Source organism: Streptomyces sp. NPDC000941 (assembly GCF_053599555.1).
Genome location: NZ_JBSFMM010000044.1, coordinates 1 through 54,556 on the forward strand (window position 1 = coordinate 1; position 54,556 = coordinate 54,556).

The window sequence follows — 54,556 nt, forward strand, 5'->3', positions numbered from 1 at the left end:
GGCGTGTCGCTGTCTCATACTCACCACAAATTCACGACTGCTGTACGGCCACCGGTGCGACGGACAGCAGCGGCCGGTAGTGGCCCGCCGGATAGGGCTCCCCGACGGGCTCGCCCGCGACCTCGATCCAGGCGTGTGCCTCGAACGGGCTGGTGCGCACGCCCGTGCACCAAGTGGGCCACACGCCCCGGCTCCGGCACAGCAGAGCAGCCGCGATGGACCGCTGCAGACACGCCTGGCCCGCACAGCGCAGGCTCACCGCCACCACGGCCCGCCGGGCGGCGAGCGCCTGCTCGGCCGTGGCGGGGCGGGCGCCACGGCGCGCGAACTCCAGCACCGCGCGCACCCGGGCCGGTTTGGCGCGCGCCAGCAGCCGGGCCACGACCACCGCGAGCCACGGCGTCAACCGCCGGTGGAGCGGCAGCCGGTCCCGGTCGGCCAGGGCCATGGGGGCGCTCATCGGGCCTCGATGAGGAGATGCGCGGCGCGCAGTTGAGCTACCACCTTGGAGACATCGCGCCGCGCCGCGTCGGAGTCGAGTTGGTGGCGGGCGGCCAGCTCGTCGGCGGTCTGCTCGTCCGTACGGCCGTCCAGCAGGGTTTTCAGCACGAACACCCCGGTGGGGTTGAGCTGCCAGTAGCGGCCGGTGCGCTGATGGAGCAGGACGGCGCCGTCAGCGGTCTCGGCCATGGACACGTCCTGATGCAGATTCAGGGACATCATCGCTTCCCAAGAGGTCGGGGCAAGGAAGAGGTTGCCGCGCGGGCCCAGGTCTCACAGCCCAGAAGCTTTTCGGTGGTGATGTCCCTGGAGATGTCGGCATGCGGGGTCAGCAGGTACTCGCGCAGCGCCCCTGGGGACACCAGACCCATCTCGGCCAGGACGGAGTCGGCGAACACCTCCAGCAGCGCAGACAGATTGCGCTGCCGCCCGGCCCGTACATCGGCGCTGAAGTCACCCTTGGTGGTGCGGCCCAGCACCACGTCAGGCACCAGCCCCCGCATGGACTCGGCCAGCAGCGGCTTGTAGCGCCACGGTGTGACGCGCTCGTGCAGCCGTACCGCCAGCGCCGCCTCCACCACCCGGTCGTCCAGATACGGCTGGTGCAGCGCCACGCCCGCCGCGCCGAACAGCCGGGCCACCTGCCGGTACGCGGGCGCGGTGATCCGCAGCGCGGTGAGGTACTGGTGCTGGCCCCGGTCCGCGGCGTAGGGCGCGGCGTGTTCGGCGGTGGCGCGCAGCGCCTCGCGCGCGGCGGCCACCGCGTCGTCGGTCGCCCATGCCGGGGCGCGCAGTGGGGCGAGACCCCAGCCCAGCGCGGGGACTCTGCGGGGCGGTGGCGGGCCGGTCAGCTGCTCGGCCTGGGCCAGCCACCACTGGGCGGGGCTGCCGGCCCGTACCAGCCGGGCGGCGATCCCGGCGAGCGGCCAGCGGCTGAGCGCGCGGTGTCCGCGCAGATGGCGGACGGTGGTCAGCGGGTGGCGGCGGGCCAGCCGGTACAGATAGCCGGGGGCCGGGCCGAAGAGCTCATCGGCGCCGTGTCCGGCCAGATGTGAGCGGGACCCGTGCCCGGCGAGCAGCCGCGCGGTGTGCCGTACGCGGGCCAGTGTGCGCGGGTAGAGATACGGCCGTTCGGTGTCGGCCAGGGCCCCGGGGTCGGTGAAGATCGGCGGCAACTCGTCCTGGGCCACCACCAGATGGTGTGCGTCGGGCAGTGCCTCCGCGGCGTGCGTGGCGAAGTGGTTGTCGTCGTTGCCCGCCTCGGCCTCGGCCCAGCGGAAGGTGAGCAGGTCCGGGGTGTGCCGTGCGGCCAGAAAGCTCAGGGTGGTCGAGTCCATGCCGCCGGACAGATCGGCGCTGAGCGCGCCCGTGTCCCCACGCCGCCCGTCCACCGCCGTGATCAGCGCGGCCCGCAGCACCGCCGCGCCCGGCTCCAGGCCGAGTTCGGGCTCCGGGGCCCGCCACCAGCGCACCTCACGCGCCCGGCCGCCGGGCTCCAACAACAAACAATGATCGGGCGCCACCGTGGACACGCCCGCCCACACGCTGCGGTCGGAGAGCGGCGGCGGCAGCATGCCCCCGCACACGACCCTGGTGGCCAGCGCGTCCATGTCGATACCGGACCCGGTCAGCGCCGCGAGCGCATCGGCCCGGTCGGCGGCGATCGGCACCTCGCCCAGCCGGGCGTGGAACACCTGGCGCAGCCCCGTCACGCTGCCCTGGACGCGGGTGGTGGCCCCATCGGCCGCCACCACATGGAAGCTGCCCGGCAGGGCCCGGGCCACCGCGTCCACATCGGTCAAGGTCCGTATCCGCCGGCACAGCGCCTCGAGCCGGCCGGTGGTGACCGGGCAGAACCCGATCACCACCAGTCGCACGGGCCCGGTCGCCACCTGACGAATCTCATCCGGCTCCCACCGCCCCACCAGCCACGGTCGGCCGGACGGGTGCGCAATCAGACGAGGAGCCTCAAAGGGATACGCATCAAACGAGAGCTGTGTACCCGGCACGTCCGGAAGGACGACAAACCCGGCGCTCATCTCAATCGGCCTGGATCAAACGGCCCGGAGGGCTACCGTCACCCCCAGCCCTGCTCACCGAGCACATCCTCGTACCGGTGGCCGAACCCCAGCGTGTCCTCCGAGAACTCACCCACCGCCACCAGGGCCGGCGGCTCGTAGCTCTCGACGGTCTCGTCCGATCTCGCCTGCATCTCCATGGGTTTTCCTCCAGAGATAGATCCAGTGAATCGACCCCGAGGTCGCCCACTGATTACCCTCCCTTCGAAAAACCATGCGACTCACGCGCCCCAGTTGCCACGGTTCGACAGCTTCCTGACGCATCCGCTCATACCCGTGTCGGCAGCGGCCCTCCGTTGTAAGCGATGGCGTCGGCGAACGTCGCGAAGGGGTCGTACGCGCCACCGTTCCGCTCCGCGTACGCCCGGTGCAGATTGAGCACGATGCGCTCGGGGTCCGGCAGTTCGGCGAACTCACCGAGCGAGCAGGCCCGCGCCGCCTCCAGCGGCGTCAGCCCGTCGCGCAGGCCCGCCTCGGCGGCTTCCAGCACCAACCGGTAGTAGCGCCGGTGGGTGTCCAGCACCTCGGGCAGCGTGTTCGCGTCGATGAGCGGGCCGTGCCCGGGTACGACATGCTCGGGCTCGAACGCCGCGATCCAGTCGAGCGAGCGCAGCGCGCCCTCCACGGAGCCCATGAACACCAGTGGATTGACCTGGTGGAAGAGCAGATCCCCGGCGAACAGAACACGCTCCTCGGGAAGCCAGGCGACGGCGTCCCCGGGGGTGTGCGCGGCATATCCGGGGTGGTGCAGCTCGATGCGCCGCTCCCCCATGTGCAGCGTCAGCTCCGTACGGAAGGTCACCCCGGGCGGCCGCCGGGTCACCCCGCCCCAGTCCGGGACCGGATGCCAGGCGGGCGGACACCCGTCGATCACGGTGTCGGCCAGGATCCCCTGGCGCGTCGCCTCATGCGCGATGATCACGGTCGTCCCGGGCAGCAGGCTGTTGCCGTGGGTGTGGTCGCCATGCAGATGGGTGTTGACCGCGTACCGCACCGGCGCACCGCCCGTGGCCTGATCCACCGCGCGGAGGAGGTTGCGGACGCGGCGCTCGGTGGCGCAGGTGTCGACGAGCACGACCCCGTCGTCCCTGGCCACGACGCCCGCGTTGTTGACCCACCACGAGCCGTCCGGCTGCACCCAGGCGTACACGCCGTCGGCCAGGGCATGCAGGGTGCCGGTCTCTGCGATCATCGGTGCGCGGCGAATCGTACGAACTGGGTCCCGCCGTCACAGCCGAGTTCCGTCCTGCTCATAGCTCTCCTCGCAGTCGCGCCGGCAAGGCCCGTGGAGTCCTTCGGAGCAAGGGCCTGCGAGCGCAGTCTCGCATAGCGCATCTCTGGTTCGATCGTGCGCTCACCGCAACCCGCCTGGGCCCGGTCTCAATCCCGGTAGTCGGGGGCGACGCGGTCGAGGAGGCGCAGCAGGGCGGACCAGGCGAGGTCGTAGGCGTCGTCGTCCTGGTAATCCGAGTCGCGCGCCTCCGCGTTGAGTTGCCGGGCCGCCAGGTCGCACACCGCTGGATCGGGCAGTACGAGAGCGGTTCCGGTTGCCTGGGCCGACAGCTGTATCTGGCAGGCCTTGTCCAGGTAGTACATGCGCAGGAACGCCTGGGCGGCGGAGGTGCCGACGGTGAGGAGACCGTGGTTGCGCAGGATCATCACGGGGTGGTCGCCGAGGTCCTCCACGAGTCGCTGCTGTTCGTCGAGGTTGAGCGCGACCCCCTCGTAGTCGTGGTACGCGACGCGGTTGTGGAACTCCATGGAGATCTGGTTGACCGGCAGGAGCCCGTCGCGCTGGGCGGCGACGGCACAGCCGGCGGGCGTATGGGTGTGCAGGACGCACTGGGCGTCGGGCCGGGCCCGGTGTACGGCGCTGTGGATGACGAATCCGGCCGGGTTGACGCGGTGCGCTGTGGTATCGACGGGGTTGCCGTCGAGATCGATCCTGACCAGCGAGGAGGCGGTGATCTCCTCGAAGAGCAGGCCGTAGGGGTTGATGAGGAAGTGGTGCTCGGGGCCCGGCAGCCGCAGCGAGATATGGGTGAAGATCAGGTCGGTCATCCGGAAGTGGGCCACGAGCCGGTAGACGGCGGCCAGCTCGCGGCGCAGCCGCTGTTCTTCGGAGGTGACGGCGGTGGTCATCGAAGGTCCTTTCCGTCGCGGGGAGTCGGCCGGGGCCGGGCGACAGCGCCTGCGGGCTCGTGTCCCCTCAGCACGTCGGCCACGTAGCCGGCGGCCATCCGGAAGGGGCGGCTGTGGGCCTCCGGGGAGTACCAGGCGGCGTGCGGATTGACGATCACGCCGGGGAGCGCGAGCAGGGGCTCGTCGGGGGGCGGCGGCTCGGTGGGCAGTACATCGAGGGCGGCGCCCGCGAGGTGACCGCGCGTGAGAGCGTCGGCGAGGGCACAGTGGTTTACGAGGCCGCCGCGCGAGACGTTGACGAGGCACGCGCCGGGCTTCATGGCGGCGAGGGCCTCCGCGTCGACGATCCCTTCGGTGGCGGGGGTGAGCGGAAGGTGCAGGCTGACCACGTCCGCGACGGCGAGCAGGGCGGTGAGCTCGTCATGGCGCGCTACGCCCCGCTGGTCGAAGGCATCGTCCGGTGCCGTCGGGTCGTACGCCGCGACCCGCATGCCCAGTACCGCCGCACGGTCCGCCACCGCCTGGCCGATCCGGCCGAACCCGACGAGGCCGAGCACGCTCCCTGCGGCCGTGCGGGGCCGCGCGGCCAGGACGTCCCATCGGCCCTGCCGTACGGACCGGTCCAGCACCGTGACCCGGCGCAGCAGGCCGAGGACGAAGGCCAGAGTGTGTTCGGCGACCTCGTCGGTGCAGTAGCCCGCGCTGGTGGTCACCCAGGCCCCGGCGGCCGTGACGGCGTCGACGGGTATGTGGTCGTAGCCGGTCGCGGTGACCGCGACGATCCGAAGGTCGGGCAACGCGGCCACCTCCTCGGCGGTCAACTCGGTCGACGGGCCCAGCAGCAGGGCGACGACGCCGGGGCCGCTGGGTACCCGCTCGGCCCGGACCACCTCCACCGGCAGTCCCGTCAATTCCTGTGCCACGTCGTCGAGTTCACCGAACGCGTCGAGGAGTACGACGCGCTCCCGAGGGCGGTGCGAGGTCATCTGCGGTTCTGCCTTCCCAGGAGGGTCACCAGTGTGCGGGCGTCGGCCAGGCCTTCGATGCGCTGGACGGCGTCGGCCACGGCCTCGGCCTGCTCCGGGGGCAGGGTGCGAGCGGCGAGGCCGTCGAACTTGGCGCGGACCGCGGGGCCGTCGAGGGGGTTGGTGGCCGAGCCGAGGGGGTCGGCCACCTGCTGCGCGTAGGTGGCTCCCGTTCGGGTGGTGACGGTGACGACCGGCTCCGTGTCGGCGTCCATGGCCGGGTCGACTTCCAGCACGATCCGCTCCAGCACCGAACGGACCCGCGGGGAGCGCCGGTTCTCCTCGCCGTACGCGTCGAGGCCCGCGCCGCCCAGCGCGACTCGTGCCGCGACCGCGTACGGCAGGCTCAGCTGCGCAGCCGCCAGTGTGGCGACGTCGGTGCCGCCGCACATGCTGTGCACGGCCGGGCTCAGCCGTACGTGGATGCCGGCCACGTCGTCGGCGGAGAGGCTGTGGACGCCGAGGACCGCGCCCACGGCGTCGACCGCGGAGTGGGTGGAGCGGCAGGAGGCGTAAGGCTTGAGGGAGCAGCGGGAGATCCGCCATTCCCGGCCCAGGCCGGCGGTGAGCGCGGCCGGCTCGGCGCTGGTGGGCGCGAACGTACGCAGGAAGCCGCCCCAGACGTCGGCGAAGACCTGGGCGGGGCCGGTGACGCCGTGCGCCGCGAGCAGTGCCGCGGTGACTCCGGCCTCGGCCGCGCGGCCCGCGTGCAGCCGCTTGCTCATGGCGCCGTCGTGCACGAAGGCCCAGATGCCTCCGCTGAGGCTGCCCGCCAAGGCGAGGGCGTGTGCGGTCCGGTCCGGGTCGAGGCGGAGGACGGCGGCGGCGGCCGCGGCGGCGCCGAACGGGCCGCAGGTGCCGGTGGAGTGCCAGCCCGCCTCGTTGTGGGGCCAGTAGCCGCCGCAGGCTTCCAGCACCCGGCGGGCCACGTCGTAGCCCACGACGACCGCCGTGAGGAGGTCGGCGCCGGAGACGGGGGCGGACGCGGCGGTGACGGCCGCGAGCGCGGCGGGCACGACGACGGCGCCGGAGTGGTCGCAGCCGCCGGCGTCGTCCAGTTCAAGGGCATGGGCCGACACCCCGTTGACCAAGGCGGCACCGCGCGGGGACAGCCCGAGGCCGGTTCCCCACACGGGGGCCTCGGCACCGGGGCCGGCGGTGGACTCGGTGGCGGTGAGCATGCGCAGCAACGCGGTGGTCTCGGCGCTGCCCGCGCCGGCGAGGGCAGCGCCGAGGGTGTCGAGGAGGTGGTGCCGGGCCTTGCTGACGACCGCCTCGGGCAGGTCGCCGATCCGGGTCGCGGTGGTGAGGTGGGCCAGTGCCGCCAGGTCGTCGGTGGCGGTGGTCATCGCGCTCCTTCGGCATCCCCGGCGAGCCGGGCGAACACCTCGGCCGGGTGGTCCGGATCGTTTCCCGGCCGGGTGTCCGCCCACCAGTCGGCGACCTCCCCGGCCGTGGCGAGCCATACGTCGTCGTGACGGCGCACGTGCTCCAGCAGCTCCCTGACCAGACGGATGCGGCCGGGGGTGCCGGTCACCTCGGGTTGCAGCCGCAGGACGTAGCAGAGCCCGAAGCGGCGGTAGGCGTCGAACTCGGTCGTCCAGTTGCCGAGGACCTGCTCGTAGGAAGCGATCCGCGACTGCCCGGCGGGGAAGGCGGGGTCGAGGTTGAAGAAGAAGTAGGGGTGGTCCTCCAGCTCGTGGTGGACCGGGATCTCGATCAACCGCCCCGTTCCCGCGGTCGGATGGAAGTACGGCAGGTCGTCGCCGCGCAGGGACGAGGTCCAGGTGAAGCCCAGTTCGGCGAGCGCGTCGGGGAACCCGTGGGCCCACTCTCCGGCGGGAATGCGGAAGCCCCTGGGCCGTACGCCCGTCACCTCGGCCAGGGCAGCGCTCGCGCGTTCCAGCACCGCACGCTGGGCCGGCAGGTCCAGGTGGTCGAAGTCCTCGTGGTCGTGGCCGTGGTTGGCGATCTCGTGCCCGGCCTCGGCGATCCGCCGTACGAGACGGGGATGGGTCTCGGCCTGGCGGCCGGGCACGCACCAGGTGGTCCGTACGTCCTGGTCGGCGAACTCCCGCAGCAGGCGGTCGACGCCACGGGTGGCACCGTACCGGCCCACCGAGAGCGTCTTCGCCCTGCGGGCCATCTCGGGAGAGGCCGCGAGCAGGGGCAGTTCGGCGTCGAAGTCGACGCTCACCACGACGGCGCAGCGGGCGCCGCCGGGCCAGCGCCCGGTCGGGGGCGTCTGGGGTGTCTGGGACGTTGGGGGCGTCTGGGGCGTCGGCTCAGGCATGCTGTACCGCCTCCTGCCCGGTCCACCAGGCGGCCACGTCGCGGCAGGTGGCGAACCAGACGTCACCGGCGTCGCGCATGTGTGCCAGGAGCCGTTCGAGCAGCAGCAGTCGGCCGGGCTTCCCGGAGACCTTGGGGTGGAACAGGGTGGTCATGCACAGCCCCTCCGCGTGATGGCCGTCGAACTCGCGGGTCCAGTTGTCGAGCGTGAGCTCGTAGCCGGCGATGCGGTCCTGGCCGCTCGGGTAGTCGGGATTGCGGGTGTAGGCGAGCGAGGCGTAGTCGTCCAGGTCCCAGCGTCCGGGGATCTCCACCAGGGACGTCAGGGCGCCGTCGACCTCGTGAAGGTACGGGCGGTCGTCGCCGCGCATGGAGCTGGAGTAGGTGAACCCGGCATCCAGCAGCAGCCGGGGAGTGTCGGGATGCCAGTCTCCGGAAGGGGTGCGGAAGCCGACGGCGGGAATGCCGAGAACGTCCTCGAAGACCTTCTGGCTGCGTGCGATGACGTCGGCCTGCTGAGTCGGCGTCAGGTCCCAGTAGCGTTCGTGCCGGTATCCGTGGTGGGCCATCTCATGGCCGCGGTCGACAACCGCGCGGCAGGCGTCGGGCCAGGTCTCGACGACCCAGGCGGGGGTGAAGAACGTGGCCGGCACGCCCGCGTCGTCGAGCAGGTCCAGGATCCGGGGCAGGGCTCGGTACGGCCCGTAGGCACCCAGGGAGAAGTAGCCGGGCTTGCGCCAGATCGCGCCGCTCAGCATCGCGTCGCCGGTCGGGCCGTCGACATCGAAGGCGAGCGCGACCGCGCTGCGGGCGCCGTCCGGCCAGCGGCCGGCGGCCTCGGCGGGGGGTGGGGTCACAGGTGTTCCTTGTGGCGAGGTGCGAAGGGCGAGGTGCGAAGGGCGAGGAACGGAGGGCGAGGAACGGAGGGCGAGGAACGGAGGGCGAGGAACGGAGGGCGAGGAACGGAGGGCGAGGAACGGAGGGCGAGGTGCGCGTGGCGCGGCAGCGGTGTGGGGACCGGCCGGGTCCTGTCCGGGCGGACCCCACACCGTCGGTCAGCCCTTGGAGCCGTTCAGGACGGGCCTGATCACGGCGTACTTCATCCCCCCGCCGGCGAGGATCTTCGTGTACGTGCCGTCCTTGACCAGGGCCTTCATCGCCTTCAGGATGGCCCCGGACATCTTGGAGTCGCCCTTCTTGATGACGATGCCGAAGGGCGTGGACTCCAGCGGGGCGAGGACGGGCTCGTACTTGGCTGGGTCCTGCTTCTCGAAGTAGGCCAGGTTCTCCCCACCCTGCACCGCGATGTCGGCGCGGCCCTGCTCCAGCTGGAGCCGCGCCGCGGAGCCGGAGTCGGTCGGCAGCAGCTTGATGGCGCTCTTCCCGGCGCCGGTGCAGTACTGCTTGTTGTAGTCCACGGCCTGCTCGTAGTAGTCCGTCTTCTTGCTGACGGCCAGGGTCTTGCCGCACACGTTGCCGGGCTTGGTGTACTTGGCGGCCTTGGCCTGCAGTGTGTAGAACCGGCCCTGGGAGCCGAAGTAGTCGACGAAGTCGACGGTCTTCTGCCGCTCGACGGTGTCCGACAGACCTGACATGACGATGTCGACGCGGCCGGTCTGGACAGAGTTGAGCAGCTGGTCGAAGGACTGCTGGACGATCTCGACCTTCACGCCGAGCTGCTTGCCGAGCGCGTTGGCCAGCTGCACGTCGACACCGACGACGTCATGGGTCTTCTCGTCGAGGTATTCCATCGGCGGGAAGTCGGGGGACATGCCGACCCGCAGGGTGCCGGACTGGGCGACCGCCGCGGGCAGATCGCTGTCGGAGGAGGCGCTGGTGGCGGCGGTGCCGCCGCAAGCGGAGGTGAGCAGGGCCGTGCCCACCGCGAGTACGGGAAGGGGGCGGAGGGCTCTGCGGGCACAGCTGGTTCTGGACATGGGAGTTCTCCAGCGGATCAGGGGCGGGGACGAACGAGAGAAGGGGAGAGAAAGGGGCTGTGCGGAGCCCGGGTGTGCTGCGGGTGCTGTGGGTGGTACAGGTGAATACGGGTGTTACAGCACCCGCGACAGGAACGCCTGAGTGCGCTCGTGCCGTGGGGAGTCGATGACCTCGGCCGGTGTGCCGATTTCGAGGATCCGGCCACCGTCCATGAAGGCGACCCGGTCGGCGACCTCACGGGCGAAGCCGATCTCGTGAGTGACGACGACCATGGTGAGGCCGCTGTCGGCCAAGTCCTTCATCACGGTGAGGACCTCACCGACCAGTTCCGGGTCGAGCGCCGAGGTGGGCTCGTCGAAGAGCATCAGCCTCGGCTCCATCGCCAGGGCCCGGGCGATGGCCACCCGCTGCTGCTGGCCGCCGGAGAGCTGGCGCGGGTACGCGTTCAGTTTGTCGCCGAGGCCGACGCGCGCCAGGAGTTCCGTGCCGCGCTGCCGGGCCGACCGGGCGCTGACGCCCTTGACCCGCACCGGGCCCTCGATGACGTTCTCCAGCGCCGTGCGGTGCGGGAAGAGGTTGAAGCGCTGGAAGACCATGCCCATGGCGCGGCGCTGGCGGACGATCTCCCGCTCCGGCCGCTCGACGAGTCTGGTTCCCTGCTGCTGGTAGCCGATGATCTCGTCCCCGAGCCAGATCCGGCCGGAGTGGATGGTCTCCAGGTGGTTGATACAGCGCAGGAACGTGCTCTTGCCCGAGCCGGACGGGCCGAGCAGGCACAGCACCTCACCGGCGCCGACCTCCAGGTCGATGCCCTGGAGCACGTGAAGGTCGCCGAAGTACTTGTGGACCGCTTCGGCCCGCACGAGTGGCGAGGTGGGCGAGGAGGCGGGAGTTGAGGGAGGAGTCGTCATCGCGGGACGGGCCTTCTTCCGACGGCGGCACGGAACTTCTGGAGTGGAGTCAGCGGCAGCGGCCGGGAGGATCCCCTGGCGAAGTAGCGCTCCACGTAGAACTGACCCACGCTCAGCACCGACACCGCCGCGAGATACCAGATCGCGCAGACGATCAGCAGTTCCATGATCCGGTTGTTGACGTAATAGGCGTGCTGGGCTTCGAGCAGGATCTCTGTCACGCCCACCGCGGACGCCAGTGAGGTGGTCTTGAGCATGCCGATGGTCTCGTTGCCGATCGGGGGCACGATGACCCGCATCGCCTGCGGAAGCACGACCCGGTACATGGTCTTCAGACGGCCCATACCGATGGCGTACGCGGCCTCCGTCTGTCCCTCGTCCACCGCGATGATGCCCGCGCGGACGACTTCAGCGGTGTAGGCGCCCTGGTTGATGCCCAGGGCCAGGGCCGCGGCCACGAACGGCGTCATCACCTCCACGGTCCGTACGGTGTAGACCCCGGGGACGGACAGCACGGGGAAGACCAGCGCGAGGTTGAACCACATCAGCAGTTGGAGGTAGACCGGCGTACCCCGGAACACCCACACATAGAACCAGGCGACACCGCTGGTGACAGGGTTCTTGGACAGCCGCATCACCGCGACCAGCACCCCGAGCGCGATCCCGAGCAGCATCGCGACCACCGTGAGGAGCACGGTCATGCCCAGGCCCCGGATGAGGAATCCGGCACCGAGGTAGTGGCGCACGATGCCCCAGTCGATCTGTGCCCCGGCGAACGAGTCGACGAGAAAGGCGACCGCCAGGAGGACGACGGCGGCACCGGCCAGGCGCCCGGGATGCCTGCGGGATTCGGTGAGCATCTCCTCGGCGGTGCTCGGCGGATCGGATCTGCTGACGGTCTTCGTGGCGGACTTACCGGACATGCGGAGCTCCTGGTGGCGCATGGGCGGGGGACGGGTTCGGACGCGCGGGTGGGCAAACGGGGCCGGGCGCCGACGGGAAACCTGGCGGGGAACGGGGTCAGACGCGTGGGCCGTCGTACGCGGCGGCCCAGTCACGGTGGCCGAGGAGACGGTCGGCGAACTCGTCGATCTGCTCCACGACCCGGTCCGGGGCCGTGCCACCCCGGCTCGAACGCGCGGCCAGGGCCGCTTCCACGGTCAGGACGGTGCGCACCTCGGGGGTGAGCCGGGGATCCACCGCCGCGAGCTCCGCGTCGCTGATCTCGGGCAGGTCGATGCCCAGGTCCTCGCAGCGCCGCACCACGGCCCCGGTGATCTCGTGGGCGTCCTGGAACGGCACGCCCCGCAGCGCCAGCCAGTCGGCCATCTCCGTGGCCAGCGTGAACCCGGCGGTCGCCTGGGTGCGCAGCTCGGCGGTGTCCACCTTGAGCGTCCGCACCAGCCCGGACATGGCGGGCAGCACGGTCAGCAGGGTGTCGACGCTGTCCATGGCCGACCGCTTGTCCTCGGCGAGGTCGCGGTTGTACGACAGCGGCAGGCCCTTCAGCGCGCCGAGCAGGCCGGTCAGGTTGCCGAGCAGCCGCCCGGCCTTGCCACGGGCCAGTTCGGCGATGTCCGGGTTCTTCTTCTGCGGCATGATCGACGACCCCGTGGCGAAGCGGTCGTCGAGCTGGACCCAGCGGAACTGCCGGGAAGCCCACAGACAGATCTCCTCGGCCACCCGCGACACGTCGACGGCGAGCATCGCGGCGGCGAAGGCGAACTCCGCGACGTGGTCCCGGGAAGCCACCGCGTCGATCGAGTTGCGGCACGGGCGGTCGTAGCCCAGCTCGGCGGCGGCGAGTTCCGGATGCCGGGCGACCGCGGAGCCGGCCAGCGCGGCGGCGCCCAGGGGGGACTGCGCCGCCCGCCGGTCCCAGTCCCGCAGCCGGTCCGCGTCCCGGTCCAACGCGTGTGCGTGGGCGAGCAGTTGGTGCCCGAAGACGATGGGCTGGGCGGGCTGGAGGTGGGTGAAGCCCGGGGCAGGGGTGCGGGAGTGCTCGGCTGCCTGCCCGAGCAGCGCCTCAATGAGGTCGACGGTCGCCAGGACGACCGTACGGGACTGGTCGCGCAGGTACAGGCGCAGGTCGTTGGCGGCCTGGTCGTTGCGGGAACGGCCCGCCCGCAGCTTCCCGCCCAGCGGACCCAGGCGCTCCGTGAGGACCCTTTCGAGGAACGTGTGTACGTCTTCATCGGCGTCCGACGGGGTTACCGCGCCCGCGCGGTAGTCCGCGTCGAGCTTGTCGACGGCGGCGAGGACGGTGGCGAGCTCGGTGTCGTCCAGGATCTCCGCACGCCGCAGCTCACGGGCGTGCGCCCGGGAACCGGCGAGGTCGTAGGGGGCCATGGCGAAGTACCCGGGCTCGGAGCGGGACAGCTTCGCGAGGGCCGGATCGGACGCTTCGCGGAAACGCCCGCCCCACAGCTTGGTCGTCATACTGAAGCCCCTCTTCGGTGTGCCTGTCCGACAGCGACGCGAACGCCGGCTCTCGAGGTCAGATCTCAAGGCCAGAGCTCGATGTCGGATCGTCGGACGATGTTGGATCCGACGTGGCCGGGAGTCAATGCATTGTCCGACATTCGGACAATTCCCTGGGCTACATTGTGGGTATGAACTCGATCAACATCGACCGCTCCAGCGTCGTGGAACAGGTGGCCGACGCGCTGCGGGAGCAGTTGTTCGCCGGGCTGCTGCGACCCGGCACGGCCCTGCGGGAAGGGGCTCTCACCGAGAGCCTCAAGGTGTCCCGGAGTACCGTGCGGGAGGCGCTTCAGCTCCTCATCGGCGAGGGACTGCTCGTTCGGGAGCCGAACAAGGGCGTCATCGTCAGGCAGCTCAGCGAGGCGGAGGTCGACGACATCTTCCGCGCCCGGCGCATCCTCGAACTGTCCGCGGTACGGGCGGTCGTGGACGCCAGCCGCCGGGACCTGACCAATCTCACCAACAGGCTCGCCGCATACGAGGCCGCCGTCGAGGACGGGGGCCCGGTCGAGATCGCCCGGACCCACATCCAGTTCCATGTGGCGATCGTGGGCCTGCTAGGCAGCCCCCGGCTCACAGAGGTGGCCAGGTCCCTGCTGTCGGAACTACAACTGGCCATCTCCTCCGTGGACCGCTCGAGCGACGACCTGCCCGAGATGCTGCGGGTGCACCGGCAGATCGCGGACCTGATCAGGAAGGCCAAGGTCGAGGAGGCGGTCCAGCTGGTGGACCAGCACATCTCCAACGCCAAGGCGTTCGTCCCGGCGAGCCCCTGACCGAAGGACCACGGACCGAAGGGTGCCGGTCCGCTCGGGTCCGGCACCCTCGATCGCAGAAGCGCTCAGCGCGCGGCGAACCGTACGAACTGGGTCCAGCCGTCACGGGTGACGGTGAAGGAGGGACGTGTCACGTCCTTGGAGTCCCGTACATGGATGGTCTCCTTGGTGATGGCGATCTCTACGCAGTCGTCGCCCTGGCTGCCGCTGTAGCTGGACTTGAACCAGGCGAGTTCCGTCACGCTCATAGCTCTCCTCGCAGTCGCTCCAGCAAGCCCCGCGAGTCTTGGGGAGTCAGGGCTTGCGACCGCAGTCTGTCATAGCGGTGATGGAGGAGGCTCACCTCTTTCGGATCGGCGATCAGCCGACCGGTCTGCTGCCCTTCGCAATACGCGAGACGCCGCCGCTCAGGTGTTTCCAGGAGCCGCACAGGCCCGTCAAGGCAAGCATGCAACGCAGCTCCGAGGGGCACGACTTGGACTTGGACGTTGCGCAGTCCGGCGTACTCAAGCACGCGGTCGAGCAAGCCGCGCATCATCTCCGTACCGCCGAACCTTCGCCGGAAGACGGACTCCTCCACGATGAAGCTGAACGGAACCTCCGGCCGCTCGTAGAGCATCTTCTGCCGGTCCAACCGCGCGACGATCTGCGCATCCAGCCGCTCATCCGACAGTAGAGGCATGGTCCCCTCGAACACCGCCCGCGCGTAGTCCTCCGACTGCAACAACCCCGGCACCAGCCTGCACTCATACGTGCACAAGCTCACCGCCACCCGCTCCAGCCGCGCCCACCGCCGGAACCAGGCCGCGAGCCCCGGCTCGCCCCGCGTCAGATACGGCGCAGACTTCCGCAGCGCGCCCGTGTTCCCCAGCGCCTCCTCCCCTCTCTCCACAAACGACTCGTCCGGCATCCGCCGCCCCAGCTCCACCGACTCCACGGTGTGCTTGGAGAACCGGACCAGCTCCGCGAACTCAACCCGGCTGAGCCCCGCGTGTTCACGCAGGGCCTGGACGACGGCCCCGAAGGTCCGCAAACTGTCCGAGGGATCGGGCTCCCGCTCCCAGTCGCAATTGTCAGTCGCCATACGCGGCCACCTCCAGCATGTGTACGTGTGAGGCCCCCGCGCTCAACCCATCCAGAATGGCCGACCGATCACCGTACCGTCTACCGAAAGTGCCCGTACGCTGACGCTGCGTACGCGGCGCGCCCCTCGCGAAGCCCCCGGCACACCCACCACTGTGCCGCCATGAACCAAGGCACGACGCCCCAACTCCCCGCCACCGCTCACACCTTCACCCAGCGCCTGTCCTCCACCCGACGCGGGGCCAGGCTCGCCCGGCTGCTCGCCGCCGAACAGCTGCGCACCTGGCCGGTGTCACCCGATGTCGCCGAACGCGCCGAGCTGATCGTGGCCGAGCTGGCATCGAACGCGGCGCTGCACGGACGCGTCCCGGGCCGGGACTTCCGACTCGCCCTGACCCTCACCCTCGCCGGAACAAGGGCCGTTCTCCGCATCGAAGTCACGGACACCCGCGGCGAGAAGCTGCCCGCACTCCAGCCACCCCCACCCCCGGATCGCGAATCCGGCCGAGGTCTGCTCCTGGTCGCCGCGCTCGCCGACCGCTGGGGCACGGAACCGAATGAGCCCGTGGGCAAGACCGCATGGGCGGCACTCGATCTCGGCACACGACCACAGGCACGCCCGTCAGCACTCTGATCGCGGCCACACTGAAACGGGTGAATCATATTCCTCTGGCACATGCCGACAACTCTCCGCGCGCTAGCGTATTCATATGGTCACTTCGTTACATGAGGCCTCGCACCGGATATTCCAGGAGCGACCTGACATCCTCGCCCCCGTCTTCCGGGTCCTGGGGGTGCCGCTGGCCGAGAAGGCATCCGTCGAGGTACTGACTCCCGACACCACCGAGATCCGGCCGCTGGAACGCCGGGTGGACAGCGTGCTTCGGGTCACCCCACCCGACGGCGATGACTTCCTCCTCGCCATCGAATCCCAGGGGCGCCGCGACCCGGACAAGCCAAGAAGCTGGACGTACTACCTCGCCCACCTCCAGGCGAAATACGAGAGCCCCGTCCTGCTCCTCGTCGTCTGCCAGGACAAGGCCACCGCCAACTGGGCGGCCGGTCCGTTTACGGTCGGCATCGAGGGCTGGACGGCGCTCAGCATGCACCCACTGGTCCTCGGGCCAGGCAACGTCCCCGCGATCATCGATCCGGAGAAGGCGGCCCAGGATCTGACACTGGCCACCTTCTGCGCCATGACACACGCCCGGGACCGGGACATCGGCGCCATACTGGACGCGCTGGCACGTGCACTGGACTCGACCGACCGACACTCCGCCCGCTACTACACCGAACTACTGGAGATCGGCCTGGCCGACTCCCCGGCCGGAGCCACCTGGAAGGAGCTAATGATGGTGAGTACTTTCTTCCCCGGACGCGGCACGATGATGGAGAAGGCATACCTCGAAGGCGAGGCCGAGGGGATGGCCAAGGGGGAGGCCAAGGGGATGGCTCACGCAGTCGTGCGCCTCCTTCGCCGCCGCGACATCACGGTCTCCCCGGAAGCGGAGCAAACGATCACGGAATGCGCGGACCTGGAGAAGCTCGACCTCTGGTGCGATCGCGCACTCACCGCGACCCGCGTCGAGGACCTGTTCACCGCGGACTGATGACGCGGCGAGTCCCCCGCCTGCCCCATAGCCCCTCCGGTGCCGTCGGCCGGAGGGGCCACCCATGCCCCATGCCGCCCGACGACACCATCACCGATTGTCAGACCCCGATGCCATTCTGTAACCAAGGGCAATCACGGGGAGGGCGTCATGGGCGACAGGACACCGAAGTACTTCGCGCTTGAGGCAGCGCGACGCGAACTGGGCCTGGGGTCGGCAGAGTTCGCACTGGGCATCGAGCACGGATTGATCCGGACGAGTCGGAGCCGGGACGAGCGGCGCATCCGCGCCGACGAAGTCGCCCGGTGGCGGAAGAGCCTGGGTGAACTCGCGGAGCAGACCCGGCTGGTGGGCGCTGCCGAGGCCGCCGGGCTCGCCGGGGTCAGTGAACGTCGCTTCGGACAGTTGGCCCGCCTAGGAATCGTCCGCCCGGTCCGTTCGTACACCAACCGCTACCACGTCGAGGTCTGGTTGTACTCGGCCATGGAGACCCGGCAGATCCCGCAGCACCATCCCGAACTGGTCGGCCCCCGGCTGCCCGGTGCCCTCCTCGCCGAACTGGCCTCTGGCATTGACCGGCGAGCCGAGGCATTTCGTGCACGACGGCGTGCGCAGGCGTTGCTGACGCTTCCCGATGCGTGGACGAGAGCAGCCGCCTGGTCGCACTGGTCGGGGACCGAGCAACCGCCGCCGGGCCGTAAGCCGATCACCGCGGACGAGCTCGTCCATCTCGCTCGGCGTACCGCGGAAGCGGACTTGGCGCGCGCTCTCGACCCGCAGGCCAGGCCCGGAGCCGACGTGCCCGGCACCGACGTGCCCGGGGCCGACACCGTCTCGCCGGAGGAACGGACCGCGATCGCACGAGGATTCGCGGACGCCCTGCGCAAGGCCCGCCGCGGCCGGCCGGCCCCCGCGCTCGTTCCTCCGGCCGAGGCAGCGGCCCGGCTCGGCTGCGCGCCGGAGAAACTTCCCCAGGAGTACCGCGTGCATGGCGTTCCCCAGGATCTGCTGGAGCAGAGCCTCGCCGAGGGCCACCCCTTCGTGCCCCCGCCGTCCCGGCTCGGCACACAGCGCACCCGTCAGGCGGCCCAGCGCCGCAGGCAGGAGAGGCAGGCCGCCCGGGAAGCCGCGGAGACCGCCCGGCAGGAGCGCGAGAGGCGGGAGCGTGAGGCGGCCACGCGCGCCCGGGCCCGTGTCCCTTCACGTTCGGTCGCGCCGAACGTCACCCTCCACCTCGGCCCCACCAACTCGGGCAAGACGCACGACGCCCTCGCTTTCCTGGCCGCCCGCGCCGAAGCCGGGAAGACCGGCGTGTACGTCGCACCGCTGCGCATGCTCGCCTACGAGGTGTACGAGCGGTTGTGCATCCGCCTGGGTACGGACAGGGTCGGCCTGCGAACCGGCGAGGAACAGCGTGGCCCGACGGCTCCGGTGCTCTGCTGCACCGCGGAGGCGGCTCCCATCGCGGGTGATGTGCTGGTCGTCGACGAGGCGCACTGGCTTCTCGACGACGGACGGGGGCACTCCTGGACCCGCCTTCTGCTCAGCGGGGCGCACGACGATGTCCACATCGCCGCCGCACCGGAGACGGAGGCCCTGCTGCGGAAGATGTTCGCTCCGGACGCGGCTGTCTCCGTGGTCCGCCACGCCCGCGCGGGCGCGCTCACACGGGCCGACGCGTTCCTCGCCGCCACACTCCCGCAGGGCAGTGCCGTCGTCGCCTTCTCCCGCAAGGCCGTGCTCGCCCTCCACCGCGAGCTGGTCGAGATGAACCGCTCGACGACGGTCCTGTACGGGGCCATGCCTCCCGCGACCCGCCGCGAGCAGATCCGCCGGCTGGCCGAAGGAGAAGTGGACGTGATCGTCACGACGGATGTGATCGGCCACGGCGTCAACCTCCCACTGCGCGCGGTGGCGTTCGCGGAGACGAATAAATACGACGGCAGATCCCGCAGAGAGCTGCTGCTCTGGGAAGCCGCTCAGATCGCGGGGCGGGCCGGCCGACGGGGTCATGACGCCGGCGAGGGGCTCGTCGCCGTATACCGCAGCCGTCTCCCGGGCCTCACCGCCTCCCCTCGGCTTGTGGACCGCGCCGTCGCGGCGGCCAACGGGTCGGCCTCAACCGGACTGCGTGCACAGGCAGCCCCGCTGCGTCCCGCCTGGACGGACCTCGGGCGGCCACAACCGGGGGAGATCCCGCACGCCCTCACCGGTTGGACGGCTGCGGCTCGCACGGCCGCCGAAGAACACCCTTGGCTGCGGCCGATGCCCGTAGACGGACTCCGCGCCAAACTGTATGCGGCGAGGCAGGCAGCGGGAGTACCGGCCGCGGTCGACGCTCCTTGGCCACAGGACGGTCAGATGGTCTGGCAGCTGATCACTCTTCCCGTGGACGTGGGCCGCCCGACACATCCGGCGATCTGCCGGGCAGTGCTTCGGGGCACCTCCCTGCGGAGCCTGCTCCGCCCGTGCACCGCCATCGCGACCATGGACCTCGCCATGGCCGAGGAGTACGCGGCCACCATGCGCGACCTGCGCACGGCCGCCCTGGCTTTCGACGGCGTATGTGGGAGCGTCACTTCCGAAGAAGCCGCGGCAGGAGAGGAAGCGGCAAGCACTCGGATCATCCGACTCGTCGCCTCCTCCCGCCCCTTGTCCGCTCATGGTGTGTGCGCCGAATGCGCCCGGCCCTGCGCTCCCTGGTTCATGTACTGCGGCGCCTGCTATGGGTCCCCCTTCGACCAGTACTGGTGACGGGAAGTGCACGGGCAGCGGCCTCGGCGAGTGCGGGCCTGGCGAACCGTTCGACGGCTGTGGCCACCAGGGCCCCGGGCCCGGGGCCACAGCCACGTGTCAGGCCGCACCGTCCACGGGACGCGCCGCGACGCTGCGGCTCCTGCCGCCGGTCACGGCGAGGTACAGCAAGCCGGAGACGATGACCCCGATGAACCAGCTGTACGGCCCGAGCGTCGCGCTGTAGTCGGCCGGGCCGTAGACCGGGAGGAGGCTGGAGAAGACCGCGCCGACGACGGCCGCGGCGAAGGCGCGGACGTTCCAACCGCGCTGGAAGCGGAACTCGCCATTCTCCCGGTAGAGCGCCGCGACGTCGATCCGCGACTTCCGGATCAGGTAGTAGTCCACGACGATCACGCCGAAGATCGGGCCCATGGTCGAGCCGATGGCGTTGACGAAGCTCGGCGCGTTGTCCCACGGGTGCAGCGGGTAGAGCAGGAGCGCGATGACGGCGGCGAGCAGGCCGCCGCGCCGGAAGTCGATGTACTTCGGGGCGAGGTTGGCGAAGTCGAAGGCCGGGCTGACGAAGTTGGCGACGACGTTGATGCCCAGCGTGGCGACCGCGAAGGTCAGGGCGGCGAGCAGGACGAGGAAGACGCTGTCGAACTTGGCGGAGATCTCGGCCGGTTCCAGGATCACCTGGCCGTACACCTTGCTGGCCGCGGCCGTGGTCAGGGCGGCGACGAACGAGAAGAGGATGAGGTTGACCGGCAGCCCCCAGACATTCCCCTTGCGCAGCGTCTTCTCGTCGGGCACGAATCGCGCGAAGTCGCCGAAGTTGAGGAACAGTGCGGCGAAGTAGGTGACCCAGGTCGCCGCGATCGCCGCGATGGCGGCCGGCGAGCCCGGGGTCACGTTCAGGCCCGTCGAGTTCTTGGCGAGCGTGGCGAGTTCGTCGGCCGGCATGTCGACCGAGAAGGACAGCGCGCCGGCCTTGACCGACAGCGCGACGGCGAGGACCAGCATCATCAGCCAGACGACCGGCCCGGCGAAGTCCTGGAAGCGGCGCACCGTCTCCATTCCCTTGCTGATGATCAGCAACTGGGCGGCCCACACCCCCAGGAAGCACACCACTTCCAGTCCGCTGTGGCCCAGCAGGTGGGTCGTCTCATGGAGGTGTCTGGGGCCGCCGTAGCGGGTGAGGAACGCGACGATCGCGCCGGCCGCCGCGCTGGTCTGCGCCCCGTACCAGAAGGTGGCGACCACGGCCCGCACCAGAGCCGGGACGTTCGCGCCGAAGGTGCCGAACGACGCCCGGGCGAGCACGGGATACGGCACGCCGGTCCGCACCCCAGCCTTGCCGATCAGCGTCATCAGCCCGTAGATCACCAGCGAGCCGACGCCGATCCCGATGATGAACTTGAAGGTGCCGCCCGCGACGAGAAACAGGCTGGCGGCCAGGAAGTAGCCGTACAGGCTGTGCACGTCCGACGTCCAGACGTTGAAGACGCTGAACGCTCCCCACTTCCGTTCGGAGGCCGGAGCCAGGTCGTCGTTGTAGAGCCGGGGAGAGTGCTCCGGCACCTGGGTCGAGGTCGAGGTGGAGGCCATGCCCTTCGTCGTCACGCTTGCTCCTTGCCGAGTCGACATGCGGAAGCACCTCTACGCTGCCGCGCCGCAGACAAGGTGCACAGATGACGTACAGGGAAGGGCCGACGTTTTTCGTCCGGATTCCGGATACGTGACAGACACGTCAACACATCGGAAGTCGCATTTCAGCAGACGGAAAACGGCGATGACCGTGGCGTGTGTCAAGTGAGGCCGGCGTCGCGGGCCAGGAGGGCCGCTTGGAGGCGGTTGGTGACCTCGAGCGCGGTGAGGATACGGCTGACGTGGGCTTTGACGGTGCTCTCGCGCATGCCGAGGTCGGTGGCGATATCGGCGTTGGTGCAGCCGCGGGCGAGGAGGGCCAACACCTGGTGTTCGCGCGGGGTGAGTTGTTCGAGCCGGGTGCGGGCGGCGGCGGCCCGCGGCTGGTTGGCCTGGTGGTAGTGGTCGATGAGGCGGCGGGCCGCGGTGGGGTGGAGCATGGCCGATCCGGCGGCGACGAGGTGGACGGCACGCAGGATCTCGGCGGGGTCGGCGTCCTTGAGGAGGAAGCCGTCGGCTCCGGCGGCGAGGGCGTTGTGGCAGTTGGCCCTTCCTCCGCTGATCGCGATCTGCGCGTGCGCCGTGGTGGCGGGCGACTTCCTGGCGCACCGCACCGGACATGTCCTCGGCCACCGCCTGCGCACCGGCCGCCTCGGCCGCCGCCTGCCCGCCGCGGCATGGCAGCGCGCCGAGACGCTGATGGCCCGGCACGGTGGGCACGCCGTCTTCCTCGCCCGCTTCCTCCCGGTGCTCCGCACCCTGACCCCGCACCTCGCGGGCGCCGCCCGCCTGCCCTACCGCCGCATCGCCCCCTACAGCGTGGTGGCCGCCCCGCTGTGGGCCACCGCCGAGGCCGGCACCGGATACGTGGCCGCCACCTCCGTCCAGCGGGCCCTGGCTCTCGGCGCCCCCGCGCTCGCCGTGGCCGTGGCGGTGGTGGCCGGAGCCGCACTGATCTGGACGAAGCTCCGCGCCAACGCGCCCCGCCGGATCGCCGTCGTCCCGACGACGGCGCGAACGACGAACCGGACGGCTGACCTGCCCTCGGACGGCTACGCCAGCGCGCGGTCGAGCGAGTCCAGCAACCACGTGTGCGCCTCGCCGACGGTGACGTCCTCGCCCGTGATGTCGCCGACGAGCTCCCAGTAGCGGCGCAGGCTCGAGCTCCGATCGACCGCCGCGGTGCGCAGTAGGGTGCGCCGGAACGTCAGGCTGTCCCGCGTGCCCCGTGTCGTGGCGTGCGCCTCGACGAACCGGTCGAGCAACGGTCCGGGCCCCGGCCGCTCCCCCACCCGTACGCGGGCGCGCGCAAGCTCGCACGCTTCGCCGATTCCCCCGTCCAGCAGGGCGTTCTGGTAGGCGACGAACTCGTCGCCGGTACGTGTACGGGCCCAGATCTGCTGCCGCAGCCGGTGGTCGTCGACGATCGCGACGAGGGTGGCGTAGGCGACCACCTGCTCGGGAGTGGGGTCGTCCGGTGGCTCGGGGACGCTGACCGAGATGAACATGCTCGCGCCGTCTTCGGACATCGAGGGCAGTGCGGGCAGCGCGGTCCGGCTCCAGAACGCCTCGAGCAGGTGCTGTGCCGCCCGGCCGTCCGTGACCACGGCCAGCAGTTCCAACCTCGCGGCCCGCTCGGCCGGTGCTGCCTGTTCGACCGCCCGGAGCGAGGCGCGGCGCCAGGCCAGTGTGGCCAGCTCGATGTCGATCTTCGCGCGCTCCTGCGCGGCGACTTCGGCGATGGAACGCCGGCCGCTGAGCACGCTGTCGATCGCCGTCAGTCCGAGTCCGAGTGCGCGTAGCCGGCGCAGCAGCGTCACCCGGTCGACCGTGTCCGGGAGGAAGCGACGGTGTCCGCCGGTGCTGCGGACCGACTCGACGAAGCCCTCGTCGCAGTAGAAGCGGATCGTACGGACGGGCAGGCCGGTCAGCTGTGAGAGCTCGCCGATGGACAGCGTGTCCGCGCGCACTTGAACCTCCACCCGGGTGGAGTTCCTACCCTACGCCGCATGACACAGCCTCATATCGACCAACTGGCCTCGGGCCTGCTCACACAGATCGCGGCGTTCGCGGACGCCGTGGACGGCGCCGACTGGGACGCCCCCGTGCCGACCTGCCCGGAGTGGCCGCTCCGGGTCCTCGTCGGACACCTCGGGCAGGCGCCGCGCTGGGCGGCGGGAATCGTACGTGGCGGTACGCCCGACGGCATCCCTGATCCCCGTGAAGCAGTGCCCCCGCGGGACTGGCGGGCATGGCTGGTCGCGGGGGCTTCGGAGCTTGTCGAGTCGGTACGGGCGGTCGGTCCCGGCACACAGGTCTGGACGCTCACCGGGCCGGGACCTGCGTCGTCATGGCTGCGGCAGAGGACGCACGACGCATCGGTCCATGCCGTCGATGCCGCCCTGCTGGCCGGTGTGCCGTACGCCATCGAGCCCGACCTCGCGGCGGACGCCGTGACCCAATGCCTGGAACTGCTGTCTTCACAGGTGGCCGCGTTGCGGGGTACGGGCTCGATCGGGCTGCGACCTGCCGAGCAGTCGATCGAGGGGTGGGTGATCACGCGCACGCCGACGGGGGTGTCGTGGCGGCGGGGGTCGGGGCCGACGGACGTCACCGTGACGGGTGCTGTGGCCGACCTGCTGTTGGTGCTGATGCGCCGCCTGCCGCCACAGCGCGTGGCGATCGACGGGGACGGGCAGCTGTTCGACCACTGGCTGGCCCATTCCGCGCTGTAGGCAGGCCGGTGGTGTGTCTCCGGAACAGGGCCTGAGGGGTACTGCCAGCCCCCCGGTAGAGCCGTACCCCTTTGACGACTCCGCCCGACCGTGGCCGGTGTTTTTCTGAATACAGAACACCACTCGATCCGCCTTCGAACCGAACGGCAGAAAGGCCACACCATGACCACCGCACAGGAACGCATCACCACGCCGTTCGGGCCGGAGACCACCGCGGCAAGGGTGGTGGAGGGCGTCGACCTGACCGGGCGCCGGGCCGTCGTCACCGGGGCGTCCTCGGGAATCGGCATGGAGACCGCGCGAGCCCTGGCCGCCGCGGGCGCCGAGGTCACCCTCGCCGTCCGCGACCTCGAAGCGGGCAGTAGGGCCGCGGCGGACATCACCGCCACCACCGGCAACGACCGCGTTCTCGTATCGTCGCTCGACCTGGCCGACCAGACCTCGGTGGCCGCCTTCGCGGCCGGGTGGCACGCTCCCCTGCACATCCTGGTGAACAACGCCGGCGTCATGGCCACCCCCGAGACACATACCCCCGAGGGCTGGGAGCTGCAGTTCGCCACCAACCACCTCGGCCACTTCGCCCTGACCACCGGACTGCACGCCGCGCTGAAGGAGGCCGGTGACGCCCGGGTGGTGCAGGTCAGCTCGGTCGGCCACATCAATGGCGACGTCCACTTCGAGGACATCAACTTCGCGCACCGCCCCTACGACCCGTGGGCCGCCTACAGCCAGTCCAAGACCGCGAACATTCTGTTCACGGTCGAGGCCGCCCGACGCTGGTCCGGGGACGGCATCAGCGTCAACGCCCTCAACCCCGGCCGGATCGCCGACACCAACCTCGCCCGGCACATAGGCGCTCCCACCAACGCACCGGCCTCGTTCGAACCGGGACGGAGCGACGGCGTATCGGTGAAGAACACGCAGCAGGGCGCCGCCACATCCGTACTGCTCGCGGCCTCCCCGCTGGTCGAGGGTGTGAGTGGCCGGTACTTCGAGGACTGCGACGAAGCCGAGAGGCACCAGCCGGGCATCCGGCGCGGCGTGGCCGCCTACGCCCTCGACCCGGCGAGGGCGGCACGGCTGTGGCAGGTCTCCCTCGACATGCTGGCCCACGCAAGATGAGCCTCGGGCCAGGGGGTCCGGCAGTACCCCTCAGAGCCGCCTCCGCGAGACGAGCCGACCGTACGGTAGGAAACGTGAATGCCTCTCCGTCCCGAACCGGCGACAACAACGAACTGCGGGAGTTCCTGCGCTCACGCCGGGCACGTGTCACGCCGGAGGAAGCCGGGCTGACGCCCTCGGCCACCGTGCGCCGGGTACCGGGCCTGAGGCGCGAGGAAGTCGCCCAGCTGGCCGGTGTCAGCGTCGACTACTACGTACGCCTGGAGCGCGGACGACAGCCCAACGTGTCCGAATCGGTCCTGGAGGCCATCGCCCGCGCGCTACGGCTGACCGCTGACGAACGCCAGTACCTGTTCGCCCTCGTCAAACCGGTGCGCACCCGCCCCAGAGTGCTGGCGCCGCAACGGGTGCGCCCGGCGCTGTACCGCGTGCTGGAGAGCATGGCCGATACGCCGGCCCTGGTCATCGGCCGCCGGACGGACGTACTGGCCACCAACAGACTGGCCCGCGCGCTCTATGTGGACTTCGACGCCATGCCGCGGCGCGAGCGGAACCTGGCTCGTTTCACCTTCCTCGACGCAAGGGCCCGCGCACTCTACGCCGACTGGACAGCGGTGGCACAGGCGGCCGTCGCAGCACTTCGCGTGTACGCGGGCGACCACCCGCACGACCCGCAGCTGGCCGAGCTGATCGGCGAGCTCTCCCTGCGGGACACGGACTTCCGGCACTGGTGGGCCGCACACGACGTGCGGCGCCGGACGTACGGCTCGAAACACTTCCGCCACCCCCTGGTGGGCGACCTCCACCTCGACTACGAGGCCTTGGCGGTCACCGGCGACCCGGAACAGGTCCTCGGCGTCTACACCGCGGAGCCCGGCTCGCCGTCCGCCGAAGCGCTCGGCTTGCTGGCCGGCTGGACCGCGGACACGGCAGAACGGATGACCACGAGAGGGCGCGGCGCGCCTTAGTGGACCGGTCGGTGTAATCGGGCCTCGGGTCGCGAACCTCGGGTCGCGAACCCCACCCGTCACCCGAAGAATGACACTATGGGCACTCATGAACAGAAAGTCGCCGTCATCACCGGCGCCTCGCAGGGCATAGGCGCCGCCCTCGCCGACGCCTACCGCAAACTCGGCTACGCCGTCGTCGCCACGTCCCGCACCATCGCCCCCTCCCCCGACGCGGCCGTCCTGACCGTCCCCGGCGACATCGCCGACCCCGCCACCGCCGAACGTGTCATCGCCACCGCCATCGAGCGGTTCGGCCGCGTCGACACCCTGGTCAACAACGCGGGCATCTTCGTCACCAAGCCCTTCACCGACTACACCCAGGACGACTACGCCGCCGTGACGGCCGTCAACCTCGCCGGTTTCTTCCACATCACCCAACTGGCCATCGAGCAGATGCTCACCCAGGGCGGCGGGCACATCGTCAACATCACCACCAGCCTGGTCGACAACGCCGACTCCCGCGTCCCCTCCGTACTGGCCTCACTGACCAAAGGCGGCCTCCAGTCCGCCACCAAGTCCCTCGCCATCGAATACGCCACCCGCGGCATCCGCACCAACGCCGTCTCACCCGGCACCATCAGGACCCCCATGCACCCCGAGGAGACCATCGCGGCCCTCGCCGCACTGCACCCGGTCGGCCGGCTGGGCGAGGTGAGCGACATCGTGGACGCGGTGATCTACCTGGAGAACGCCCCGTTCGTCACCGGCGAAATCCTCCACGTCGACGGCGGCGTCAGCGCGGGCCATTGAAATGGGCGCCGGGACGGGCACCCTGACGGTGGAGGGCGTGATCAGCCCCCTCGGCTCTGCGCGCCGCCTGCTCCCCCGGCGCCCTGCGCTACGGCGGCCGCCGTCAGCGACTGCGTGCGCACCCATCACCGCGATCGACAGGGGCAGCGGTGGCATTGGTAGCGTCGGCGTGTGCCGTGCCGGCCGGTACGGTGTGCCGCTCGACCGAGAGATACGTGATGTCCCTGACGATTCGCAGGGCCGTGATCCCCGCCGCCGGGCTCGGCTCCCGTCTGCTGCCACTGACGAAGGCGACACCGAAGGAGATGCTCCCGGTCGGTGACAAGCCGGTCATCGAGCACACCGTGCGCGAACTGGTGGACTCCGGCATCACCGACATCACCATCGTCGTCTCCGGCGGCAAGAGCCTTATACAGGACCACTTCCGCCCCAACCCCTCCCTCGTCGAACAACTCCGCGAAGACGGCAAGACGGCCTACGCGGACGCGGTGGAGGAGGTCGCGGAGCTGGCCCGCCGGGGCCACATCACCTACCTCGACCAGTACGGCCCGTACGGCAACGGCACCCCGGTGCTGAACGCTGCCCGTGCCTTCGGCGACGAGCCGGTGCTGGTGCTGTGGCCCGACGACGTCTTCGTGGCCGAGGTCCCCCGCGCCCAGCAGTTGATCCGCGCGTATGAGCAGACCGGCTGCCCGGTGCTGGCCCTCATGCCGATGGACCCCAACGAGTCGCAGCGCTATGGCGTGCCCATCGTCAAGGAAGACCTCGGAGACGGCCAACTGCGCATCACCGGCCTGGTCGAAAAGCCCACGCCCGCTGCCGCCCCGTCGTCGTACGCGGCGATCGGCGGCTATGTCGTCACCCCCGGCATCATCGACGAACTGCGTGAGCAGACCCGCCGCTGGTACGAACACAAGACCGGCGAGGTCTACCTGACCGACGCCATCAACGCCTACGCCTCCACCCGCGCGGTGTACGGGCAGGTCATCAAGGGCCGCTGGTACGACACCGGCAACCCGGCCGACTACCTCGTCGCCCAGATGGCGTCCGCCCTCGCCCACCCGGAGTACGGCCCCGTCCTGCGCGGCCTGGTCGCCGGACTCGACGTCGACCGCGCTGCCGCCCTCCGGTCGGAAACCAACACCTGACCTGCCGCTTTCTGTCCTGGGCCGGCCGCCGGCAGCGAGCGGCCCAGGACAGGGAGCCCAGGTGTTCCGGAGGAAACCCCTACGGCGCGGTCGCGCTGTGGCGGGCGCGGATGAGCGCGATCACGGTGTCGGCGGTGTGGTCGACGTAGCTGCGGCCATCGGGCAGCCACGCCTCGGGGCTGATGTAGCTGTGCACCCCGAGGTGGGTGGCCGGGTCGAGCCGGTGCACGGTGATCTTCCCGGCGCGGTCGGCCCGGTTCCATCCGCTGCGGCGGAACAGCCGCCAGCGCTGAGGGAAGATCCAGGTGCCGACCCGCTCGATCCAGTCGCTCGCGCTGGTGAGCTGATGTACGTGCTCGGCATGGGTGAGGTCGTTGGCGCCGTTGTGGAACCCGCCGAGCGTAATCAACAGGAGCGGGGAGCGTAGCTGGGTGTGCAATTCCTCGACCGCGCCGGTGGCGACCTGGGCGCCGCCGCTGTAGCTGAGCAGCACCACGGGGATACCGCTGTCGGGCCGGTAGCCGGCGAGCCGGAGCTGAGTGGCGATCTGGGAACCGACGGCCCGGTTGTACAGGGGGCGGTACCGGCGGTCGGCGGCGACGAAGATCTGCATGACATTGTGCAGGAACAGCAGCAGCCCGATGTGGCGGCGCAGCCACACCCACACCGGCCGATCTGCAAGCGGGTCGGCCAGCGGCGAGTAGGGCTGCACCTGCCCCAGCACCCGCAGCTCCGGCGCTCCGGCGATCAGGGCCTTGACCAGCTGGCCGCCGTCCCGGGTGTCGCGGACGCGGCGTTTCCCGATGCCGTCCAGGTAGACGAGGTAGGCATCCGGGGGACCGTCGGGGGCCGCGCCCCGGGCGTAGGGCACGCCCTCCGGGAGCTCGGTGGTGGGGGCCCGCCAGCCGGCGCTGTAGGCCAGCACCTCGTAGCGGGCCAGCAGAGCTTCGGCGAGCAGAACCGGACCGAGCACACAGACCCAGACCAGGAGATCGTTCATGCGGTCGGCTCCAGCGCCTTGGTCGCACTGAGCCTCACGACCAGCCGACGGACAGCCTCCACCGCGATACCGAGCCCGAGCCCGGAGACGGCCACGCAACCGGCGGCGGCCCACCAGCCCAGCCCGGTCGCCGCGGCGAGCGGATCGGCCAGACCGGCTCCGACCCCCACGAAGAGCAGCAGGTGGAGCAGGGGCCCGAGCAGCGGGAACGCTAGGACGGCAGCGAGCACCAGCGGGGCGACCAGGCCGGGTGTCCACGCCAACCCGTCGCCTTGCAGCGGAGGGGACAGCACCAGCTTGGCCAGGGTCCACGCGGTCAGCGGCCACAGCGCGAACACAGCGCTCTCGACGAGGCCACCGGGCAGCAGCAACCCGGCCACAAAAGTCCGCGACATGCCAGGCCGGCGCGCTACCAGAGGCAGGATGCGCCCGGCTGCCTCCGACAGCCCGGCGACCAGCAGCAGGACGATGACGACAGGTGACATCGCTCAGCCTCGCTGTGATGGATCGCCGGGAGCCGGCCGGCTGACCGGGCCGGCCGCATGCAGGTACGTTTCGAGTTCGTCGGCGGCTCGCCGATATCCCCCCGCCTCGTGCTGGGCGGCCTGCACGGTGGTCGCGGCTGCCTGGAACCGGGGGTCGTCGAGCAGGCGACGGGCGAGGGCTCGTACGGAGTCCTCGGTGACGTCCTCCGTACGGATCGACAGGCCGGCGCCGAGCTCGGTGACGCGTCGGGCCACGATCGGCTGGTCGGCGCCCTGCGGGACCACCAGCAAGGGAACCCCGGCGTACAGGGCCTCGTTGGCGCTGTTCATCCCGCCGTGGGTGACGAAGACCGCCGCGCGGGCCAGTACCTCCAGTTGCGGCACGGAGCGGCGGGCGAGCACGTTGGCCGGCAACGGACCCAGCGCGGCGGGATCGGTCTGCCCGGTGGAGACGATCACGGTGCCGCCCAGCGGAGCGAGCGCGGCGGCGAAGGTGCGCAGCAGCCGCGGGTCGGCGTTGAACACCGTGCCCAGCGAGGCGTACAGCACCGGGTCCCGCAGCTGATCGGCCGGGAACGACGGGTCGACGAGGCGGGCGCCGATGCTTGGGCCGACGAACCGGTAGGACTCGTCGAAGTCCTCGACGGCAGGCTGGAACGCCCGCGAGGTGTAGACCAGATTGAGCGGCTGGCGGATGCTTCCCACGTCGACCGGTGGCAACCCACGCGTGTCGAAGCGGCGGCGCAGCTCCCAGCGCGACCGCAGGTAGCCCTGGATGCTGCGGGGCCGAGCCGCCGCCGCGGCCAGCAGGTCCCACGAGCCGCGGGTGGGGCTGGGCACATGCCGGTTGAACGCGAACGTCGTGTGCGACGCCGCCGCCGGCACCTTGAGTTCGCGGGCAGCGACCGCGCCCCACAGACAAGCATTGTCGTGGACGATCAGGTCGGGCCGGACGCGGCGCAGGTCGGTGAGCACAGCGGGCAGCAGGCGGACGGCGGTGTGCGCAAGCCCCTCTATGAGCGTGAGCGGCGTGGGCCGTTCGGGGAGCGGCTGCTCGCCCCCGGGGTAGAGGCACACCGTCGCGCCGGTGGCCTCGATCTCCTCACGGAACGCGGGCGAGGTGTAGTACGTGACGGTATGGCCGCGCCGGACGAGCTCGGCCACGACCGGCAGCGTCGGGTTGACGCGCCCGTGCATGGCGATGTTGAGGAACGCGATGGTACTCACAGGCCGGCCCCCAAGACGGCGGAAGCCGATACCGCGCCCGCACCGGCCGATGTCGCCGGAGGATCGTCGGCCCGGTACAGGCCCGGCCCACTGATGCGCAGCCCGTCGAGAAAGCGCCCCGCCGCCAGGGACGCGGTGCTGATCAGCCGCTGGGAATGGCCGAAGTCCCACGGGGCGGGCCATGCCTCTATGCCGGTCGGCAGGACGACGGTCGGGATGTGCTTCGACACCTCGTGCAGGTCACGCTCGATCTGGTGGTGCAACAGCAGCAGCCCGGCCCTGGAGGCGATCGCACGGGCACGTCGGCGCGGAAGGGTGGGGCGCAACGGCGCGCTCTCCGGCCCGGTCGACACCACGACCACGCTGGCCGCCCCAGCCTGCTGGGCCGCCAGTACCGGGACATAGGCGATCACTCCACCGTCGACGAGCGTCCGGCCCTCACGATGCACCGGGGGCAGAATCCCGGGAATGGCCGCGCTGGCCAGCAGCGCGGACTCGAGGTCTCCGTGGTCGAGCAGCGCCGAAGCACCGGTGACCAGGTCCATGGCCACCGCGGTGAACGGGACCGCCAGCTGCTCGATCCGCGACGGCAGCCCAGCCCGAGCGATGAGTCGACGCAGGCCGCGATCGGTGAAAATACTCGCCCGGGAGGACAGGTAGCCGAGCGGATACACCTCACGGCGACGCAACTGGGTCCATACGTGGTCCAGCCACGGCGCGGCCTTGTCGGGGTGGGCGGCCGCGATTGCCCCGTTGAGGGCGCCCACCGAGGTTCCGATGATCATGTCCGGGTTGAATCCGCGCTGCTCCAGCGCGTACCCCACACCAACGTGTGCCGCCCCGAGCACACCGCCGGCGCCCACCACCACGGCCACGGGACGGGGAAGGGCGCGCAATCCCGCCGAGGTCGCGTCTTCGGGCGGCCGGCCCGCTGAAGCCGGAGCGTGCCAATGCACCGACCTGCGGCGATAAGTAACCCTCATGATCAACCTCTCTCACCACGGCACCGGACCCGTGGGTTCCCGTGGTTAGACCGAGGGACCACCCGATCTGTGACACGCCGAGGCTCGTCTCGGGATCTCCGCACCTTCACGCGCGCGGCGTCGCGACACTGACAGAGGACAGCGACTGAGCAGCACTATTACGGAGGAGCACCAAGCCATGTCCGAGACCGTGGACGCGCCCGTCATCCTGAGCAACGAGCCCGGGAGCTTCGCCCGGAGCGTGCTGGCCGAGCGTCATCCGGCGCTCATCGAGAGGGTACGCGCAGCCTTCCCGTACGGCCCCGGGCAGCACCGGGCGCTCGATGCCCTGCTCACGGAGTGCACCGAGGGCGTGATCAGCCCCCTCGGCCCTGCCGCGTCAGACCACGACCAGTGGGCGGAATGGGGCGGGGGCTGCTTCGGCCGCTCCTGGTTCGATGTGCCGTTCCTGTGGGCGGAGAGCTACTTCTACCGGAAACTCCTCGAAGCGGTGGGATACTTCGCGACGGGCCCATGGCAAGGCATCGACCCTTTCCGGCCCTTCAAGCAGGCGGAGTTGCACACCGAAGAGGCAGAAGTCGAGCTGACGGCGGTGGACCGCCTCGCGCTGCGGCCCGTCGATGAGCAGGCCCAGGCGCTCCTGTACGGGTCTCTGTGGGGCAACCGCGCGGACCTCGGCTTCAGCATGACCCCCGGCAGCCACGCGACAACCGGCACCGAAAGCCCACTCATCGCGGACGACTCAGCCGCACTGTGGTCGCTGCTGCCCGCCGGAGGTCCGAACACGGTCTGCCTCGTCGCGGACAACGCGGGCCGCGAACTCGTCCCCGACCTGCTCCTCATCGACCACCTGCTGCGGCACCAGCACGCCGAACACATCACCCTCCACATCAAGCCGTACCCGTACTACGTCTCCGACGCCACAACCGCCGACGTGATCGACTGCCTGCGCCACCTGAAGCAGGCCGACGGTGTCGCCGGCGTGGTCGGCAAGCGGCTCTGGGAGTCCATCAGCCGCGGTCGGCTCACGCTTCGAAGCCATGACTTCTTCTGCGCACCGCTGCCGTATGCGGATATGCCCGAAGACCTGAGCCAGGAGTTCGCAGACGCCACCGTGACCATCATGAAGGGCGACCTGAACTACCGCCGCCTCGTGGGCGATCAGCTCTGGCCCGCGACCACGTCATTCGCGGAGCGCACCGCGTACTTCCCCAGCCCCGTGGCGGCCCTGCGCACGCTGAAGTCCGACGTGATCGTCGGACTCGACGAGCGAACAGAAGCAACGCTCACCGCCGCACACGACCAGCGGTGGCGCACCAGCGGCACCCACGCGCTCATTCAGGTGGCGGCGATCACACGAAAAAGCGGGCCGTGACCGTTGAGTCACAACCCGCGCCATCCGTATACGAAGGAGTGTCCGAGGGGGGATACGCACCATACGTACACGCCCGTCTTGCGGGGCGAGCTGCTCCTGCCGTAGCCACGGGTTCGAGTCCTTGGCAGGGCGCTAGCGCAGCGTTCTCCACCAGGAAGATCCATTCGACGATTACCATGTCGGGTCGGCCTGTGGCCAGCCCCGGTGGCGTTGGCGACCAGACCGGCCAGCGGTGAGGGTCAGCCTGTGCGGAGCAGAGAACAGGCTGCGGTCATGGCCGGGAACCCCTGGATCGATGGGGCTGGGGTGTCAGCCGGAGCAGCGCGCGGGCATCAGACGGCGGGGGACCGCGTCGAGCTGAACCACGCCACCCCTCCTCCACCCGCAGGCCGGCCATGCGCCCAGCCGCGGGCCCGTCCTCGTCCACGTGGCGCCACACAACTTGACGATCACCGATACTATTAAGGAGCTTAGTACAGAGGCTCTGCTGCCAAGGCGAAAGAGAAGTCAGTGGTTAACGAGCGTCCCCCCTCGAGTGGCATGCCCTTGACCGACCACGCTCCCCATGCCTTCTACGGGATCCACTCCACGGCGGAGGAGCAGAGCGGTGGCTACGCAGGGTACGACGCCTACCAGGCCCGTAGCTTCGGCGAGCCCAGTCCCGCCTACAGCGACGAAGACCCGCTGTTCGGCCCGATGCCCTGCGCCTACGCCGCTGGCGCGTACAACGCCGTCGAGTATGGGATGGATCAGCACGCCACCGGCAGCTACGGCATGGGACAGGACAGCCTCCACGTACACGACACCACGACGGCCGCATGTGGCGCGTATCCCACCTATCAGGAGGTATACGACACCTACGGCTTCAGTAGCGCCCCGGCGCCGTACGCCACCGGCTTTGAGTCAGCCCCGGACGTACCGCCCCGGGCCGGTTCTGGCACTGGCGACCTGTCGGCTCCGAGCTGTCACTGGGGCATGACCCGTGAGGCAGACCCCGCCGAGCAGTGGCATACCGACGATTACGCCGTTGCGGACATCGGCCACGAGGAGCACACACAGACTTGGAGCGCGCGCTCCTCCGCCGATGCCGACGTTCCTCTCGACTCCTCTCGCTCACCCGGCTCCCCTGAGGACCCGGACGCCTCCGAATCCAGCCCTGTCGCTCTGTCGATATCGCACCGCGCCCCAAGCCGCAGCCGCAAGCGCCGTGGGACCAACCGACGTTCCGCGCTGCTGACCGTGGCTGCACCGTCCGTCGCCTTCCTGGGCGTCGCGGGCATAGCCGCTGCCTCCGTCACCCTCGACGACCAGAGCGAGAAGACCGAGCAAGCCATCCCGGACACACCGCCGGCTGTCGACGTACAGGCCGCCAACGGCAAGATCGACTCGCAGCTCGCCGGTCTCACCGGCGATGCGGAGGACTTCGCCGACCGGGCCAGCCGCACGCAGGAGCGCATCGACCTGAGGCAGCGGCGGCTGAAGGAGCAAGAGCAGAGGAGGGCGGAGGCAGCACGAAAGAGGGCGGAAGCGGCACGCAAGGAAGCGCTTCGACCGAAGTTCGCGCTCCCCGTCACCCAGCGAGGTGTCGGCGAGCTCTTCGGGGCGGCCGGTTCCATGTGGTCCAACCGACACACCGGACTCGATTTCCCGGTGCCCATGAACACTCCGGTGATGGCCGTGACCGACGGCACGGTCGAAGCCAAGTGGAATCGCTTCTACGGAAACATGGTCATCATCACGGCCCCAGATGGCACGGAAACCTGGTACTGCCACCTCGCCGGCGCCAAGCTCCGGAACGGCCATGTCAAAGCCGGGGAGGTGATCGCCTTCGCCGGTAGCTCCGGAAACTCATCTGGACCACACCTGCATCTCGAAGTCCACCCGGGCGGCGGCGACGCGATCGACCCGCTGGCATGGCTGCGCAGCCACGGCCTCGAGCCGACCTGACGGTGGCGCTCGGCCCACCCGTGCCCGACGGCACCTGGTCCGTACGCGTGGTGCGCAACCGCTTCGTCATAGAGTCCCCGCATCATGACTGGGCTCTGCCCGACGGCGACGATACGGCGGTGGCCGGGGTGCTGCGGGCCTACCGCGCCCGCTCCGCGGCGCGGCGGAGGAAACGTCCGGGCCTGGTGCTGCCCTTCCGCAACCGCGGCGCGGCCGCCGGCACGTCGCTGTCCCATCCGCACTCCCAGATCGTGGCCACCCCGATCGTCCCACTGCGCCAGCGACAGCTGTTCGACATCGCGCGCACGCCGCAGGTCCTCGATGCCTCCACCTCGCGGCCCGCGCGCCCGGCCGCGCTGAGGCATGCCACCTTCATACCGGGAAGGGACACGTCGGCGTCCGCCGCCCCAGGGCGAAGCTCATCGCCCGCCGCTGCCGCCCCGGGTCGCCGAGGCCACGAACATCGGCACGGCGAGGAAAAGCCGCCCTCTTGCGGCCCGGTTCTCCTGTTCCGCGACCCAGGCGTCAGCCCTGTCCCGTTCGATCGCGCCGATGGAGCACGCTGCCTCCGCGATACCTACCAGCATTGGCAGCATTGTGGAGTCGGTGAAGATCCCGGCGTGCACCTCGACCGCCACCTCCCGGAAGCCGGCCTCCAGCAGGAGATTTCTGTAGCGCCGGGCGGTACGCGGGCCCGGCACCATGTCCGCGCGGGCCTGCACGATGGCCCGAGTGAGCCCGGCGTCCTCCGCGTCGATGACGAGCATGTCCCAGTCCTGACCGATCAGAACGGCCCGCCCGCCCGGGGCGAGGACACGTTTCGCCTCGTCGATCGCCCGTGCCGGGTCTTCCAGCTCGTGGTACATCTTCTCGGCTCGATATCCGTCAGCCTCCCCGTCGCCGATCGGCAGGTCGTAGGCGTCGGCGATACGGAAGTCCGCGGCAGGCCAGCGTCCGCGCGCCGCGGCGACCATCGTCTCGTCGGTATCGAATCCGATGGCTCGAGCCCGCAGTTGGGCCAGCTCCCCGACAGCCCGTCCTGCACCGCAGCCGACATCCACCACGGCCTTCCCGGGAACCACGCCGAGCAATTCATATGACCGCTGCCTCAGTTGCACTGCACCGGGTACCTCGTCGACCACGTCGAGGAGCGCGATCAGCTCCTCCGTTCCACTCCGGCTGTCGACGACCTGTGTCGTTGCCTCGTTGTTGACCATACGAAGCAGGCTGCGACTTAATGCCGACATGAAGTCAAGCGATGAACGCGAGACGGTGCCCATCGGATCCCTCGCCGAGCGATTCGGCCTGGCCACGCACGTCCTGCGGCACTGGGAATCCATGGGCCTGCTGCAGCCACACCGGGACCGCGGCGGTCGCCGCCGCTACACCCACGACCACTTCGTACGCGTCGCGGTGATCCTGCGCGCCAAGGAAGCCGGACTGGGCCTCGACGCCATCCGCGACATGATGACGGCCTCGGGCCCCGCCGCACGGCGGGCCACCCTGCTGCGCGAGCGCGACGCGCTCCGGCGACACATAGCCGAGGCTCAGGCCGCTCTTGACCTGATGCAGTGTGCGCTCGACTGCGACCACGAGGACTTCACGACGTGCCCGCACTTCCAGCAGCTGATCGCCGACCGCATCGGCCTCGACGCGCCCCCGCACGTCCCGGTGTAGCGACGGACAGGTGCGACGGCCGGCGTGCCTGAATCAGTGGCTGCCGCCTGACACGTCGAGACGCTTGGTGAAGGTCTTGCCACCGTCCTTGGACTCGTAGATGCCGTTCTGGGTGGCCGCGAGAACCCGTTGGGTGTCGACGGCGGTCAGGGCCTGCGGCTGGCCACCGGGAACCGCGGCGGTCTTCTTCCACGTGGACGCGCCGTCGGTGCTGCGGTGGAGCCCGCCCGACGTGTCGATCCCGTACAGCGCGCCGTCCTGCGCCCAGGACACGTAGGCCATCACCGACCGCAGTCCGGCCTTGAAAGTCTTGCCGCCGTCGGTGCTCTTGGCGACACCGTCCGCGGTGGTCGCCAGCACGGTGTTCGCATCGTCGGGGTTGACCGCGATGTCCAGCGCATCCAGGCGTGCCCGGTCGTCCCAGGAGACTCCGTCCTTGCTGACGCGCAGCAGGCCGTTGGTGCTGTCGAGGCCGTAGATCGTGCCGCCCGCGTAGTCGAGGGCGTGGAAGTCCACCTTTCCGGCGAGGGAACGCGTCTTCCAGCTCTTCCCGGAGTCGGCGCTCTCGATCAGGCCGCGGTTCGCGGGTGCGTCGGTACCCGGGGCGGGGTGGCCGCTGGCCAGGAACGTCTTCGCCTTGGCCACGGTGAAGCCCATGAAGTCGTCCTTGCTGTCGCCGACCCGCTGGGCCTCCTTGCCGCGCCCCGGAGTGAAGATCCCTTCGTGCGTGGCGACGTAGAGCCGCCCGTCTGCGGGGTCGGTACCGAGCCCATGGACATGGCTCACCGCCGACTGGGATGAATCCGAGGTGTCGCCGCCGGAGGAGCAGGCGCCCAATCCCAGAGCGAGCGCCGCTGTCGCGGCGAGGAGCCACTTCCGCATTTTTCTCATTTCTTGTCCGGTGCTGGTCGCCACGGCCGCACGCGGGTCGCGCCGCGCCATGCGGTGGGAGTGTCGTACGCGGCCGTTCCGGGCCTTCAGCCGGAAGGCCCGGAACGGCATGGGCGCAGGGGGATCAGAGCCGGTCGAGGATGCCCTTCATCTGCTTGACCTCAGTGGACTGGTTCTTCACGACATCGTCGGCGAGTTTCTTGGCCGCGGCGTTGCGGCCGTTCTTCTGCTCGTCCTTCGCCATGTCGATCGCGCCGTTGTGGTGCTCGATCATCATCTCCGCGAACGTGCGGTCGAAGTCCGTGCCCTTGGCGGCCGTGAGGTCCTTCATGTCCTGCTCGGACATCATCCCGGGCATCTCACCGCCCGCCATGTCGCCGTGGTCCATGCCCGGCATGCTCGAGCCCGACTCCGGCCTACCCCAGGACTTGAGCCAGGACCGCATCGTCTTGATCTCCGGGTCCTGGGCCTTTTCGATCGCCGTGGCCAGGGTCTTGATCTCCTGGTCGGACGCCCGGCCGTCGGCCGGCTTCGACATCTCCAGCGCCTGCTCATGGTGCACGATCATGGACTGGACGAAGGTCACGTCCGCGTCGTTGAACGCGCCCTTGGCGGGCGACGTGGTGGCCTTCTGCGACGCGGCGGAATTGCCGCTGCCGTGATCCATACCGGCCATGTCGTTCCCGCATGCGGCGAGCAGCAGGGACCCAGCGGCGACGGCTCCCGCCACGGCGAGGCGGCGGTGCAGGGGGCGGTGAGCGGCACGCTTGAAGGCGTTCATGTTCTGTTACCTCGTGTCTGTCGGTTCTGCGAGTGGATGCGTAAGGCGTCGCCGCGGGCGCCCTTCATGGGCTCGCCCGCGCAGAGAGGACGGCCTAGATCCGCAGAACCGACAGGTGCGCGAGGTCAGGGGGGCGCGGTGGCGGGGCGTTGGGCCGCAGGGCCATGAGAACCCTGCCCATGAGGTGCGCGAGCCACTCGCGGCGACTGGCGAGGGCGGCTCGCAGCAGGGAGAACAGCCCCCACGTGCCGAGCACGGCCAGACACAGCGAGGCCATGTTCATGGCCATACCCGGCTCGTGCGGTGGGACGGCGACATCGGCGGACGCGGAGTCATGCCCGGGGTCGCCCAAGGCCCGGGGCATGCTCATGCCCGTCGCGGCGCCTGGTTCGCCGGTCGCCCGCGTGTCAGCAGCGTGCGCCGTGACAGTCGTCTCGGGGCCGGAGTCAGCGGGGTGACCCACGGTGTGCATCACGAGCACGCCGAGTGCGGCCATCACGACAAGCAGGAGACGTGCTGCCACGCTCCCTGCCGCTATGCGCCCGCGCACTCTCACGGTTCCGCCGTACCTCCGTCCGTATCGACCATAAACGAAGCACACCGCTATACGGCGCGGCAGCCGATGCCGTTCAATGTCGCAACCTCAGCACACCCGGCGGTCTGTCTCCCGCCTGGGCCAGTGTGTCCCACTCCGGGATTCTACTAAGCTGATTCGCGGTATTGGATTCAGTGGGAGGTGGGTATGGGGACATGGACACTACGGCAATGGTCCGTAGCGGCGGCGGTGGCTCTCCTCGCGGGCATCGCGATCGGTGTGCCGACCGGGGTTGTGCCCACGCCGTTCTATACGCGGATGACCCCCGTGCTCTGGTGGAACTACCCGGCGGGGGCCGTCAGCTCCGTCCTCGAAGGGCTGCTGGTCGCCACCTTCGTGAACGGCCGGACCGCACGGGGAGGCGCGGCGGGGAACCGAATCCGGACGGCCGAACCCCGCACCGCGCGGGCCCTGATCGCCGGGACCCTCTCCGCGTTCGCCGTCGGCTGCCCCATCTGCAACAAGCTGGTGGTGCTCGCCCTCGGCGTCAGCGGGGCACTGTCGTACTGGGCACCGACCCAGCCCCTGCTGGCCCTCGCCTCGCTTGCCCTGTTGACCCATGCGCTGGTGCGACGCCTGCGCACCGCGGAGGCGTGTCCCGTGCCCCCGGTCGGCCGGTCGGCCAGGCCCGATGACTACGTTGAACTCACGTTGACGCCGGGACATTCGGGCACGAGAGACGGAGGGAACGATCGTGCGGCCACTGGGTGAGCTCGAGGCGGAGATCATGAACCGCCTGTGGGCCTGGGGGCGCCCGGCGACCGCGCGCGATGTCCTGATCGACATCAGCAAGGAGCGCCCCCTCGCGTACAGCACGGTCAAGACCGTCGCCGACATCCTCCACCGCAAGGGCATGCTCCGACGGGAGAAGGAGGGGCGGGCCTGGGTCTACGAGCCCACCTGCACCCGCCAGCAGTACACCGCGGCGCTCATGCAGGAGGCGCTCGCCGGCAGCCCTGATCGCGCCGGCGCTCTCGTCAGTTTCGTCGAACAGATCTCGGCGGACGAAGCGGATGCCCTACGCTCGGCGCTGCGTGCGACGAAGCGGAGGAACCATACGTGATCACGGCCCTGGCACTCGCTGGATACGCCGTCCTGGTCGGTGCCGTGGCAGCGCGCGCGCTGGCCCGGGCACCGTGGGCGCACCGCGCCCCGGGCCTGGCGGTCCTGGCCTGGCAGGGGCTGATGGTGACGTTCACGGTGACCACCGCACTGGCGGTCTACCACCTGATCCTGTCCGAACAGCATGTGCACAACGGGCTCATCGGACTGCTCGGCGCCTGCGGGGTGCTCCCGGGCGCCGCGGCGGACGGTTCGGCGCCGACCACGGCCGAAGCGGCCCTCCTGCTGGCCCCGGTCTTCGTCGTACTGCTCCCCATCGGCTGGTTTCTGCGTACGGCCTGGCGCGCCCGCCGGGTCCAGCGCCGCCATCTCGACATGCTCACCCTGGTCGGCCGCCCCGCCCCCGAGTACGGCGCCACGATCGTGGATCACGACACCCCGAGCGTCTACTGTCTGCCCGGCCGCTCTCGGCGGATCGTCGTGACACGCGGTGCGCTCGACGTTCTTTCCGCAGAGCAGCTCCGTGCGGTGCTCGAGCACGAACGAGCTCATATCGCGGGTCGGCATCACCTCTTCCACGCGGCGGCGGAAGCGTTCGAGCGCGCCTTTCCCGGGCTGCCGCTCGCCCGGCACGCCAGGGAACAGACCGCGCTGCTACTGGAGATGATCGCGGATGACCGGGCGCTGCGCTCCCACTCCCGGGAGGTGCTGGCTTCCGCGATGTGCGAGGTCGCTGCCGGGCGGGCGCCGAAGGCGGCCTTCGGCGCGGGCGGGCCCGGTGCGCTGATCCGGCTGCGCCGGATCCTCACCCCGCAGGTCAGGCCGCACCGCATGACGTGGCTCGGGGTCGTCTTCGCTGCCGTCGCGGCTCCGGTGCTGCCGCTGCTCGTCGCCTGCGGGCCCGCCGTCGGCTGACTGGCCGACTGTGCGGGTCCGGCGCCGGTGACCAGCCGGCGCCGGACATCCTCCTTGCGACCACTCACCGGGAGCCCGCCCGCCAGGATGGCCGGGCGGGCCCCGCGCTTGGTTGTTCATGCCGTCGTGCCGTACGACCCCAAGATCCGGATAAACTCCGCGACCGTCGGCATCTTCGGCAAGATCAACGGCAGCCATGGCTGTATCAGCATGAGCACCGAGGACGCCAAGTGGTTCCACGACCGCGTCCACTTCGGTAATCCCGTCACTGTCGTCGACTCCGAGGACACCGTCGCCGTCAACAACGGCTACGTCGACTGGGCCACCTGGCAGGACGGCAGCGCCCTGAAATAGCCGCTGAGCCATGCGCGGGCCGCAGGCGTCCCGGCGGACTCACAGCGACGCGGCGGCGCGTATACGGCCCTGCGCGGGGCTGGTGTCGGCATCGAGCCGCGCTCCGCCGTGAGCGTATCCCCGAGCTGTTCCTGCTGCTGGGGGCAGTCCTGCTCCGTCAGTTGGGAAGCCGCGACCGACCGGCCCTCGCCACGGCGACAAGGATCACAGCCGCCAGCCCGTACAGCGCCGTGGTGGCGGCAACCCTGCCCGCTCCGTAGGTCAGCGTCGGCGGCAGGTAGAGGGGTCGGCTTGCTCGGATGTCCCGCTTCGTGTCCCGCTCCACGGGGATCCAGGTTTCTGCGCGCCGCTCCCGCTCGTCGCGGAACGTCGCATACACGAACCAACGGCCGGAGGTGTGCACGGCGATGCTGCCTCGATAGGTGCCGGCGGGGCCCGCCATGAGACGACCTGTGAGCTTGTCGCCGGCGCGCCGGGCAACAAGGGAGTCCGGAGTGAGTGCCCTGTTCGTGGTCGTGAGCCTGACCTCGATGGAGTGTCCGCGGACGAAGCCCCGCCACTGCGCGGTGCCCGCCGCGGTGCCCTGCCCCGGGTCGTGGGCCAGGACGGTCGTCGCGGACAGCAACGGCAGGAGCAGCAGTGCCGACACCATGCCAGCCACCTGAACACCGCGGTACCAGTTGCGCGGTACGCCCTCGGCTGCGAGGACGGCCAGCGCCGAGCCGACGACGGCAACGGCCAACGACGGGGCGATCTGATGGGCGGTCACGACGGAACCGTGCGGCATGACGGGGAGCAGGGGTACGTAGGCCACGTGAACGGCCAGCGGCACCGCGGCGGGCAGCCACCACAGAGACGTACGCCACCGGTGGACCAGATCGGCCACGACCGCCACGGCGAGGACCGGCGGGACGATGGGCGTGGAGTGGCCGAGCCCGGCCAGGACGGCGACGGTGAGGAGGCGTACGGCGGTGAGCAGCAGGGCCGCTCGGGTGGCTGCCCAGGTGCGTCCGTCGAAGCGGCGCAGCAGCACGAGGGCCAGAGTCAGGCCCGTGCTGACTGCGGGCAGGAACCAGACGGTCGAGAACTGTGGGACGTCGGACTCGTACTCCATGACCGGGGCCAGTGCGGCACCGAGCAGAAGCGCGCCGCCCAGGACAGGGGCGAAGCCGCCGCGCTGTTCGGCGATGGCCCGCAGCAGGGTGACGGTCAGGGCGAAGGTCGCGACGATGGCCAGCAGGTGGGGCGGACTCCACAGGACGGAGTCCGGGCCGAACGCAGTGTGCCAGGCGGCGTCCGCCGGCGCCGCGATCGCAAGGGAGGCCCCGGACGCTGCGACCCACCTAAGAAGCGGGTCCGTCGCCGCACCGCGCAGGCCCTGGCGGCGGACCCGCGGCCACCCCCACCACGCGACTGCGGCGAGGGTGACCGTAAGAGAGCCATAGAGCAGCACATGGGGCGGGCTCCAGAAGGTGTCCCGGCCCACATCGGTGTGCAGAGAGTCGTCCCAGTACATGCTGAACAGCGCCAGCAAGCCGCTCGTCGCAGCCGCCAGAAGTTTGCCCATGCCCCCGCCCGCCTCTGCTGTCGTGATAGGCAACAGGCGGACTCTATACCCCTAGGGGGTATATTGCGAGTCGTTGTGCGCGGCCAAGGCGGCCCCGCCGTCACCCCTCACCCACGCGGCGACGCGGGACGGGGGGGCGTTCCCCGTTCGGCACCGGATGGTGCCCTCGGGGTGGCCGAACTCTTGCTGCTCGCTCTTGTCGCGATCACGATGTCGATGTGGGTTACCGATCCGATGCGCTGATGGACACCACTGCCGTACGGCGTCGGCCACCCCGGTTTTACGCGTCGAAGGAGGAGGGTCATGCAGCATCACGCCGATGCCCCTGATCCCCACACTCAGCATCGCCAGAGCCCTCGCAAAGAGCGCAGTACAGCGGTTCTGGATGTTCGCGGGCTGGTCTGGGCATCGCAACAGAGCACGGTCGCCGCCGTGCTGGGGAGGCGTCCCGGCGTACTCGAGGTCGAGGTCAACCCGGTCGCGGAGTCGGCGACGGTGGTCTTCGACCCACGGCGTACGTCGCTGGCGGAGCTGCGCCGCTGGGTGGAGGAATGCGGCTACCACTGCGCGGGGCAGTCCGTACCCTCGCATGTCTGCGACCCGATGGCGGAGCCGGACCCGGCCGGCGCGGACACCGAGGACCGGCACGCGGCTGACGAGGGCCACGGCACGGGAGTAGCAGCTCCGGCCGTGCCGACGGAGCACGCCGAGCACATGCCGCCCGAGGCTCCCGCCGAGGCCGAGGGGACGCCGTCGCCGCATGAGCTGATGGGGCACGGCGGGCACGAGGCCATGTCGATGGCGGCGATGGTGGCCGACATGCGCAACCGCTTCCTGGTGGCGCTGCTCTTCTCGATCCCGATCGTGATCTGGTCGCCGATCGGCGAGGACGTGTTCGGGATCGACGCGCCGGTCCCGTTCGGGCTGCGCCAGGACGTGTGGGCGCTGTTGCTGAGCCTGCCGGTGATCTTCTACTCGTGCTCGATCTTCTTCGACGGCGCCGTACGGGCCCTGCGTGCCCGCACCCTGGACATGATGGTGCTGGTCGCGGTCGCCGTCGGCTCCGGCTGGCTGTACTCGCTGATCATCACGCTCACCGGGGGCGGCGACGTCTTTTACGAGGCGGCAACCGTGCTGGCCTCGTTCGTGCTGCTCGGCCACTGGTTCGAGATGCGCGCCCGCGGCGGCGCCAACGACGCCATCCGCACCCTGCTCGACCTCGCCCCGCCCAAGGCACTCGTCATACGCGACGGTGAGCCGGTCGAGGTGCCCACCGCCGAGGTCGCGGTCGGGGACCTGCTGCTGGTCCGTCCCGGAGCCAAGATCGCCGTGGACGGGACCGTGGAGGAGGGGGAGAGCGAGGTCGACGAGTCGATGGTCACCGGGGAGAGCCTTCCTGTGCACAAAGCCCCGGGCTCGCAGGTCGTCGGCGCGACCATCAACGCCAACGGTACGCTCCGCGTGCGTGCCACCAAGGTCGGCTCCGACACCGCGCTGGCTCAGATCGTCAAACTCGTTCAGGAAGCCCAGAACTCCAAAGCTCCCGGGCAACGGCTGGCGGACCGCGCGGCATTCTGGCTGGTCTTCGTCGCCCTGATCGGCGGCGCCACGACGCTGGCCGTCTGGCTGCTGGCCACGGACCGCTCGCTTGGCACCGCGATGCTGTTCGCCATCACCGTCGTGGTCATCACCTGCCCGGACGCCCTGGGCCTGGCCACCCCCATGGCCATCATGGTGGGCACCGGGCTGGGAGCCCGGCGCGGTGTGCTGTTCAAGAACGCCATCGCGTTGGAGTCGTCGGCCGGGATCCAGACCGTGGTCATGGACAAGACCGGCACTCTGACCAAGGGCGAACCGGAGGTGACCGATGTGGTCACGACACCGGGCATGGACGAGGGAGAACTCCTGCGGCTCGTCGCGGCGGTCGAGCGCGAGTCCGAACACCCGCTGGCCGAAGCCGTCGTACGCCGCGCCGAGGCGCAGGCCGTGGACGTGACGAGCGCCGGACACTTCGAGAACATCCCCGGCCACGGTGCGACCGCCGTCGTCGACGGCCACCGGGTCGCGGTCGGCAACCGCAGACTGGCGATGCGCGAAGGTGCCGAGCTCGGGCCACTGGCCGCCCGGCGCGAGGAACTGGCCGACACCGGGCGCACCGTGGTCATCGCCACCGTCGACGGCCGAGCGGCGGGCCTGTTCGGCATCGCCGACGCACCACGGGAGACCTCGGCCGCCGCCGTGGCCGAACTGCACGCCCTCGGCGTCGAAGTGGTCATGCTCACCGGAGACAACCAGGCCACCGCCGAACGGATCGCGGACCGTCTGGGCATCGACACCGTCATCGCCGAGGTACTGCCCCAGGACAAGGCGGCCAAGGTGGCCGAGCTGCAACGGGATGGTCGCAAGGTCGCCATGGTCGGAGACGGCGTCAACGACGCCCCGGCCCTCGCCCAGGCCGACCTCGGCATCGCCATCGGCGCCGGCACCGATGTCGCCATCGAGACCGCCGGCCTCGTCCTGATGCGCTCCGACCCCCTCGACGTGCCTTCGGCGCTGCGTATCGGCCGCGGCACCCTGCGCAGGATGCGGCAGAACCTCGGCTGGGCCATCGGCTACAACGCCGTCGCCCTGCCCATCGCCGCAGGCGTCTTCGAGCCTGCCATCGGCCTGGTACTGCGGCCGGAGATCGCCGCGCTGTCCATGTCCGGCTCCAGCATCATCGTCGCCGTCAACGCCCTCGCACTCAAAGGTCTACGGCTGCCCGGCGCGGCACCGGCGCCCGCCGACCAGTCCCCCGGTACCCCGGCCGCCCTCGACACCCGCGGGAGCGCAGACCCTGACACCGGTCGCCGCGCCGCCTGACCCGCGACGCTCGGTGCCGTAATGCCGTCGCCTGCGCCGTGCCACCGAGGGCGGGCGGTGGTCGATGGCGATGCCGGCACAGCGACCACGCTGGTGAGGGTGTCCGGGGCCATCCGGCGCATTCGCGGCGCAGCCGACCACGAAGGGCAACAGCGGCACGATCACGGCCGCTGCGCTCATCGACGCCGAGGGGCGCCGGGTGAGGACGCCGACACGCGGCCGCGTACCCGATGAGCGCGGCGACGACGGTCACTCCTCAGCTCGCCCTTTCGCGGCCCGCAGCACCGCACGAAGGGCGCTGACCTCCGCGGAGGTCATCTGCTCGACGAAGTGCGCCAAGGCCGTCCGCCGGTCTTCGCTCGCGCCGAGCGCATCCTCCATCAGGGCCGCAGAGTACTGCTCGCGACTGTAGACGGCCTCGTACAGCCAGGCACGACCTTCCTTCTCCTCGCGGCGGAGCCAGCCCTTGTTGTGGAGGATGTTGGCCACAGTCATGACGGTGGTGTACGCGACGGACCGGGTCTCGTTGATGTCGTCGACGACCTCGCGCACCGTTGCCGGGCGCTTCCATCTCCACAGGCGGTCCATGATCTCCGCCTCCAGCTCCCCCAACCACCTCATGGCCGCTTCCTTTCCGACGCAGTACGCGGGTTCATAGTAGATGGCGGCGGCTGTTGGCCGGAGAAAACGCCCGCCGCAGGCTGCAAGCGGCGCAGGCACGTTTGCCGGGACCGCGGCGGCGTAGCGGGTCTGCTCCACATCACCGACGAGGCAGCCTCCCCAACGTCGCGGTGAATAGTGCCCCTGGTCGTCTCGATGGCAACGTCGGTTGTCGCCTCGACGCTTCCGACCGGCGCCGAGTCGCGCGCTGCGGGCCAGGCACGCATCGCTCGGAGCGTGCCGTCATCCACTAATGGCGTTAGTCGATCACCGCTCCAGATGGGCGGGTACCTGCGCCCCGGTGATCAACGTGATACCCCTCTGACGTGTGGAATCACGGACAACATGGCGCGATCATGGTGCACAATTTACTAATCTACTTAGCTCTCTCTGCCTATACTGCGGGCATGGAGTTCGCTTACCTGCCCAGCCCGCCCACCGGCGTGATCCACCTGGGCCCTCTCCCTCTGAGGGCCTACGCCTTCTGCATCATCATCGGCGTCTTCGTGGCGGTGTGGCTCGGCTCGCGACGCTGGGTGGCGCGGGGCGGCGGCAAGCACGCCGTCGGCGACATCGCCATCTGGGCAGTGCCGTTCGGCCTCGTCGGCGGCCGCCTTTACCACGTGATCACCAGCCCGGACGCATACTTCGGGAAAGGCGGCGAACCGATCCGCGCCCTGTACGTCTGGCAGGGCGGCCTCGGGATCTGGGGCGCCATCGCTCTCGGTGCCCTGGGAGCCTGGATCGGCTGCCGCCGACACGGTGTCCCCCTCCCTGTCTTCGCCGACGTGATCGCCCCCTGCATCGCGCTGGCTCAGGCCATCGGCCGCTGGGGGAACTGGTTCAACCAGGAGCTGTACGGCCGGGCGACCACCCTCCCCTGGGGTTTGAAGATCGATCCCGGCAACCGGCCGGTGAGCAGCCCGGACGTGGCCACCTACCACCCGACCTTCCTCTACGAGTCACTGTGGGACGTCGGTGTGGCAGTCCTGGTCCTGTGGGCCGACCGCCGCTTCAAGCTCGGCCACGGCCGGGCCTTCGCCCTCTACGCCACCGCGTATACCGCAGGCCGCTTCTGGGTCGAATATCTGCGCGTTGACGAGGCTCGCCGATTCCTCGGCCTGCGCCTGAACGACTGGACCTCGATCGTGGTGTTCGCCGGCGCCGTCGTTTACCTCGTGATCTCGGCTCGCCTCCGGCCCGGCCGGGAGGCCTTGACCGACACCGATTCCCCGACCTCCCTCGCGCAGAAGAAGGCGAGCACGGCATGACGAAGACCAACAAGATCAAAATCAGTCGGGTGCACACACGCTCGCTGGTGTCCAGGGCCTTCGGCTGGTCCCTGTTCTCGCTCAGCCTGATGGTCGTCGTGGTGAACTGGATTGAGGAGTTCAGCAGTCTGGAAGCCCTACCTGGCGGGCACTCTGCCTTCTATCTGATCGGCGGCATCGCAGGAGCCGCCGTGGGTCTGTGGAGAGCCGGAGTGATGGACGCCAGGTCGTAGCGGCCTACGGGCTTCTCCCGTCGCAGACAGGCACACGGCCGCAGGCCGACGAGCACGCCCCAACAGGCCGCTCGGTGGCGAGCACCAACCGGGCTAGTCACCACCTCCGTCGCAGTCGCCCTGTGGCGCACCGCGCCGACGGTACGCCGCCACCTATGGGGCATCGCGCTCGCCGCGATCCTGGGCGGCGCGGTCGCCAATTTCGTCGACCGGGCCGCCGACGGGCAGGTCACCGACCACCTGCACTCGGGCTGGTGACCCACCTTCAACCTCGCCGACAGGTTCATCGTTTGCGGTGGTCTGCTGCTCGTGGCCCTCTCTTGGCGAGTCGGCCAACGCGCAGGACACCTCGGCTCGGCGTGAGCGGGCATCGGACGGCCTTGAGCCCCGGTGGCACGAGGGCGACACCACTGGGGCTCGTTCGGCGTGGCAGGGCCAGGCTCCCCGGCTTCCGCGCTATTCAGACTTCTTGACCATGGGCTTGCCGCAGTAGCAGGTCGGGGCGTCGTGCCGACCGGTGCGGGCGGGCGGAGCCGCCCCCACGGTCAGCTCGCACCCGCAGTCCGCGTCCGGGCGGCGGAAGACCTCATCCGCACGGAACGGCATGGCCATCACCTCTCTCATCGCATTCCATCCGTACGCCTCGACGCTGGAACCCGGCCCCTGGGGCCGGGTCAACACTTGGAGGGAGGAGGCGCGACATGACGCGACAGCAACTGACCATCGGGCAGGCCGCCCGGGCCGCGGGCCTGACTCCCAAGGCGATGCGGGTGTACGAAGCCAAGGGCCTGCTGCGCGCTGCAGGCGCCGACCCTGCCGTCGTCACCCAGTGGATCACCGAGACCCAGGCCCGCCGGGCCAGAGCCGACGCCGAACTCCGCGCGTCATCGACGGGGGCGGGGACGCGGCTGTCCCGCGATGAGATCGCGCGCCTCGTCCGCTCGATCAAGGATCCGGCTGCCGTGGTACGGCAGGCCGAACCCCCGGACAAGGCCGAGGTCTACCGGCAGCTCGGGCTGCGGCTCACGTACGACTCCGGGAAACACAAAGTGCTGGCCGAGATGAGACTCGACCAGCACTCCCGCGAAACCCGTGGGCTATCAGTACGTGTCCGAGGGGGGACTTGAACCCCCACGCCCGATAAAGGGCACTAGCACCTCAAGCTAGCGCGTCTGCCATTCCGCCACCCGGACCAGGTGTGCTGCGCGGTTCCCCGCGGCGACAGGGACAACGATACCAAGGTTTTGGAGTGCGTTTCACCTGCGTAAGGGACCGGCCCCGGGCCGCGCCGACCTGCGGTGACGCGGTCCGGGGCCGGGTTGAGGGTCACGGTGGGTGGTCGGGCGGTGCCAGGCGGCGTCAGGCGGGCATCAGGTGGTAGTCGGGGAAGTTGCCGGGGGTGCGGTCGGGGTCGGGGCCTTCGGTGACGGCGTGGACGAGGAGGTCGCCGCCGACGAAGGCGCCGCGCCAGGAGGCGCCGAAGCCGCCGAAGAGCTCGTCGCGGTCGCCGCGGGAGCGGGGCTTGCCGTGGCCGGTTTTGAAGGCGCGGATCTGGGGGGCGAGACGCTGGTAGGTGGCGGGGTCGTCGCAGGAGAGGGTGGCGACGAGGGCGCCGTTGCTGGCGTTCATGGCGGCCAGCAGTTCGGCCTCGGTGTCGACCAGGACGAGGGTGTCGACGGGGCCGAAGGGCTCGGCGTGGTGGAGGGGGGAGGACGGGGGCGGGTTGAGGAGGGTGACCGGGGCCAGGTAGGCGGAGCGGTCCTGGTCGGGGAGGAAGTGGCCGTCGGCGAGGTCGCCGCGGTGGAGGGGGACGGCGCCGCGGTCGATGGCCTCGGCGACCTGGTCGTCGAGCTCCTTGGCCTTGGCGGCGTTGATCAGGGGGCCGAAGTCGAGGTCGGGGAGGGGGTCGGCCGGGTGCTCCACGGCGAGGGGGTGGCCGAGGCGGATGGCGCGTACGGCGGGGAGGTAGACGGCCAGGAAGGCGTCGAAGGAGGAGCGCTGGACGACGAAGCGGGGGTAGGCGGTGCAGCGCTGCTTGGCGTAGTCGAAGGTCTTGCGGATCTGGGGGCCGAGCTCGTCCCAGCCGGTGAAGTTCCAGATGCCCCAGGCGTTGAGGCCCTCCTGTTCGAGGATGTGGCGTTTGCCGAGGTCGGCGACGGCGGTGGCGACGCGGGCGCCGGTGTCGCGGCCGCCGACGAAGGAGACGCAGCCGATCTCGGGCGAGCGGACCAGGGCCTCGGAGAGTTCGCCGCCGCTGCCGCTGACCAGGGTGATGGGGACGCCCTCGCGGGCGGCGAGGGCGGCGGCGAGGGTGAGGCAGGCGAGGCCGCCGTCGGTGGGGGTCTTGGCGATCACGGCGTTGCCCGCGAGGGCCTGGACCAGCATGGCGTGGCCGAGGACGCTCATCGGGTAGTTCCAGCTGGCGATGTTGGAGACCGGGCCGGGGAGCGGGGAGCGGCGCTCCAGCATGCGGTCGATCTCGTCGGCGTACCAGCGGACGCCGTCGATGGCCCGGTCCACGTCGGCCTGGGCGAGCCGCCAGGGCTTGCCGATCTCCCAGACCAGGAGGAGTGCGAGCAGTTCGCGGTGGGCGGCGAGGGCGTCGAGGGTGGCGGCGACGCGGGCGCGGCGCTCGGGGAGGGCGATATGGCGCCAGGCGCGGTGCTGGTCGAGGGAGGCGCGTACGGCCTGGCGGGCGGTGGCCGCGTCCAGGCGGGGCGGGCCGGCGATGGGGGTGCCGTCGACCGGGGTGACGGCGGGGAGGGGGTGGCCGTCGGCGTGCCAGCGGCCGTCCCACAGGTTGAGGACACGGTCGTCCCGGAACGCCTCGGGCGCGGCGGCCAGGCTGCGCTGCCAGGCGTCGGCCCAGGCGGTGCCGGGTTTATGGGTGAGGGTGGCTGCCATCCTCATCACCTTCCCTGGCCGACCCGGCGCACATCACCGGCGTCCGCCAGAAGGGCGAACACCAGCTCGGCCGTCTCCGTCGGCGTGGCCCCGACCCGTACGCCGGCCGCCTCCAGCGCCTCCTTCTTGGCCCGGGCGGTGCCCGAGGAGCCGGACACGATGGCCCCGGCGTGGCCCATGGTCTTGCCCTCGGGGGCCGTGAAGCCCGCTATGTAGCCGACCACCGGCTTGGTCACCCGCTCGGCGATGAAGCGCGCCGCCCGCTCCTCCGCGTCGCCGCCTATCTCGCCGATCATCACGATCAGGTCGGTGTCGGGGTCGGCCTCGAACGCGGCCAGGGCGTCGATATGGGTGGTGCCGATCACCGGGTCGCCGCCGATGCCCACGCACGACGAGAAGCCGATGTCCCGCAGTTCGTACATCAGCTGGTACGTCAGCGTGCCCGACTTGGACACCAGGCCGATCCGGCCCGGTTTGGTGATGTCGGAGGGGATGATGCCCGCGTTGGACTGGCCCGGGGAGATCAGCCCCGGGCAGTTCGGGCCGATGATCCGGGTGGCGCGGGCCCGGGCGTAGGCCTGGAAGGCGACCGCGTCGTGCACCGGGATGCCCTCGGTGATCACGACGGCGAGCGGGATCCCGGCGTCGGCCGCCTCGATGACCGCGGCCTTGGCGAACGGCGGCGGGACGAAGAGGACCGTCACATCGGCGCCGGTGGCGTCCACCGCCTCGGCTACGGAGCCGAAGACCGGCACCGTACGGCCGTCGATGTCGACCTGGACCCCGGCCTTGCGCGGGTTGACCCCGCCGACGATGTCGGTGCCGGCCGCGAGCATCCGGCGGGTGTGCTTCATGCCCTCCGCGCCGGTCATGCCCTGGACGATGACCTTGCTGTCCTTGGTGAGGAAGATTGCCATGAGCGTAAGCCCCCTTAGCCTTAGCCCTTAGCCCGCGACTGCCGCGAGTTCGGCGGCCCGCGCCGCGGCGCCGTCCATGGTGTCCGCCTGGTGTACGAGCGGATGGGCACGCCCGGCGAGGATCGCCCGGCCGCGCGCCGCGCTGTTGCCGTCGAGCCGGACGACCAGCGGTTTGGTGAGGGTTACGGTGTCCAGGGCGCGGACGATGCCCTCGGCCACCGCGTCGCAGGCGGTGATCCCGCCGAAGACGTTGACGAGGACGGACCGTACGTCGGGGTCGCCGAGGACGACGGAGAGGCCGTCCGCCATCACCTCGGCCGAGGCGCCGCCGCCGATGTCGAGGAAGTCGGCGGGGCGGGCGCCGCAGCCGGCGACCACGTCGAGGGTGGACATGACCAGGCCCGCGCCGTTGCCGATGACGCCGACCTGGCCGTCCAGCTTGACGTAGTTCAGTCCCTTGGCCGCCGCCTTCTCCTCCAGACCGACGCCCTTGGTGTCCTGGTACGCGTACGTCCTGCGGAAGCTCGCGTTGTCGTCCAGCGTCACCTTGCCGTCCAGCGCCACGATCTCCCCGCCGCGCGTCACCACGAGCGGGTTGACCTCGACCAGCAGCGCGTCCTGCTCGGTCAGCACGGTCCACAGCCGGCGCAGAATCGATGCCGCCTCGGCCGGCAGCCCGCCCGCCGCCGCGATCTCGGCGGCTTTCGCCTCGGTCACGCCCTCCTCCGGGTCCACCGCGGTCCGGGCCACCGCCTCGGGGCGGCGGGCCGCCACCTCCTCGATCTCCATGCCGCCCTCGGCGGAGGCGATCGCCAGGAAGCGGCCGCGGGCCCGGTCCAGGGCGTAGCCGACGTAGAACTCGCGCTCCACGTCGACCGGTTCGGCGACCATCACCCGGTGGACGGTGTGCCCCTTGATGTCCATGCCGAGGATCTGACGGGCGGTCAATTCTGCCGCCGCCGGGTCCGCGGCGAGCTTCACCCCGCCCGCCTTGCCCCGTCCCCCCGCCTTCACCTGCGCCTTGACGACGACTCGGCCGCCCAGCCGCTCGGCCGCCGCGCGGGCCGCGGGCGCCGAGTCCGCGACCTCCGCCCGTGGCACCAACACGCCGTGGCGCTCGAAGAGTTCCCGTGCCTGATGTTCGAACAGGTCCATGCCCGCTCCTTTGGTCCCAGTCGCAGCGCTTGGTCAAACCCTTGCCGCACGCCCCCTGGACATCGATCAGTCGATGCGGGATAACAATGTTCATACCGCATAACGTCGACTGTATGCAATCTGCAAGACCTATCGCGAGACCGCACCCACCCCCTACGAAGGGACGCGCATCGCCATGCCCGACGACAGCCAGGAACTCATCTCCGGCGGGCACTTGGTCGCCAAGGCGCTCAAAGCCGAGGGCGTCGAGGTCATCTACACGCTCTGCGGCGGCCACATCATCGACATCTACGACGGCTGCGTCGACGAGGGCATCGATGTCATCGACGTACGCCATGAACAGGTGGCCGCCCACGCCGCCGACGGCTACGCCCGCATCACCGGCAAACCCGGCTGCGCCGTCGTCACGGCCGGCCCCGGCACCACCGACGCGGTCACCGGCGTAGCCAACGCCTTCCGCGCCGAGTCCCCCATGCTGCTCATCGGCGGACAGGGCGCCCACACCCAGCACAAGATGGGGTCCCTCCAAGACCTCCCGCACGTCGACATGATGGCGCCGATCACCAAGTTCGCCGCCACCGTCCCGGACACCGCCCGTGCCGCCGACATGGTGTCCATGGCCTTCCGCGAGTGCTACCACGGCGCCCCCGGCCCGTCCTTCCTGGAGATCCCGCGCGATGTCCTGGACGCCAAGGTCCCGGCCGCGAAGGCCCGTATCCCCGAGGCCGGGAAGTACCGGGCCTCCACCCGCAGCGCCGGCGACCCCGAGGCCGTCGAGAAGCTGGCAGACCTGCTGGTGCGGGCCGAGAAGCCGGCGATCCTGCTGGGCAGCCAGGTGTGGACCTGCCGGGGCACCGACGCGGCCATCGAACTGGTACGGACGCTGAATGTGCCCGCGTACATGAACGGCGCGGGCCGCGGCACCCTGCCGCCCGGCGACCCGCACCACTTCCAGCTCTCCCGCCGCTACGCCTTCGCAGGCGCCGATCTGATCGTGATCGTCGGCACCCCCTTCGACTTCCGGATGGGCTACGGCAAGCGGCTCTCCCCCGACGCGACGGTCGTCCAGATCGACCTCGACTACCGCACCGTCGGCAAGAACCGCGACATCGACCTCGGCATCGTCGGCGACGCGGGACTGGTCCTGTCCGCCGTCACCCAGGCCGCCTCGGGCCGGCTCAACGGGGGCGCGGACCGGCGCAAGGAGTGGCTGGACGAGCTGCGCGCCGCCGAGCAGACCGCGATCGAGAAGCGGCTGCCGCAGCTGCGCTCGGACGCCTCCCCCATCCATCCGTACCGCCTGGTCAGCGAGATCAACGACTTCCTCACCGAGGACTCGATCTACATCGGCGACGGCGGCGACATCGTCACCTTCTCCGGTCAGGTGGTGCAGCCCAAGTCGCCCGGCCACTGGATGGACCCCGGTCCGCTGGGCACCCTCGGGGTCGGCGTGCCGTTCGTGATGGCCGCCAAGCAGGCGCGCCCCGACAAGGAGGTCGTGACCCTCTTCGGGGACGGCGCGTTCTCCCTCACCGGCTGGGACTTCGAGACGCTGGTCCGCTTCAACCTGCCCTTCGTCGGCATCGTCGGCAACAACTCCTCGATGAACCAGATCCGTTACGGCCAGAAGGCGAAGTACGGCGAGGAGCGCCAGCGGGTCGGCAACACCCTCGGCGATGTGCCGTACGACCAGTTCGCGCGGATGCT

General features: G+C 70.4%; 54 protein-coding genes, 1 tRNA gene and 3 pseudogenes (1 of these 58 cut by a window edge). 24 read left to right on the top strand and 34 right to left on the bottom strand.

Going from position 1 to position 54,556, the window contains the following annotated elements; all coding sequences use genetic code 11:
• Positions 1-31: 31 nt before the first annotated feature.
• From ACWDSL_RS16565 to argH, 14 genes are all read right to left on the bottom strand, one after another.
• Complete coding sequence (locus ACWDSL_RS16565; protein WP_450485907.1) at positions 32-460, bottom strand: lasso peptide biosynthesis B2 protein; 429 nt, start codon at positions 458-460, stop codon at positions 32-34.
• Positions 457-690, bottom strand: a complete 234-nt coding sequence (locus tag ACWDSL_RS16570) for a lasso peptide biosynthesis PqqD family chaperone (RefSeq protein ID WP_450485909.1) — start codon at positions 688-690, stop codon at positions 457-459. Before ACWDSL_RS16570 ends, ACWDSL_RS16565 begins: the two co-directional genes overlap by 4 nt.
• Positions 691-719: 29 nt before the next feature.
• Positions 720-2,393 carry an asparagine synthase-related protein gene (locus tag ACWDSL_RS16575; RefSeq protein WP_450485911.1) on the bottom strand — a complete coding sequence of 558 codons (1,674 nt, stop codon included), beginning with the start codon at positions 2,391-2,393 and terminating at the stop codon, positions 720-722.
• 185 nt (positions 2,394-2,578) lie between these two features.
• Complete coding sequence (locus ACWDSL_RS16580) at positions 2,579-2,719, bottom strand: lasso RiPP family leader peptide-containing protein (protein WP_014175268.1); 141 nt, start codon at positions 2,717-2,719, stop codon at positions 2,579-2,581.
• A gap of 128 nt (positions 2,720-2,847) precedes the next feature.
• Positions 2,848-3,771, bottom strand: coding sequence for an MBL fold metallo-hydrolase (locus tag ACWDSL_RS16585; protein WP_450485914.1), 924 nt, complete (start codon positions 3,769-3,771; stop codon positions 2,848-2,850).
• Positions 3,772-3,959: 188 nt separating this feature from the next.
• A complete protein-coding gene (locus ACWDSL_RS16590; RefSeq protein ID WP_450485916.1) occupies positions 3,960-4,721 on the bottom strand; it encodes a class II aldolase/adducin family protein in 762 nt (253 codons plus the stop codon).
• A complete protein-coding gene (locus ACWDSL_RS16595) occupies positions 4,718-5,707 on the bottom strand; it encodes a C-terminal binding protein (protein WP_450485918.1) in 990 nt (329 codons plus the stop codon). The genes ACWDSL_RS16590 and ACWDSL_RS16595 overlap by 4 nt, the downstream gene beginning before the upstream one ends.
• Positions 5,704-7,095: an MmgE/PrpD family protein gene (locus tag ACWDSL_RS16600; protein ID WP_450485920.1), complete on the bottom strand. Its 1,392-nt coding sequence runs from the start codon at positions 7,093-7,095 to the stop codon at positions 5,704-5,706. The genes ACWDSL_RS16595 and ACWDSL_RS16600 overlap by 4 nt, the downstream gene beginning before the upstream one ends.
• Positions 7,092-8,039: a polysaccharide deacetylase family protein gene (locus ACWDSL_RS16605; protein WP_450485922.1), complete on the bottom strand. Its 948-nt coding sequence runs from the start codon at positions 8,037-8,039 to the stop codon at positions 7,092-7,094. Before ACWDSL_RS16605 ends, ACWDSL_RS16600 begins: the two co-directional genes overlap by 4 nt.
• A complete protein-coding gene (locus ACWDSL_RS16610; protein WP_450485923.1) occupies positions 8,032-8,895 on the bottom strand; it encodes a polysaccharide deacetylase family protein in 864 nt (287 codons plus the stop codon). Before ACWDSL_RS16610 ends, ACWDSL_RS16605 begins: the two co-directional genes overlap by 8 nt.
• Positions 8,896-9,093: 198 nt before the next feature.
• On the bottom strand, positions 9,094-9,975 hold the full coding sequence (locus ACWDSL_RS16615) for an ABC transporter substrate-binding protein (RefSeq protein WP_450485925.1): 882 nt from the start codon (positions 9,973-9,975) through the stop codon (positions 9,094-9,096).
• A gap of 114 nt (positions 9,976-10,089) precedes the next feature.
• Positions 10,090-10,887: an amino acid ABC transporter ATP-binding protein gene (locus ACWDSL_RS16620; protein WP_450485927.1), complete on the bottom strand. Its 798-nt coding sequence runs from the start codon at positions 10,885-10,887 to the stop codon at positions 10,090-10,092.
• A complete protein-coding gene (locus tag ACWDSL_RS16625) occupies positions 10,884-11,810 on the bottom strand; it encodes an amino acid ABC transporter permease (protein WP_450485929.1) in 927 nt (308 codons plus the stop codon). The genes ACWDSL_RS16620 and ACWDSL_RS16625 overlap by 4 nt, the downstream gene beginning before the upstream one ends.
• 97 nt (positions 11,811-11,907) lie before the next feature.
• Positions 11,908-13,326: an argininosuccinate lyase gene (gene argH, locus ACWDSL_RS16630; RefSeq protein WP_450485931.1), complete on the bottom strand. Its 1,419-nt coding sequence runs from the start codon at positions 13,324-13,326 to the stop codon at positions 11,908-11,910.
• A gap of 173 nt (positions 13,327-13,499) precedes the next feature.
• Between argH and ACWDSL_RS16635 the strand changes: the two genes are divergently transcribed.
• Positions 13,500-14,147 carry a GntR family transcriptional regulator gene (locus ACWDSL_RS16635; protein ID WP_450485933.1) on the top strand — a complete coding sequence of 216 codons (648 nt, stop codon included), beginning with the start codon at positions 13,500-13,502 and terminating at the stop codon, positions 14,145-14,147.
• A 65-nt stretch (positions 14,148-14,212) separates the two neighbouring features.
• On the opposite strand, the gene ACWDSL_RS16640 is transcribed toward ACWDSL_RS16635, so the two are convergent.
• Positions 14,213-14,395, bottom strand: coding sequence for a DUF397 domain-containing protein (locus ACWDSL_RS16640; protein ID WP_450485935.1), 183 nt, complete (start codon positions 14,393-14,395; stop codon positions 14,213-14,215).
• Positions 14,392-15,231, bottom strand: coding sequence for a helix-turn-helix domain-containing protein (locus tag ACWDSL_RS16645; RefSeq protein ID WP_450485937.1), 840 nt, complete (start codon positions 15,229-15,231; stop codon positions 14,392-14,394). The genes ACWDSL_RS16640 and ACWDSL_RS16645 overlap by 4 nt, the downstream gene beginning before the upstream one ends.
• A gap of 162 nt (positions 15,232-15,393) precedes the next feature.
• Here ACWDSL_RS16645 and ACWDSL_RS16650 point away from each other — a divergent pair, with 162 nt between their 5' ends.
• From ACWDSL_RS16650 to ACWDSL_RS16660, 3 genes are all read left to right on the top strand, one after another.
• Positions 15,394-15,864, top strand: a complete 471-nt coding sequence (locus tag ACWDSL_RS16650) for an ATP-binding protein (RefSeq protein WP_450485939.1) — start codon at positions 15,394-15,396, stop codon at positions 15,862-15,864.
• Between the two features lie 76 nt (positions 15,865-15,940).
• The gene (locus ACWDSL_RS16655) at positions 15,941-16,840 is read left to right on the top strand and encodes a hypothetical protein (RefSeq protein ID WP_450485941.1); all 900 of its coding nucleotides are present in this window, start codon (positions 15,941-15,943) and stop codon (positions 16,838-16,840) included.
• Between the two features lie 150 nt (positions 16,841-16,990).
• On the top strand, positions 16,991-19,594 hold the full coding sequence (locus ACWDSL_RS16660) for a DUF6397 family protein (protein WP_450485943.1): 2,604 nt from the start codon (positions 16,991-16,993) through the stop codon (positions 19,592-19,594).
• A 99-nt stretch (positions 19,595-19,693) separates the two neighbouring features.
• Here the strand turns inward: ACWDSL_RS16660 and ACWDSL_RS16665 are convergent, their stop codons facing one another.
• Both ACWDSL_RS16665 and ACWDSL_RS16670 read right to left on the bottom strand, forming a co-directional pair.
• Entirely contained in the window at positions 19,694-21,199 is a 1,506-nt protein-coding gene (locus ACWDSL_RS16665) for an NCS1 family nucleobase:cation symporter-1 (RefSeq protein ID WP_450485945.1), read from the bottom strand.
• A 185-nt stretch (positions 21,200-21,384) separates the two neighbouring features.
• Positions 21,385-21,762 (bottom strand): annotated as a pseudogene (locus ACWDSL_RS16670) (LuxR C-terminal-related transcriptional regulator); the annotation flags it as partial.
• Positions 21,763-21,805: 43 nt separating this feature from the next.
• Here ACWDSL_RS16670 and ACWDSL_RS16675 point away from each other — a divergent pair.
• Positions 21,806-22,372: a DedA family protein gene (locus ACWDSL_RS16675; RefSeq protein WP_450485947.1), complete on the top strand. Its 567-nt coding sequence runs from the start codon at positions 21,806-21,808 to the stop codon at positions 22,370-22,372.
• On the opposite strand, the gene ACWDSL_RS16680 is transcribed toward ACWDSL_RS16675, so the two are convergent.
• A complete protein-coding gene (locus ACWDSL_RS16680) occupies positions 22,276-23,193 on the bottom strand; it encodes a MerR family transcriptional regulator (RefSeq protein WP_450485949.1) in 918 nt (305 codons plus the stop codon). The two genes, ACWDSL_RS16675 and ACWDSL_RS16680, sit on opposite strands and share 97 nt — an antisense overlap.
• 39 nt (positions 23,194-23,232) lie before the next feature.
• Here ACWDSL_RS16680 and ACWDSL_RS16685 point away from each other — a divergent pair, with 39 nt between their 5' ends.
• The 5 genes from ACWDSL_RS16685 to ACWDSL_RS16705 all read left to right on the top strand — a co-directional run bounded on the left by ACWDSL_RS16685 (position 23,233) and on the right by ACWDSL_RS16705 (position 27,988).
• On the top strand, positions 23,233-23,958 hold the full coding sequence (locus ACWDSL_RS16685; protein ID WP_450485951.1) for a maleylpyruvate isomerase family mycothiol-dependent enzyme: 726 nt from the start codon (positions 23,233-23,235) through the stop codon (positions 23,956-23,958).
• Positions 23,959-24,120: 162 nt separating this feature from the next.
• Positions 24,121-25,080, top strand: coding sequence for an SDR family NAD(P)-dependent oxidoreductase (locus ACWDSL_RS16690; RefSeq protein WP_450485953.1), 960 nt, complete (start codon positions 24,121-24,123; stop codon positions 25,078-25,080).
• Between the two features lie 74 nt (positions 25,081-25,154).
• Positions 25,155-26,048, top strand: a complete 894-nt coding sequence (locus ACWDSL_RS16695; protein ID WP_450485955.1) for a helix-turn-helix domain-containing protein — start codon at positions 25,155-25,157, stop codon at positions 26,046-26,048.
• Positions 26,049-26,126: 78 nt separating this feature from the next.
• The gene (locus tag ACWDSL_RS16700) at positions 26,127-26,840 is read left to right on the top strand and encodes an SDR family NAD(P)-dependent oxidoreductase (RefSeq protein WP_450485957.1); all 714 of its coding nucleotides are present in this window, start codon (positions 26,127-26,129) and stop codon (positions 26,838-26,840) included.
• 218 nt (positions 26,841-27,058) lie between these two features.
• Positions 27,059-27,988, top strand: a complete 930-nt coding sequence (locus tag ACWDSL_RS16705; RefSeq protein ID WP_450485959.1) for a UTP--glucose-1-phosphate uridylyltransferase — start codon at positions 27,059-27,061, stop codon at positions 27,986-27,988.
• Between the two features lie 79 nt (positions 27,989-28,067).
• Here ACWDSL_RS16705 and ACWDSL_RS16710 read toward each other — a convergent pair whose 3' ends face one another.
• Genes ACWDSL_RS16710 through ACWDSL_RS16725 form a run of 4 tightly spaced genes read right to left on the bottom strand, consistent with a single transcriptional unit; the run spans position 28,068 to position 31,575 of the window.
• Complete coding sequence (locus ACWDSL_RS16710) at positions 28,068-28,988, bottom strand: hypothetical protein (RefSeq protein WP_450485961.1); 921 nt, start codon at positions 28,986-28,988, stop codon at positions 28,068-28,070.
• Complete coding sequence (locus ACWDSL_RS16715) at positions 28,985-29,473, bottom strand: hypothetical protein (protein WP_450485963.1); 489 nt, start codon at positions 29,471-29,473, stop codon at positions 28,985-28,987. The genes ACWDSL_RS16710 and ACWDSL_RS16715 overlap by 4 nt, the downstream gene beginning before the upstream one ends.
• 3 nt (positions 29,474-29,476) lie before the next feature.
• The gene (locus tag ACWDSL_RS16720) at positions 29,477-30,700 is read right to left on the bottom strand and encodes a macrolide family glycosyltransferase (RefSeq protein ID WP_450485965.1); all 1,224 of its coding nucleotides are present in this window, start codon (positions 30,698-30,700) and stop codon (positions 29,477-29,479) included.
• Positions 30,697-31,575, bottom strand: a complete 879-nt coding sequence (locus ACWDSL_RS16725) for a patatin-like phospholipase family protein (RefSeq protein WP_450485967.1) — start codon at positions 31,573-31,575, stop codon at positions 30,697-30,699. Before ACWDSL_RS16725 ends, ACWDSL_RS16720 begins: the two co-directional genes overlap by 4 nt.
• A 286-nt stretch (positions 31,576-31,861) precedes the next feature.
• On the opposite strand from ACWDSL_RS16725, the gene ACWDSL_RS16730 reads away from it, so the two are divergent.
• The 3 genes and pseudogenes from ACWDSL_RS16730 to ACWDSL_RS16740 form a co-directional block, all read left to right on the top strand.
• The gene (locus tag ACWDSL_RS16730; protein WP_450485969.1) at positions 31,862-33,058 is read left to right on the top strand and encodes a damage-control phosphatase ARMT1 family protein; all 1,197 of its coding nucleotides are present in this window, start codon (positions 31,862-31,864) and stop codon (positions 33,056-33,058) included.
• 540 nt (positions 33,059-33,598) lie between these two features.
• Positions 33,599-35,005, top strand: coding sequence for a M23 family metallopeptidase (locus tag ACWDSL_RS16735; RefSeq protein WP_450485971.1), 1,407 nt, complete (start codon positions 33,599-33,601; stop codon positions 35,003-35,005).
• Positions 34,972-35,265 (top strand): annotated as a pseudogene (locus ACWDSL_RS16740) (hypothetical protein); the annotation flags it as partial. The gene ACWDSL_RS16735 and the pseudogene ACWDSL_RS16740, both read left to right, overlap by 34 nt.
• A gap of 159 nt (positions 35,266-35,424) precedes the next feature.
• On the opposite strand, the gene ACWDSL_RS16745 reads toward ACWDSL_RS16740, so the two are convergent.
• Complete coding sequence (locus ACWDSL_RS16745) at positions 35,425-36,285, bottom strand: methyltransferase domain-containing protein (protein ID WP_450485973.1); 861 nt, start codon at positions 36,283-36,285, stop codon at positions 35,425-35,427.
• Here ACWDSL_RS16745 and ACWDSL_RS16750 point away from each other — a divergent pair.
• The gene (locus tag ACWDSL_RS16750; RefSeq protein WP_450485975.1) at positions 36,278-36,682 is read left to right on the top strand and encodes a MerR family transcriptional regulator; all 405 of its coding nucleotides are present in this window, start codon (positions 36,278-36,280) and stop codon (positions 36,680-36,682) included. The genes ACWDSL_RS16745 and ACWDSL_RS16750 overlap by 8 nt on opposite strands.
• 33 nt (positions 36,683-36,715) lie before the next feature.
• Here the strand turns inward: ACWDSL_RS16750 and ACWDSL_RS16755 are convergent, their stop codons facing one another.
• The 3 genes from ACWDSL_RS16755 to ACWDSL_RS16765 all read right to left on the bottom strand — a co-directional run bounded on the left by ACWDSL_RS16755 (position 36,716) and on the right by ACWDSL_RS16765 (position 38,877).
• Positions 36,716-37,564, bottom strand: a complete 849-nt coding sequence (locus ACWDSL_RS16755) for a F510_1955 family glycosylhydrolase (RefSeq protein WP_450485977.1) — start codon at positions 37,562-37,564, stop codon at positions 36,716-36,718.
• 133 nt (positions 37,565-37,697) lie between these two features.
• Positions 37,698-38,354 carry a DUF305 domain-containing protein gene (locus ACWDSL_RS16760; protein WP_450485979.1) on the bottom strand — a complete coding sequence of 219 codons (657 nt, stop codon included), beginning with the start codon at positions 38,352-38,354 and terminating at the stop codon, positions 37,698-37,700.
• 94 nt (positions 38,355-38,448) lie between these two features.
• Positions 38,449-38,877 carry a DUF6153 family protein gene (locus ACWDSL_RS16765; protein WP_450485981.1) on the bottom strand — a complete coding sequence of 143 codons (429 nt, stop codon included), beginning with the start codon at positions 38,875-38,877 and terminating at the stop codon, positions 38,449-38,451.
• A gap of 219 nt (positions 38,878-39,096) precedes the next feature.
• Between ACWDSL_RS16765 and ACWDSL_RS16770 the strand changes: the two genes are divergently transcribed.
• The 4 genes from ACWDSL_RS16770 (at position 39,097) to ACWDSL_RS16785 (ending at position 41,280) form a co-directional block, all read left to right on the top strand.
• On the top strand, positions 39,097-39,660 hold the full coding sequence (locus tag ACWDSL_RS16770) for a hypothetical protein (RefSeq protein ID WP_450485983.1): 564 nt from the start codon (positions 39,097-39,099) through the stop codon (positions 39,658-39,660).
• Entirely contained in the window at positions 39,644-40,012 is a 369-nt protein-coding gene (locus tag ACWDSL_RS16775; protein ID WP_450485985.1) for a BlaI/MecI/CopY family transcriptional regulator, read from the top strand. Before ACWDSL_RS16770 ends, ACWDSL_RS16775 begins: the two co-directional genes overlap by 17 nt.
• The gene (locus ACWDSL_RS16780; protein ID WP_450485987.1) at positions 40,009-40,926 is read left to right on the top strand and encodes a M56 family metallopeptidase; all 918 of its coding nucleotides are present in this window, start codon (positions 40,009-40,011) and stop codon (positions 40,924-40,926) included. Before ACWDSL_RS16775 ends, ACWDSL_RS16780 begins: the two co-directional genes overlap by 4 nt.
• A gap of 87 nt (positions 40,927-41,013) precedes the next feature.
• A complete protein-coding gene (locus tag ACWDSL_RS16785; protein ID WP_450485989.1) occupies positions 41,014-41,280 on the top strand; it encodes a L,D-transpeptidase family protein in 267 nt (88 codons plus the stop codon).
• 157 nt (positions 41,281-41,437) lie between these two features.
• Here ACWDSL_RS16785 and ACWDSL_RS16790 read toward each other — a convergent pair whose 3' ends face one another.
• Positions 41,438-42,880 carry a hypothetical protein gene (locus tag ACWDSL_RS16790; protein ID WP_450485991.1) on the bottom strand — a complete coding sequence of 481 codons (1,443 nt, stop codon included), beginning with the start codon at positions 42,878-42,880 and terminating at the stop codon, positions 41,438-41,440.
• A gap of 270 nt (positions 42,881-43,150) precedes the next feature.
• On the opposite strand from ACWDSL_RS16790, the gene ACWDSL_RS16795 reads away from it, so the two are divergent.
• Positions 43,151-45,709, top strand: a complete 2,559-nt coding sequence (locus ACWDSL_RS16795) for a heavy metal translocating P-type ATPase (protein ID WP_450485993.1) — start codon at positions 43,151-43,153, stop codon at positions 45,707-45,709.
• A 249-nt stretch (positions 45,710-45,958) separates the two neighbouring features.
• Here ACWDSL_RS16795 and ACWDSL_RS16800 read toward each other — a convergent pair whose 3' ends face one another.
• On the bottom strand, positions 45,959-46,330 hold the full coding sequence (locus ACWDSL_RS16800) for a BlaI/MecI/CopY family transcriptional regulator (RefSeq protein ID WP_450486017.1): 372 nt from the start codon (positions 46,328-46,330) through the stop codon (positions 45,959-45,961).
• A gap of 446 nt (positions 46,331-46,776) precedes the next feature.
• Between ACWDSL_RS16800 and lgt the strand changes: the two genes are divergently transcribed.
• From lgt to ACWDSL_RS16815, 3 genes and pseudogenes are all read left to right on the top strand, one after another.
• Positions 46,777-47,640 (top strand): prolipoprotein diacylglyceryl transferase, encoded by an 864-nt coding sequence (gene lgt, locus ACWDSL_RS16805; protein ID WP_450485995.1) that lies wholly within the window; start codon positions 46,777-46,779, stop codon positions 47,638-47,640.
• A complete protein-coding gene (locus ACWDSL_RS16810; RefSeq protein WP_450485997.1) occupies positions 47,637-47,873 on the top strand; it encodes a hypothetical protein in 237 nt (78 codons plus the stop codon). Before lgt ends, ACWDSL_RS16810 begins: the two co-directional genes overlap by 4 nt.
• A 108-nt stretch (positions 47,874-47,981) precedes the next feature.
• Positions 47,982-48,131: pseudogene (locus ACWDSL_RS16815) on the top strand (signal peptidase II); the annotation flags it as partial.
• Between the two features lie 198 nt (positions 48,132-48,329).
• Here ACWDSL_RS16815 and ACWDSL_RS16820 read toward each other — a convergent pair.
• On the bottom strand, positions 48,330-48,497 hold the full coding sequence (locus tag ACWDSL_RS16820; RefSeq protein ID WP_450485999.1) for a hypothetical protein: 168 nt from the start codon (positions 48,495-48,497) through the stop codon (positions 48,330-48,332).
• A gap of 77 nt (positions 48,498-48,574) precedes the next feature.
• Between ACWDSL_RS16820 and ACWDSL_RS16825 the strand changes: the two genes are divergently transcribed.
• The gene (locus ACWDSL_RS16825) at positions 48,575-49,000 is read left to right on the top strand and encodes a hypothetical protein (protein WP_450486001.1); all 426 of its coding nucleotides are present in this window, start codon (positions 48,575-48,577) and stop codon (positions 48,998-49,000) included.
• On the opposite strand, the gene ACWDSL_RS16830 is transcribed toward ACWDSL_RS16825, so the two are convergent.
• The 4 genes from ACWDSL_RS16830 to sucC all read right to left on the bottom strand — a co-directional run bounded on the left by ACWDSL_RS16830 (position 48,982) and on the right by sucC (position 52,849).
• Positions 48,982-49,066, bottom strand: a tRNA-Leu gene (locus tag ACWDSL_RS16830). The two genes, ACWDSL_RS16825 and ACWDSL_RS16830, sit on opposite strands and share 19 nt — an antisense overlap.
• A 166-nt stretch (positions 49,067-49,232) precedes the next feature.
• The gene (locus ACWDSL_RS16835) at positions 49,233-50,777 is read right to left on the bottom strand and encodes an aldehyde dehydrogenase family protein (protein WP_450486003.1); all 1,545 of its coding nucleotides are present in this window, start codon (positions 50,775-50,777) and stop codon (positions 49,233-49,235) included.
• A 5-nt stretch (positions 50,778-50,782) separates the two neighbouring features.
• Positions 50,783-51,694, bottom strand: coding sequence for a succinate--CoA ligase subunit alpha (sucD, locus tag ACWDSL_RS16840; protein ID WP_450486005.1), 912 nt, complete (start codon positions 51,692-51,694; stop codon positions 50,783-50,785).
• A 27-nt stretch (positions 51,695-51,721) separates the two neighbouring features.
• Positions 51,722-52,849 carry an ADP-forming succinate--CoA ligase subunit beta gene (gene sucC / locus ACWDSL_RS16845; protein ID WP_450486007.1) on the bottom strand — a complete coding sequence of 376 codons (1,128 nt, stop codon included), beginning with the start codon at positions 52,847-52,849 and terminating at the stop codon, positions 51,722-51,724.
• A gap of 175 nt (positions 52,850-53,024) precedes the next feature.
• Here sucC and ACWDSL_RS16850 point away from each other — a divergent pair, with 175 nt between their 5' ends.
• A protein-coding gene (locus ACWDSL_RS16850; RefSeq protein WP_450486009.1) for a thiamine pyrophosphate-binding protein crosses the window boundary here: on the top strand, positions 53,025-54,556 show its 5' portion. The gene runs 151 nt beyond the window's last position; the window shows 1,532 of its 1,683 coding nt (coding positions 1-1,532); the start codon lies at positions 53,025-53,027; its stop codon lies off the right edge, out of view.

Excerpts from the sequence above, each read along its gene's own strand:
- ACWDSL_RS16565 (WP_450485907.1), bottom strand. The coding sequence starts at position 460 with ATGAGCGCCCCCATGGCCCTGGCCGACCGGGACCGGCTGCCGCTCCAC.
- ACWDSL_RS16570 (WP_450485909.1), bottom strand. The coding sequence starts at position 690 with ATGGCCGAGACCGCTGACGGCGCCGTCCTGCTCCATCAGCGCACCGGC.
- ACWDSL_RS16580 (WP_014175268.1), bottom strand. The coding sequence starts at position 2,719 with ATGGAGATGCAGGCGAGATCGGACGAGACCGTCGAGAGCTACGAGCCG.
- ACWDSL_RS16585 (WP_450485914.1), bottom strand. The coding sequence starts at position 3,771 with ATGATCGCAGAGACCGGCACCCTGCATGCCCTGGCCGACGGCGTGTAC.
- ACWDSL_RS16590 (WP_450485916.1), bottom strand. The coding sequence starts at position 4,721 with ATGACCACCGCCGTCACCTCCGAAGAACAGCGGCTGCGCCGCGAGCTG.
- ACWDSL_RS16595 (WP_450485918.1), bottom strand. The coding sequence starts at position 5,707 with ATGACCTCGCACCGCCCTCGGGAGCGCGTCGTACTCCTCGACGCGTTC.
- ACWDSL_RS16600 (WP_450485920.1), bottom strand. The coding sequence starts at position 7,095 with ATGACCACCGCCACCGACGACCTGGCGGCACTGGCCCACCTCACCACC.
- ACWDSL_RS16605 (WP_450485922.1), bottom strand. The coding sequence starts at position 8,039 with ATGCCTGAGCCGACGCCCCAGACGCCCCCAACGTCCCAGACACCCCAG.
- ACWDSL_RS16615 (WP_450485925.1), bottom strand. The coding sequence starts at position 9,975 with ATGTCCAGAACCAGCTGTGCCCGCAGAGCCCTCCGCCCCCTTCCCGTA.
- ACWDSL_RS16620 (WP_450485927.1), bottom strand. The coding sequence starts at position 10,887 with ATGACGACTCCTCCCTCAACTCCCGCCTCCTCGCCCACCTCGCCACTC.
- ACWDSL_RS16625 (WP_450485929.1), bottom strand. The coding sequence starts at position 11,810 with ATGTCCGGTAAGTCCGCCACGAAGACCGTCAGCAGATCCGATCCGCCG.
- argH (WP_450485931.1), bottom strand. The coding sequence starts at position 13,326 with ATGACGACCAAGCTGTGGGGCGGGCGTTTCCGCGAAGCGTCCGATCCG.
- ACWDSL_RS16635 (WP_450485933.1), top strand. The coding sequence starts at position 13,500 with ATGAACTCGATCAACATCGACCGCTCCAGCGTCGTGGAACAGGTGGCC.
- ACWDSL_RS16640 (WP_450485935.1), bottom strand. The coding sequence starts at position 14,395 with ATGAGCGTGACGGAACTCGCCTGGTTCAAGTCCAGCTACAGCGGCAGC.
- ACWDSL_RS16645 (WP_450485937.1), bottom strand. The coding sequence starts at position 15,231 with ATGGCGACTGACAATTGCGACTGGGAGCGGGAGCCCGATCCCTCGGAC.
- ACWDSL_RS16650 (WP_450485939.1), top strand. The coding sequence starts at position 15,394 with ATGAACCAAGGCACGACGCCCCAACTCCCCGCCACCGCTCACACCTTC.
- ACWDSL_RS16655 (WP_450485941.1), top strand. The coding sequence starts at position 15,941 with ATGGTCACTTCGTTACATGAGGCCTCGCACCGGATATTCCAGGAGCGA.
- ACWDSL_RS16660 (WP_450485943.1), top strand. The coding sequence starts at position 16,991 with ATGGGCGACAGGACACCGAAGTACTTCGCGCTTGAGGCAGCGCGACGC.
- ACWDSL_RS16685 (WP_450485951.1), top strand. The coding sequence starts at position 23,233 with ATGACACAGCCTCATATCGACCAACTGGCCTCGGGCCTGCTCACACAG.
- ACWDSL_RS16690 (WP_450485953.1), top strand. The coding sequence starts at position 24,121 with ATGACCACCGCACAGGAACGCATCACCACGCCGTTCGGGCCGGAGACC.
- ACWDSL_RS16700 (WP_450485957.1), top strand. The coding sequence starts at position 26,127 with ATGGGCACTCATGAACAGAAAGTCGCCGTCATCACCGGCGCCTCGCAG.
- ACWDSL_RS16705 (WP_450485959.1), top strand. The coding sequence starts at position 27,059 with ATGTCCCTGACGATTCGCAGGGCCGTGATCCCCGCCGCCGGGCTCGGC.
- ACWDSL_RS16710 (WP_450485961.1), bottom strand. The coding sequence starts at position 28,988 with ATGAACGATCTCCTGGTCTGGGTCTGTGTGCTCGGTCCGGTTCTGCTC.
- ACWDSL_RS16715 (WP_450485963.1), bottom strand. The coding sequence starts at position 29,473 with ATGTCACCTGTCGTCATCGTCCTGCTGCTGGTCGCCGGGCTGTCGGAG.
- ACWDSL_RS16730 (WP_450485969.1), top strand. The coding sequence starts at position 31,862 with ATGTCCGAGACCGTGGACGCGCCCGTCATCCTGAGCAACGAGCCCGGG.
- ACWDSL_RS16735 (WP_450485971.1), top strand. The coding sequence starts at position 33,599 with ATGCCCTTGACCGACCACGCTCCCCATGCCTTCTACGGGATCCACTCC.
- ACWDSL_RS16745 (WP_450485973.1), bottom strand. The coding sequence starts at position 36,285 with ATGGGCACCGTCTCGCGTTCATCGCTTGACTTCATGTCGGCATTAAGT.
- ACWDSL_RS16755 (WP_450485977.1), bottom strand. The coding sequence starts at position 37,564 with ATGCGGAAGTGGCTCCTCGCCGCGACAGCGGCGCTCGCTCTGGGATTG.
- ACWDSL_RS16760 (WP_450485979.1), bottom strand. The coding sequence starts at position 38,354 with ATGAACGCCTTCAAGCGTGCCGCTCACCGCCCCCTGCACCGCCGCCTC.
- ACWDSL_RS16770 (WP_450485983.1), top strand. The coding sequence starts at position 39,097 with ATGGGGACATGGACACTACGGCAATGGTCCGTAGCGGCGGCGGTGGCT.
- ACWDSL_RS16785 (WP_450485989.1), top strand. The coding sequence starts at position 41,014 with ATGGCCGGGCGGGCCCCGCGCTTGGTTGTTCATGCCGTCGTGCCGTAC.
- ACWDSL_RS16795 (WP_450485993.1), top strand. The coding sequence starts at position 43,151 with ATGCAGCATCACGCCGATGCCCCTGATCCCCACACTCAGCATCGCCAG.
- ACWDSL_RS16800 (WP_450486017.1), bottom strand. The coding sequence starts at position 46,330 with ATGAGGTGGTTGGGGGAGCTGGAGGCGGAGATCATGGACCGCCTGTGG.
- lgt (WP_450485995.1), top strand. The coding sequence starts at position 46,777 with ATGGAGTTCGCTTACCTGCCCAGCCCGCCCACCGGCGTGATCCACCTG.
- ACWDSL_RS16810 (WP_450485997.1), top strand. The coding sequence starts at position 47,637 with ATGACGAAGACCAACAAGATCAAAATCAGTCGGGTGCACACACGCTCG.
- ACWDSL_RS16820 (WP_450485999.1), bottom strand. The coding sequence starts at position 48,497 with ATGAGAGAGGTGATGGCCATGCCGTTCCGTGCGGATGAGGTCTTCCGC.
- ACWDSL_RS16825 (WP_450486001.1), top strand. The coding sequence starts at position 48,575 with ATGACGCGACAGCAACTGACCATCGGGCAGGCCGCCCGGGCCGCGGGC.
- ACWDSL_RS16835 (WP_450486003.1), bottom strand. The coding sequence starts at position 50,777 with ATGGCAGCCACCCTCACCCATAAACCCGGCACCGCCTGGGCCGACGCC.
- sucD (WP_450486005.1), bottom strand. The coding sequence starts at position 51,694 with ATGGCAATCTTCCTCACCAAGGACAGCAAGGTCATCGTCCAGGGCATG.
- sucC (WP_450486007.1), bottom strand. The coding sequence starts at position 52,849 with ATGGACCTGTTCGAACATCAGGCACGGGAACTCTTCGAGCGCCACGGC.